The organism is Burkholderia sp. S171, assembly GCF_009766085.1.
Lineage (GTDB): Bacteria > Pseudomonadota > Gammaproteobacteria > Burkholderiales > Burkholderiaceae > Caballeronia.
Map to the genome: position 1 here is coordinate 115,344 of NZ_LMUF01000015.1, position 41,465 is coordinate 156,808.

The 41,465-nt window shown below is 59.6% G+C and carries 30 protein-coding genes, 2 tRNA genes and 3 pseudogenes; 21 read left to right on the forward strand and 14 right to left on the reverse strand.

The genetic code is table 11. The annotated features are described in order from the left end of the window. Positions 1–197: 197 nt before the first annotated feature. Together GSQ93_RS09625 and GSQ93_RS38045 are read left to right on the forward strand one after the other, a co-directional pair. Entirely contained in the window at positions 198–617 is a 420-nt protein-coding gene (locus tag GSQ93_RS09625) for a hypothetical protein (protein ID WP_158935424.1), read from the forward strand. Between the two features lie 224 nt (positions 618–841). Next, positions 842–1,306, forward strand: coding sequence for a tyrosine-type recombinase/integrase (locus GSQ93_RS38045; protein WP_301952053.1), 465 nt, complete (start codon positions 842–844; stop codon positions 1,304–1,306). A gap of 168 nt (positions 1,307–1,474) precedes the next feature. Here the strand turns inward: GSQ93_RS38045 and GSQ93_RS09635 are convergent. After that, a tRNA-Leu gene (locus GSQ93_RS09635) sits at positions 1,475–1,561 on the reverse strand. Positions 1,562–1,934: 373 nt separating this feature from the next. Between GSQ93_RS09635 and GSQ93_RS09640 the strand changes: the two genes are divergently transcribed. The 3 genes from GSQ93_RS09640 to GSQ93_RS09650 all read left to right on the forward strand — a co-directional run bounded on the left by GSQ93_RS09640 (position 1,935) and on the right by GSQ93_RS09650 (position 6,370). After that, a complete protein-coding gene (locus GSQ93_RS09640) occupies positions 1,935–2,357 on the forward strand; it encodes a DUF2946 domain-containing protein (protein ID WP_158935425.1) in 423 nt (140 codons plus the stop codon). A gap of 104 nt (positions 2,358–2,461) precedes the next feature. After that, positions 2,462–4,900, forward strand: coding sequence for a TonB-dependent receptor (locus tag GSQ93_RS09645; protein WP_158935426.1), 2,439 nt, complete (start codon positions 2,462–2,464; stop codon positions 4,898–4,900). A gap of 36 nt (positions 4,901–4,936) precedes the next feature. Beyond that, positions 4,937–6,370 carry a PepSY domain-containing protein gene (locus GSQ93_RS09650; RefSeq protein WP_158935427.1) on the forward strand — a complete coding sequence of 478 codons (1,434 nt, stop codon included), beginning with the start codon at positions 4,937–4,939 and terminating at the stop codon, positions 6,368–6,370. A gap of 59 nt (positions 6,371–6,429) precedes the next feature. On the opposite strand, the gene GSQ93_RS09655 is transcribed toward GSQ93_RS09650, so the two are convergent. Then, positions 6,430–7,599 (reverse strand): glycerate kinase, encoded by a 1,170-nt coding sequence (locus GSQ93_RS09655; RefSeq protein ID WP_158935428.1) that lies wholly within the window; start codon positions 7,597–7,599, stop codon positions 6,430–6,432. A 510-nt stretch (positions 7,600–8,109) separates the two neighbouring features. Between GSQ93_RS09655 and tig the strand changes: the two genes are divergently transcribed. The 7 genes from tig to GSQ93_RS09690 all read left to right on the forward strand — a co-directional run bounded on the left by tig (position 8,110) and on the right by GSQ93_RS09690 (position 16,521). Beyond that, positions 8,110–9,465 carry a trigger factor gene (gene tig, locus GSQ93_RS09660; RefSeq protein ID WP_158935429.1) on the forward strand — a complete coding sequence of 452 codons (1,356 nt, stop codon included), beginning with the start codon at positions 8,110–8,112 and terminating at the stop codon, positions 9,463–9,465. 180 nt (positions 9,466–9,645) lie between these two features. Next, positions 9,646–10,299: an ATP-dependent Clp endopeptidase proteolytic subunit ClpP gene (gene clpP / locus GSQ93_RS09665; RefSeq protein WP_158935430.1), complete on the forward strand. Its 654-nt coding sequence runs from the start codon at positions 9,646–9,648 to the stop codon at positions 10,297–10,299. Between the two features lie 264 nt (positions 10,300–10,563). Then, positions 10,564–11,835, forward strand: coding sequence for an ATP-dependent Clp protease ATP-binding subunit ClpX (clpX, locus tag GSQ93_RS09670; protein ID WP_158935431.1), 1,272 nt, complete (start codon positions 10,564–10,566; stop codon positions 11,833–11,835). Positions 11,836–12,039: 204 nt separating this feature from the next. Continuing rightward, positions 12,040–14,463, forward strand: coding sequence for an endopeptidase La (lon, locus tag GSQ93_RS09675; protein WP_158935432.1), 2,424 nt, complete (start codon positions 12,040–12,042; stop codon positions 14,461–14,463). Between the two features lie 305 nt (positions 14,464–14,768). Continuing rightward, positions 14,769–15,041, forward strand: coding sequence for an HU family DNA-binding protein (locus GSQ93_RS09680; protein WP_213763967.1), 273 nt, complete (start codon positions 14,769–14,771; stop codon positions 15,039–15,041). A 99-nt stretch (positions 15,042–15,140) separates the two neighbouring features. After that, positions 15,141–15,216 (forward strand) — tRNA-Val (locus GSQ93_RS09685). Between the two features lie 279 nt (positions 15,217–15,495). After that, complete coding sequence (locus GSQ93_RS09690; protein ID WP_158935433.1) at positions 15,496–16,521, forward strand: DnaJ C-terminal domain-containing protein; 1,026 nt, start codon at positions 15,496–15,498, stop codon at positions 16,519–16,521. Between the two features lie 199 nt (positions 16,522–16,720). On the opposite strand, the pseudogene GSQ93_RS09695 reads toward GSQ93_RS09690, so the two are convergent. Together GSQ93_RS09695 and GSQ93_RS09700 are read right to left on the reverse strand one after the other, a co-directional pair. Next, positions 16,721–17,074: pseudogene (locus GSQ93_RS09695) on the reverse strand (alpha/beta fold hydrolase); the annotation flags it as partial. Positions 17,075–17,178: 104 nt separating this feature from the next. Continuing rightward, a pseudogene (locus GSQ93_RS09700) lies at positions 17,179–18,378 on the reverse strand (M81 family metallopeptidase); the annotation flags it as partial. Between the two features lie 107 nt (positions 18,379–18,485). On the opposite strand from GSQ93_RS09700, the pseudogene GSQ93_RS09705 reads away from it, so the two are divergent. Next, positions 18,486–19,208 (forward strand): annotated as a pseudogene (locus GSQ93_RS09705) (LysR family transcriptional regulator). A gap of 221 nt (positions 19,209–19,429) precedes the next feature. On the opposite strand, the gene GSQ93_RS09710 reads toward GSQ93_RS09705, so the two are convergent. Then, the gene (locus tag GSQ93_RS09710) at positions 19,430–20,191 is read right to left on the reverse strand and encodes a GntR family transcriptional regulator (protein ID WP_158935434.1); all 762 of its coding nucleotides are present in this window, start codon (positions 20,189–20,191) and stop codon (positions 19,430–19,432) included. A gap of 68 nt (positions 20,192–20,259) precedes the next feature. Between GSQ93_RS09710 and GSQ93_RS09715 the strand changes: the two genes are divergently transcribed. From GSQ93_RS09715 to GSQ93_RS09730, 4 genes are all read left to right on the forward strand, one after another. After that, positions 20,260–20,991: an enoyl-CoA hydratase/isomerase family protein gene (locus GSQ93_RS09715; RefSeq protein ID WP_158935435.1), complete on the forward strand. Its 732-nt coding sequence runs from the start codon at positions 20,260–20,262 to the stop codon at positions 20,989–20,991. Between the two features lie 47 nt (positions 20,992–21,038). Then, positions 21,039–22,427: an MFS transporter gene (locus GSQ93_RS09720; protein ID WP_158935436.1), complete on the forward strand. Its 1,389-nt coding sequence runs from the start codon at positions 21,039–21,041 to the stop codon at positions 22,425–22,427. A 17-nt stretch (positions 22,428–22,444) separates the two neighbouring features. Further along, positions 22,445–23,956, forward strand: coding sequence for an aldehyde dehydrogenase (locus GSQ93_RS09725; RefSeq protein ID WP_158935437.1), 1,512 nt, complete (start codon positions 22,445–22,447; stop codon positions 23,954–23,956). A 421-nt stretch (positions 23,957–24,377) separates the two neighbouring features. After that, entirely contained in the window at positions 24,378–25,793 is a 1,416-nt protein-coding gene (locus tag GSQ93_RS09730) for an FAD-binding oxidoreductase (protein ID WP_158935438.1), read from the forward strand. Positions 25,794–25,891: 98 nt separating this feature from the next. Here the strand turns inward: GSQ93_RS09730 and GSQ93_RS09735 are convergent, their stop codons facing one another. From GSQ93_RS09735 to tauA, 7 genes are all read right to left on the reverse strand, one after another. After that, positions 25,892–26,857, reverse strand: coding sequence for a GTP-binding protein (locus GSQ93_RS09735; RefSeq protein WP_158935439.1), 966 nt, complete (start codon positions 26,855–26,857; stop codon positions 25,892–25,894). Continuing rightward, positions 26,854–28,509, reverse strand: coding sequence for an amidohydrolase (locus GSQ93_RS09740; protein WP_158935440.1), 1,656 nt, complete (start codon positions 28,507–28,509; stop codon positions 26,854–26,856). Before GSQ93_RS09740 ends, GSQ93_RS09735 begins: the two co-directional genes overlap by 4 nt. 37 nt (positions 28,510–28,546) lie before the next feature. Beyond that, the gene (locus GSQ93_RS09745) at positions 28,547–29,932 is read right to left on the reverse strand and encodes a sodium:solute symporter (RefSeq protein ID WP_158935441.1); all 1,386 of its coding nucleotides are present in this window, start codon (positions 29,930–29,932) and stop codon (positions 28,547–28,549) included. 13 nt (positions 29,933–29,945) lie between these two features. After that, positions 29,946–30,155 carry a DUF3311 domain-containing protein gene (locus tag GSQ93_RS09750; protein WP_089159640.1) on the reverse strand — a complete coding sequence of 70 codons (210 nt, stop codon included), beginning with the start codon at positions 30,153–30,155 and terminating at the stop codon, positions 29,946–29,948. Positions 30,156–30,337: 182 nt separating this feature from the next. After that, a complete protein-coding gene (locus GSQ93_RS09755; RefSeq protein ID WP_158935442.1) occupies positions 30,338–31,255 on the reverse strand; it encodes an ABC transporter permease subunit in 918 nt (305 codons plus the stop codon). Beyond that, entirely contained in the window at positions 31,248–32,063 is an 816-nt protein-coding gene (locus GSQ93_RS09760) for a taurine ABC transporter ATP-binding protein (protein WP_158935443.1), read from the reverse strand. The genes GSQ93_RS09755 and GSQ93_RS09760 overlap by 8 nt, the downstream gene beginning before the upstream one ends. 31 nt (positions 32,064–32,094) lie before the next feature. Further along, positions 32,095–33,171 carry a taurine ABC transporter substrate-binding protein gene (gene tauA, locus GSQ93_RS09765; RefSeq protein WP_174254600.1) on the reverse strand — a complete coding sequence of 359 codons (1,077 nt, stop codon included), beginning with the start codon at positions 33,169–33,171 and terminating at the stop codon, positions 32,095–32,097. A gap of 205 nt (positions 33,172–33,376) precedes the next feature. Between tauA and GSQ93_RS09770 the strand changes: the two genes are divergently transcribed. Together GSQ93_RS09770 and GSQ93_RS09775 are read left to right on the forward strand one after the other, a co-directional pair. Beyond that, positions 33,377–34,894, forward strand: coding sequence for a PLP-dependent aminotransferase family protein (locus GSQ93_RS09770; RefSeq protein WP_158935444.1), 1,518 nt, complete (start codon positions 33,377–33,379; stop codon positions 34,892–34,894). A gap of 154 nt (positions 34,895–35,048) precedes the next feature. After that, positions 35,049–35,453 (forward strand): nuclear transport factor 2 family protein, encoded by a 405-nt coding sequence (locus GSQ93_RS09775; RefSeq protein ID WP_158935445.1) that lies wholly within the window; start codon positions 35,049–35,051, stop codon positions 35,451–35,453. Positions 35,454–35,549: 96 nt separating this feature from the next. Here the strand turns inward: GSQ93_RS09775 and GSQ93_RS09780 are convergent, their stop codons facing one another. Continuing rightward, a complete protein-coding gene (locus GSQ93_RS09780) occupies positions 35,550–36,305 on the reverse strand; it encodes an IclR family transcriptional regulator (protein ID WP_158935446.1) in 756 nt (251 codons plus the stop codon). A gap of 182 nt (positions 36,306–36,487) precedes the next feature. After that, entirely contained in the window at positions 36,488–37,321 is an 834-nt protein-coding gene (locus tag GSQ93_RS09785) for an IclR family transcriptional regulator (RefSeq protein ID WP_158935447.1), read from the reverse strand. A 276-nt stretch (positions 37,322–37,597) separates the two neighbouring features. Between GSQ93_RS09785 and GSQ93_RS09790 the strand changes: the two genes are divergently transcribed. Then, entirely contained in the window at positions 37,598–39,256 is a 1,659-nt protein-coding gene (locus GSQ93_RS09790) for a GMC family oxidoreductase (protein ID WP_158935448.1), read from the forward strand. 181 nt (positions 39,257–39,437) lie between these two features. Beyond that, complete coding sequence (locus tag GSQ93_RS09795) at positions 39,438–40,742, forward strand: MFS transporter (RefSeq protein ID WP_158935449.1); 1,305 nt, start codon at positions 39,438–39,440, stop codon at positions 40,740–40,742. The last annotated feature ends 723 nt before the right edge of the window (positions 40,743–41,465 follow it).

Below are 41,465 nucleotides of genomic sequence, written 5' to 3' on the forward strand. Positions count from 1 at the left end.
GGGACCGTGTTCTACGGCGTTAAGTAGGATTTATCTTAGGCTGCTCGCCGCCGATCACTGAGCATGCCGATAGCAGTATCCGATCATGTAAGCCTGTTCTCCGCTGATCCCCGAACCTGCTGATAGCAATACCGATCACGCTGTAGCCGTGGAATTCTCCTCGTCCAGCAAAACATTACATAGGAATACTTATAACTATGGCATCAACTATCATTCGCAAGGCTATCGTCAATGCAATTTTCAACTGGTCAGACGACATCGGTTTGAAGCTTCCTCAAGAGGCGGCTGCTTACGCTACCAAGCGCTTTGGATCAACGTCAGAGATCACTAAGGCGCTTGTTAATCCTGTCGGGGTGGGTACTCTCACGGACGGGCACAGTGCATTGGTAAACGAAACGCTGGTACGTGACGAGTTTGTACAGGCTGTGTTTTCCGGGTCGATCCTTGGCAAGCTGCAAGGTCTCATTGAAGTGCCTGCACTTACCCGAATAAAAAGGGAGCACGACCCGAAAAGCTGCGTATTGCGGCATTCCTGCGTAACTTCCCGTTGCTGGCTGATAAGAAACTTGCAGATGTTAAGACGCCTGATATCGCAGCTTGGCGAGACGCGCGATTAGCTGGCTTCTACGGCCCTGACGGGCAGAGCGTGGCTCGCGTGTCCGCTGCATCCGTTCTACGGGATATCGCTTGGCTCAGCCATGCCTTTACAGTAGCGAAAAACGAATGGCATTGGATCGCGCACAAGCCCTTGGACGGCTTCAAACTGCCTCCGGCACCTGTTCCGCGAGACCGGCGCGTGCTGCCTTGTGAGGTCCGCTTAATCGTCCGTAGGCTTGGCTACGTGACTGGCGTAGCTCCGCAGACAAAGCAGCAAGCTGTAGCGTTAGCGTTCCTTGTCGGCCTGCGGTCTGGAATGCGAGCAGGGGAGATTCTGAGCCTGGGCAGGGCTAACCTAGACTTGAACAAGCGTATAGCGACGGTGGCGCACAAGACCCAGCACTTAACGGGGAGGCCACGGATTGTCCCGCTCACGAGGAAGTCCGCACGGCTGCTCCGACCGGTAGCGCACAAGGAAAAGTGTTTCGAGGTGTCGTCTGCGTCGCTGGACGCGCTTTTTAGAAAGGCGCGGGACCAAATGCTTATCAAGGGGCTGCACTTCCATGATTCACGGGCAGAGGCACTGACGCGGCTTTCCCGGAAGGTAGACGTTATGACGCTGGCTAAGATCAGCGGTCACAAGGATTTGTCCATCCTGCAGAACACGTACTACCGGGAGTCGGCGGAGGACATTGCAGCGCGGATTTAACCGTGTGCAATGGCGTGTGCAGAGTGTGAGCACTTAGCAGTGCGAGGATCGACACACAGCGCATATCGATGCACTGAGGCAGTAGCTTGGAAGCCTTGTCCAGCATGGGATTGAGACTGAAAAGCCCGTGCCTGTTGACTTAGGCACGGGCTTATGCAGGGTGCTGTTTGGTGCGTGAGGTCGGACTCGAACCGACACGACATTGCTGCCGTCAGGACCTAAACCTGGTGCGTCTACCAATTTCGCCACTCACGCGCGTTTGTGCGGCTAGTTTAAAGCGGGTTCGGCAAGGCGGGGAAGGTGCAATCCATGCCTAACCGCGTCCATTTCGCGTCCACGCGGTACAACCCGCGGTACAACCATCACGGACTCCGCTTTACAACCTCGGGAAAGCGAATTTCCCGGCGACGCAGATGCGTGCGTCGCGCCAAGCCCGGCATTCTAACCGAATCGATGGCCAATGTCTCCATGCGCAATATCCACACGGAGGCGTGTTGGCAGAACCGCCGCCGCCGCGGATATAGCCTGAAACCCCGCCCAAACCCCCGAACCACATTGCATAGCACGAACGACGTGCTTACAATCGCCAATCGTTCTCGTTTGCCCCTCCGCGGCTGAACTTACCCTGATGAATCGCACTTCGCGCAATCGCCTCGTTGCATGGCTCGGCATCGCAGCCATGTGGCTGGCTATTGTCGCGCCGGTGATTAGCCAGACGCTGGCATCGCGTCAGCAGGGTGTCGATCCGCAAGCAGCGATCTGTTCCGCCGATGCCCTCGCGCAGATCGTTTCATCCGCGATTGTCTCCAAGCCGGATGCGGCCGTTCAAAGCAACGAACCAGCCGGTCATCACATGGCCGGCGCCGATTCGTTCGACGCCTGTTCGTATTGCGGTTTGCTCGCGCACAACGTGCCGCTGGCATCGGCGCCGCCTGCCGTTCTGGTGCGGGTCGAACGCGTCACGCACCTGGCCTCAACGCCGGTTGCGCAAGTCGTCCACGTCAAGTCGTTCAATGCCGCGTCTCCGCGCGCGCCGCCCATCGTTTCCTGAAGTTCGTCCGTATGGATCTGTCCTGGCTGTCTGCCGTGGCTACGCGCGCCGTTTAAGCGCGTGTGGCCGGATGGTCTGCGTCCACTTATTCAGGATTTTCTTCGATGCTCAAGCTCCTCAAGCGAGCACGGCAGCCGTCAGGTTGCCGTGCCGCCGTGCGCTCGCGCGCGTTCATGTTTCATCCGTTCCATGGTTCCGCATTCCAACGCTATGCCTGCTTGCCGCTTTCTCTGCTGGCGCCGGCTTTCGTGCTTGCCGCCCCTGCCGTGACTACATCGGAAAGCTCGCCCGACATTACGCCCGATCGCAGCGACGCCAATGCCAATGCCGATGCCATCCAGCTCGCTCCGGTAGTGGTAACCAGAACCGCAAGTTCATCGGCGCGTTCTCCACTCGATCCGAACCTTCCTGCCACGACCGCAACAGTCACCGCCGATCAGTCGCATTACTGGAACGTGGTCACGCCCGAAGACGTGCTGAAGTACGTGCCGAACATGGCGGTGCGCAAGCGTTTTATTGGCGATGTGAATTCGCCTATCGCCGTGCGCGGCACGAGCAATTCGCAAACGGCGCGCGGACTGGTGTACGCCGATGGCCTGCTGCTCAGCAATTTCCTGGGCAATACGTTCACGTTTGCTCCGCGCTGGTCGATGGTTTTCGCCGACGATATCGCGCGCACCGATGTAATCTACGGCCCGTATTCGGCGCTGTATCCCGGCAACTCGATCGGCACGACGGTCGCTATCACCACGCGCATGCCGGACAAATTCGAAGCCGATGCCCACGTCCAGGCGTTCAGCCAGCACTTCAATCTGTTCGGCGTGAATCGCAGTTTCAACGGCACGAATTCGTCGGCGACTATTGGCGATAAAAACGGCAACCTGTCATGGCTGATCGGTGTCGATCATCTGGAAAACACGGGCCAGCCGCTGCAATTCGCGACGCTGGCGGCATCAGCTATTCCGGCGAAGGCGACCGATCGCCCGGTGACTGGCGCGGTTTTCTACAACGACCAGAACAACAACCGCACGGCGGTGCTGGGCGTGACATCGGAAGGGATTGAACGGACGTTTCAGGACCAGTTCAAGCTGAAGCTCGCGTATGACCTCACGCCTACTTTGCAAGCAGGCTTCACGCTCGGTTACTGGCATCAGAAATACAACAGCGATACCCAATCATTTCTCCGCGATGCCGCCGGCAATCCGGTCTATAGCGGCCTCGTGAATATTGGCGGCTACGAATACAACGTGCCCGCCGCCACGTTTGCGCCGAGCCAGGGGGCAAGCGAGAACTTCCTGTATGGGCTGTCGCTGAAAACGCGCAACGCATCCGGCTGGAATGCCGAAGCCATCGCGTCGTATTTTGATATCACGCAGAGCATTGCTCGCACGGCGAATTCAGGCGTGCCGGGGAATGGCGCGGGCACGATTGCATTCGGCGACGGCACCGGCTGGAAAACGCTCGACCTGCGTACGACCTGGACGCCGGCCACATTTACTGCCGGCTTAAGCGCGCACTGGCTGTCTTTCGGCTATCACTACGATAACTATTTCCTCGACAACGAAACCTACAACACGTCCGCCTGGCGCGACGGCGGTGGGACAACATTCGCCAACGCATTCGGCGGACGTACCGAGACACAAGCCGTGTACGCGCAAGACGCGTGGCGGTTCTTGCCGCGCTGGAAATTCACCTACGGCGCGCGCTACGAGAACTGGAACGCGTACGACGGCACGCGGGCGGTTGGCGCGACCTCGCTGAATTACGCTGAAGTCAGCCAGAGCCACTGGTCGCCAAAAGCTTCGCTGGCTTTCGATGTCACGCAAGACCTGTTGCTGCGTGCATCGATAGGAAGGGCGTTCCGGTTTCCGACCGTCGGCGAGTTATTTCAAGGACAGATCACGGGTTTGTCGATCGTCAACAACAACCCGAACCTGAAGCCGGAAGACGATTTATCGAAGGAACTCACGGCCGAATGGCAACACGGTAACGGCGTGTATCGCTTCACGCTGTTTCAGGACGATGTGAAAAACACGTTGTTCAGCCAGACCAACACCACCGTGATTCCGAACATCACGAATTTTCAGAATATCGACAAGGTGCGTTCGCGCGGTATCGAGACGAGTTACGAAGGGCAGGACGTTTTGATTCGCGGCCTGGACCTCACGGCGGGGCTGGCCTATACGCAGTCAAAGATCATCGCGAACAGCGGCAATCCGGCGTCGGTGGGTAAGTACTTCTATCGCATCCCGCTGTGGCGCGCGAACGTGGCCGCCACCTGGCGCGCAACGAGCCAGAGCGCCGTCACGGTTGCGGCGCGCTATTCGGGCCGCGAATACAACACGCTCACCAATACCGATACCAATCCGAATACCTATGGCGGCACGAGCACGTACACGGTCGTCGACGCCAAATTCACCTTCCGTCCCACCAAGCGAACCGAGCTCGGCATCGGCGTGGATAACCTCTTTGATCACCGCTATTACGTGTTCCATCCGTATGCGGGACGGACGGTTTATATCGAAGGCCGGATCGGGATTTGACGGTCGTTGCAGTCAACTTATAGAAGGACACCTCATATGCAATCCGCTTCTCTCTCCGATGCCCGCTCGCACGCGCGGCATCGGTTGTTATGGCGCTGGCATTTCTATGCCGGCTTGTTTGTCATGCCGCTGCTGCTGGTGCTCGCGATCACCGGCACGCTGTACTGCTTCCAGTCGCAGATCGAACCGCTGTTGTATCGCGACCGCATGATCGTCGATGCCCGCGCCGCGCCACGTCTAAGCCAGCAAATCTTGCTTGCGAAAGCGACAGCCGCCGAACCGCGCGATGCCGTGCCGACCACTGCTGTTATCAAGACCGATCCACGCCGCAGCGCTGAGTTCGTGTTCCGGCTGCAATCGGGATCGAGTGAAAGCATTTATCTCAATCCCTACACGGGCGAGGTGCTGGGCAGGCTGAGCATCGAGAACAGGTTGATGAAGCAGATCCGCAATTTGCATCGCGGATTGATGTTGGGAAAGACGGGTGAGATCGTGATGGAACTGGCGGGCTGCTGGACGCTGGTGATGATCGGAACAGGCATTGCCTTATGGTGGCCGAAGGCGCGTCAGACGGGGCAGATGGGTCAGATGGGTCAGGCGGACGGCCGGTTCGTGCCGCGATTGTCTTCGTCGAAAGGCCGTGCGTGGTGGCGTGAATTGCACGCGGTCGGCGGTGCGTGGCTTGCGCTCGGCGCCTTGTTTTTCGTGCTTAGCGGTTTGCCATGGTCGAGCACGTGGGGCAAACAATTCAAGGCGTTGGCGACGTCCGCGCAGCTTGGTTATCCGCAAGGGGCGTGGGGGCGCGCGCATGTGCATTCCGCGAAGCCCGCGATGGACATGGCCGATCCATCGATGGCCGGCATGAAGATGGACGATCTGCCGTTGCCACAGACACCGTGGGCAGTGGGCGCTACGCACGTTCCGCACAGCACCGCTGATGCTCAAGACCCCACGATTCCGCTCGACAAGGTGGTGGCACTTGCAGCGCAAGCGGGCGTGACGGATAGCTACGACATCGCGTTGCCGACTACCGCCGAGGGCGTGTACACGGTGTCGTACTTTCCCGCGGATCCGCAGGCCGAACGCACATTGCACATTGATCGATACAGCGGCCAGATTCTCTCGGACATTGCGTATCGCGATTACGGCCGCGTGGCGATGTGGATTTCGTACGGCACGTCGCTGCACATGGGCCGCTATTTCGGCGTGGCGAACCAGATTCTCGCGTCGCTGATCTCGCTCGGACTGGCGGCTATGTCGATCAGCGGCTTCGTGATGTGGCGCAAACGCAAGCCGGGCAGGGCGATCGGCGCACCGTCCAGACCGGTGCTCAATCCGCCAATGCGCGCATGGGTCGGTGGTCTGATTGCGCTTGGCATCGTTTTCCCAATGATGGGTCTGACGATGCTGATCGTGTGGATATCGGACGGTTTGCTGTTCAATCCCGGCAAAGTTGCCCGTTCGCGATGAGCGAGTGAGTGATCAGACAGCTGGCGTCTCGCTGGCCGTCTGATCACTGCCTGGCGAACTTATCGTGAACCGAACTTCAAGCGTGCAAGTTGTTCGGCTTCGTTCGCCAGCAGCGTTGCAGCGTCGCGGATCGCGACCTCCAGCGTGATCGGGCCGGGTGCGGGAGAAAAACAGCCGCTGAAATGCTCGGACAACCGCGGCAGCGCAGCCGGATCAATTGCGCCGGATAGCAACGACGCTTCCACGCCATGCGCACGAGCGTGCTGACACGCGATAAATGGCGCCTTGCCATGCAGCGTCTGGACGTCCGAGCGTCCTTCGCCCGTGATCAGCCAGTTCGCGCCATCGAGCGCCGCATCCAGCCCCACTTCTCGTGCGACCACTTCCGCGCCGGCCTCGAAACCAGCGCCCAGCATATGTAGCGCAAAACCGAGACCGCCCGCTGCTCCAGCACCGGGTTTATCGCGTCCGCTACGTTGCAGCGCCGGCTCGAGCAGATCGGCGAAATGGCCAAGCGCTGCATCGATCGTGGCGATCTGATCTGGCGTCACGCCCTTTTGCGGCCCGAAAATCGCCGTTGCACCGTGCTCGCCGGTGAGCGGATTGTCCACGTCGGACATACCCGTGAATTCGGCGTCACGGACGCGCGGATCGAGCCCAGTCGCGTCGATGCGCGCGATTCGCGAAAGCTGCGAAGGAACCGGGTCGAGCGGTTTGCCGTCTGCATCGAAGAGTTTCAGGCCCAGGCCGACCAGAAGACCCGCACCGCCGTCGTTCGTGCTGCTGCCGCCCAGTGCAACGTAGAACTTGCGCACGCCGAGATCGAGCAGCGTGCGGATCGCTTCGCCCATGCCGAGCGTGCTGCGCTCGGTGACCGGCACGGCCATGCCGTCGGGGTCCGTGATTCCCACGACTTCCGCTGTTTCCACGATCGCGCTGCCGTCCGCCAGCAAACCCGTTGCCGCACCGCGCCGCTCGGACGCCGCGCCCCGCACGTCGATAACGCGCCGCTCGCCGCCCGCCGCGAGCATGGCGTCGAGCGTGCCTTCGCCGCCGTCGGCCATCGGCACGATGCGGATGATCGCGTCGCTGCGCGCGCGCCGAATACCGTTGGCAATGGCGTCCGCGACCTGTTCCGCGCTGAGCGAACCCTTGAAGGAATCCGGCGCAATGACTACAACGGGGGGAGGGGAAGAGGCAGAAAAAACGGCGGGCTGGGTGTTCGGCATGATGTCTCGAGTTATGAATTTGCTTGAAATCTAGCGACACGGCCCGAATTAATCAAACCTTATGCATGTACGGCATGCTTTCGATGCGCGCAGGCAATGCAACCCACGCGCTGCAATGGGCCGCGAACGGCCCGCACGCGCGTTCGCAAATGCGTCGGCCGGGATGGAGCCGGAATGGCGTCATGGTGACCGTGGACCGTAAAAACCCGCATCAAAATCGCGAAAACGAGCCAAATTTGCGGGTATTTGGCGAAGCAGACCCTCATCCGCCACGACCCTTGCAAATAGTTTGGTAAAATGTTTGGCTCGGTTGACTCAAACCGGCGCGTACGGCTTCCTGTCACGGCTTGGCGGATCTACGGTATTGAGCTTAAGCAATAGGCTCAGTCAGGCTGCTTGCATTGTTCAGGAACCGCGAGGTGCCGTGCGCCTATCGTGGCGCGAGATCGAACCAGAACTGACCAGACACACGAACCCGAATACTCGATTTACTCTAGGACGATAGAAGCCATGGCTAACGTTGTTGAAAACCTCGGCAAGCTCGAACGCCGTGTGACGATTTCCCTGCCGAAAGATACGGTGCAAAAGGAAGTGGATTCGCGTATCCGTCAGTTGGCGAAAAACGTGCGCATGCCGGGTTTCCGCCCGGGCAAGGTACCGCTCAAGATGGTGACGCAGCAGTACCAGGGCCAGGTTGAAGCCGAAGTGCTGAGCGACAAGGTAGGCAAGGAATTCTTCGACGTCACGCGCACCGAAAACCTGCGTGTGGCTGGCCAGCCGAGCTTTGCGCCCAAGGGCGGCGAAGTAGCGGCCGAAGCAAGCGATTACGCGTTCGACGCGACTTTCGAGGTGTACCCGGAAGTCAAGGTCGGCGACGTGGCAACGGCTGAAATCGAACGCACAGTCACGACCATTTCGGAAGCGGAAATCGACCGCACGCTGGAAATCCTGCGCAAGCAGCGCGTGCACTTCCACGCGCGTGGCGAAGGCGGCGAGCACGGTGACGGCGGTACGGATACGGCCGCTAAAGACGGCGACCGCGTGACGATGGACTTCGTCGGCAAGCTCGACGGCGTGCTGTTCGAAGGCGGCAGCGCTGAAGACTTCACGTTTGTGCTGGGCGAAGGCCGCATGTTGCCGGAATTCGAAACGGCGGCGCTCGGCCTGAAGGTCGGCGAGTCGAAGGAATTCGACCTCAAGTTCCCTGACGACTATCACGGCAAGGACGTGGCCGGCAAAACGGCTCAGTTCACCATCACGATGAAGAAGATCGAATGGGCGCACCTGCCGGAAATCGACACCGACTTCGCGAAATCGCTAGGCGTGGAAGACGGCGACACCACCAAGATGCGCGGTGAGATCAAAGACAATCTGGAGCGTGAAGCCAAGCGCCGCACGCAGCAGATCGTGAAGAACCAGGTCATGGACGCGCTGCTGAAGATTTCCGAACTCGACGTGCCGAAGGCGCTGATCGAGCAGGACCAGCAACGTCTGGTGGAAATGGCGCGTCAGGATCTGCAACAACGCGGTGTGCCGAACGCAGCGGATGCTCCTATCCCCGCAGAAATGTTCGCGGAACAAGCTGAACGCCGCGTCAAGCTGGGCCTGGTTCTGGCCGAACTGGTCAAGGCCAACGACCTGCAAGCCAAGCCGGAACAGATCCGTGCGGAAGTCGACGAATTCGCGAAAAGCTACGAGGACCCGAAGGAAGTCGTCCGCTGGTATTATTCGAATCAGCAGCGCCTCGCCGAAATGGAAGCGTATGTTGTGGAAAGCAACGTCGTTGACTTCGTGCTCGGCAAGGCCCGAGTGAGCGACAAGGAAGTAAGCTTCGAAGAATTGGCCAGCGCGACGGCGCAAGCGTAAGCAGCGTCGACAAGGCGTGCAGGGCCGTCGAGGTGACGGGCCGGCACGCCTTTTTTGCATTTCGTTTGCATGGGTATTGTTGATGCAAGTGTGGGTGCCGCTTACCCCGATTATCCCGTTGTGCCGTTTTTCGGATGTTCCTTTGTCGTTCAGTATCCCTATTCCGAACAAGGAAATTGCATGACCTTTCGCGCTCAATTACTGGACACGCTCGCGTCGAACGCGCCGCACGATTTCGAAACCAAAGCGCTCGGTCTGGTGCCCATGGTTGTGGAAACGAGCGGCCGCGGCGAACGTGCCTATGACATCTATTCGCGCCTGTTGAAAGAGCGTCTGGTGTTCCTGGTCGGCGAAGTGAACGACCAGTCGGCCAACCTGGTGGTCGCGCAGTTGCTGTTCCTGGAAAGCGAAAACCCCGACAAGGACATCAGCCTGTACATCAACAGCCCGGGTGGCTCGGTGTCGGCGGGCATGGCCATTTACGACACCATGCAGTTCGTGAAGCCGGATGTCGCCACGTTGTGCATGGGACTGGCCGCAAGCATGGGCGCTTTCCTGCTGGCAGCGGGCGCCAAGGGCAAGCGCGTTGCATTGCCCAACTCACGCGTCATGATTCACCAGCCGCTGGGCGGCGCGCGCGGGCAGGCGTCGGACATCGAAATTCAGGCACGGGAAATCCTGTACCTGAAAGAACGTCTGAACCAGTTGCTCTCGCACCATACGGGTCAACCGATGGACCGTCTTACGCGCGACACCGACCGAGACAATTTCATGTCCGGCGACGACGCGCAGGCGTACGGTATCGTCGATCAGGTTCTTCACAAGCGTCCCTGAACGGCTATACGCGGCCCGTAGGCGCCGGTCGTTGGGGAATAACGGGCCGGCTGTTCCGTTTTTGTCCATACGGACGGTTGCGGCTTCGGGCCGGGCTGCCAACGGCGGCGCGGCAAAATCGAGCCGCGCGCCAGGCTGGAGCCAACGCGGAAAACGGCGTCAAAGCACACGCCACACGCGCTTTCACCCTACGCACAGGCCATTTCTGCGTAGGTGAATTGAGCGGCGTATTATGTAATCGAGTGTCCGGAGGCTCGCACATCCATGGCGGACAAAAAAGGTTCTAACAGCGAAAAGCTGTTGTATTGCTCGTTCTGCGGCAAGAGCCAGCACGAGGTCAAGAAGTTGATTGCCGGTCCTTCTGTGTTCATCTGCGATGAATGCATCGACTTGTGCAATGAAATTATCCGCGACGAAGCCGCCGGCGCGGCGGAAGAGGCCGGCCTGACGAAGTCGGATCTGCCGAGCCCGCAAGAGATCAGCGAGATCCTGAACCAGTATGTGATCGGTCAGGACCGCGCGAAGCGGATTCTTGCAGTGGCGGTTTATAACCACTACAAGCGTCTCAAGCATCTCGAGAAGAAAGACGACATCGAGTTGTCGAAGAGCAACATCTTGCTGATCGGACCCACGGGTTCGGGCAAGACCTTGCTCGCGCAAACGCTCGCGCGCATGTTGAACGTCCCGTTCGTGATTGCAGATGCAACCACGCTGACGGAAGCCGGCTATGTTGGCGAAGACGTTGAAAACATTATTCAGAAGCTGCTGCAAAACTGTAACTACGAAGTTGACAAGGCCCAGCGCGGCATTGTCTACATCGACGAAATCGACAAGATCAGCCGCAAGTCGGATAACCCGTCCATCACGCGCGACGTGTCGGGCGAGGGCGTTCAGCAAGCACTGCTGAAGCTGGTCGAAGGCACGATGGCTTCAGTGCCCCCGCAAGGCGGCCGCAAGCACCCGAACCAGGACTTCATCCAGGTCGACACCACCAACATCCTGTTCATTTGCGGCGGCGCGTTTGACGGCCTCGAAAAGGTCATCATCGACCGGACGGAAAAGACAGGTATTGGTTTTGGTGCTAGCGTAAAGAGCAAGGTGGATCGCGACGCAGGCGAAGTGCTGCGCGAAGTGGAACCGGAAGATTTGATCAAGTTTGGTTTGATTCCCGAACTGATCGGCCGTCTGCCCGTGGTGGCGACGCTCGGCAAGCTGGATGAAGACGCGCTGATCAAGATCCTGACCGAGCCGAAGAATGCGCTGGTGAAGCAGTATCACAAGCTGTTCAACATGGAACGTGTGGACCTGGAGATTCGTCCGGGTGCATTGAAAGCTATCGCGTTGAAGGCAATCCGTCGCAAGACGGGTGCGCGTGGCCTGCGCTCCATTCTGGAACAAGCGTTGCTGGATGTGATGTATGAGTTGCCGGCAATGAAGGGTGTAAGCAAGGTTATCGTGGATGACAATACAATTGATGGCGACGGCAAGCCGCTTTTGATCTACGAAGACACGCCGAAGGTAGCAGGATCTAACTGAGTTGGGCTGTGTGTCGGCGAAAAGCCGTTCATGGCAACGTGAACGGCTTTTTGTTTATTTTTCGGATATCTTGTGGACGTTACTGACACGTTACTGAGGCGAATTTTTTCGATTCACTGATCTTTTCCCACACGCTTAAGGCTTGCAATCCATTTTGACGGCCTTATTTACGACTGAACTGATTCCACTACTGGGGAAATGAAAATGTCAGGAACCCAACTCCTCCCGCAGGAACGTATTACTCTCCCGCTGCTTCCGCTGCGTGACGTAGTCGTTTTCCCGCACATGGTAATTCCGCTTTTTGTCGGACGACCCAAATCGATCAAGGCACTCGAAGCCGCGATGGAAGGGGGCAAGCACATCATGCTTGTCGCCCAGAAGACCGCTGCGAAAGACGAGCCGACCGAAAAAGACATGTACGAAGTGGGATGTATCGCAAACATCCTGCAAATGTTGAAGCTGCCGGACGGTACCGTAAAGGTGCTGGTCGAAGGCTTGCAGCGTGCCAAGACGCTCACGATCGAAGAACAGGAAACGCAGTTTTCCTGCGACGTGATGCCGCTCGAACCCGACCACGCCGACAGCGCCGAAACTGAAGCGCTGCGCCGCGCGATTGTGTCGCAGTTCGATCAGTACGTGAAACTCAACAAGAAGATCCCGCCCGAGATCCTGACGTCGCTGTCGGGTATCGACGAAGCGGGTCGCCTGGCTGACACCATCGCCGCGCATTTGCCGCTGAAACTCGACCAGAAGCAGCACATTCTCGAGATGTTCCCGGTTGTGGAACGCCTTGAGCATCTGCTCGCCCAGCTTGAAGCCGAGATCGACATTCTTCAGGTCGAAAAGCGCATTCGTGGACGCGTGAAGCGTCAGATGGAAAAGAGCCAGCGCGAGTATTACCTGAACGAACAGGTCAAGGCGATCCAGAAGGAATTGGGCGAAGGCGAGGAAGGTGCGGATCTCGAAGAACTCGAGAAGCGCATCACCAACGCGCGCATGCCGAAGGAAGCCAAGAAGAAGGCTGATGCCGAGCTGAAGAAGCTCAAGCTGATGTCGCCGATGTCGGCAGAAGCCACTGTCGTGCGTAACTACATCGACACGCTGATCGGCCTGCCGTGGCGCAAGAAGAGCAAGGTCAACAATGACCTGACGAACGCTGAACGCGTGCTCGACGAAGATCACTTTGGCCTTGAGAAGGTCAAGGAACGGATCCTCGAGTATCTTGCGGTCCAGCAACGGGTCGAAAAGGTCAAGGCGCCTATCTTGTGCCTCGTCGGGCCTCCGGGTGTCGGCAAGACCTCGCTGGGCCAGTCGATCGCCCGCGCGACGAACCGCAAGTTCGTGCGCATGGCGCTTGGCGGCGTGCATGACGAGTCCGAGATTCGCGGTCACCGTCGCACGTATATTGGGTCGATGCCTGGCAAGATCTTGCAGAGCTTGTCGAAGATCGGTGTGCGCAATCCGCTTTTCCTGCTCGACGAAGTCGACAAGATGGGCATGGATTTCCGCGGCGATCCGGCGTCAGCGCTGCTTGAAGTGCTCGATCCGGAACAGAACCATACGTTCGCCGATCACTACATCGAAGTGGACTTTGACCTGTCGGACGTGATGTTCGTGGCGACGTCGAACTCGCTGAACATTCCGCCGCCGTTGCTCGACCGGATGGAAGTGATTCGCCTCTCGGGTTACACCGAGGACGAGAAGATCAACATCGCGCAGAAGTACTTGTTGCCGAAGCAAACCCGCAACAACGGCCTCAAGGCTGGCGAGATGGATCTCACCGAAGAAGCGATCCGCGACATCATTCGTTACTACACGCGTGAAGCTGGCGTTCGTTCGCTTGAGCGCGAAATGTCGAAGATCTGCCGCAAGGTCGTGAAGATGCTTCTGCTGAAGAAGGCAGAAGGCGCGGTCCGGATCGACGGCAGCAACATCGACTCGTTCCTCGGCGTGCGAAAGACCGACTTCGGTCTGGCCGCGAAGGAGAACCAGGTCGGTCAGGTGACGGGTCTCGCGTGGACGGAAGTGGGCGGCGACTTGCTGACTATTGAAGCCGCGGTGATGCCGGGTAAGGGCAACATCATCCGCACGGGTTCGCTCGGCGACGTGATGAAGGAGTCGGTCGAGGCAGCACGTTCAGTGGTGCGTTCGCGGTCGCGTCGTCTGGGGGTATCGGATGAGGCGTTCGAGAAGAAGGACATTCACATCCACGTGCCCGAAGGCGCGACGCCTAAGGACGGTCCGTCTGCGGGTATCGCGATGACGACAGCGCTGGTGTCCGTATTGACCGGTATTCCGGTTCGTGCAGACGTGGCAATGACCGGCGAAATCACGTTGCGCGGCGAAGTGTTGCCTATCGGCGGATTGAAGGAGAAGTTGCTGGCGGCGCATCGCGGCGGCATCAAGCTCGTGCTGATCCCGGAAGAGAACACGAAGGATCTGGCCGAGATTCCGGACAACGTGAAGAACTCGATCGAAATCGTTCCGGTTCGCTGGATCGACAAGGTCCTCGAGCTCGCGCTCGAACGTGTTCCCGCGGCACTGCCGGAAGAAGAAGCCAAGCCGGCAACGCCTGCTGTAGCGGAAAAGAAGGACACGCCGGCAGCCGGTGAGTTCGTGAAGCATTAAGCGTTACCTCGCGTTCGGCGAGGCGCGGCCTGAACGGTCGCGCCGGAGTCGAGCGAACTAAAAACCCGCGTGGTCAGTGTGAACTGACCGCGCGGGTTTTTTTATTGGCCTTCCACCGTCCGTTTTAGCACGTCAAAGCTCAAGCAGAGGCCTCTAATCAGGCTCAATCCCGGTTGACATCGGCCTTTCGGCTACTTCTAATGACCGCCGCACTTGGGGCTTCCGGGCCCGTGCTCAAGCAGCCTGTCGTGAACCTAACTCTTTGCAGCATCGCCCATCCACAAACCATTATTCGGGGGATCACAATGAACAAGACGGACCTGATCGACCATATTGCGCAACAAGCTGATATCTCCAAGGCGGCAGCCGGCCGCGCGCTCGAAGCGCTGATCGGCGGGGTCAAGACGACCTTGAAGAAGGGCGGCTCGGTGACGCTGGTTGGCTTCGGCACCTTTGCCGTGGGCAAACGGACGGCGCGCATTGGCCGTAATCCCCGTACCGGCGATGAGATCAAGATCAAAGCGGCGAAGGTTCCGAAATTTCGCCCTGGCAAAGCGCTAAAAGATGCGCTAAACTAGCGGACTCGCTGGATACGGACCGGTTTAAACGGTTTCAAGTCTGGCAGAGCGGATCACACTTCGCATCATGCTGATGATCGCTTGAGAATATCGCGAAACGGGTGATTAGCTCAGTTGGTAGAGCGGCGCCCTTACAAGGCGTAGGTCGGCGGTTCGAGCCCGTCATCACCCACCACCGTTTCGCAGGCAAGATCAAAGTAGTTCAGGAACGACCAGAAAAACCCGCACAGCTATTCGCTCTGCGGGTTTTTTATTGCTCGCGAATTGTCTTGATCATCCTCGCGGAGATCGTGGGCGCCAAGGCTGCTAAAAGACCTTACACGCGAGAGTATGTTGCGGCCATTCACCGGACGCGATAGACCGTTGGTTCACCTCGCGGACTGGGATGGCTCAGCAGTCCTCGTGCTTCGGTCTTGATAGACTTGCGCTTTCAGAATAAGAGCGGGGGAAACGCGTGAGCCTCGACGAATACTATAGGCGACTGGAATTGCCAGACACCGCGTCGCCGGAAGACGTCACGCGCGCCTACCGGCTGCTGAGGGCGAAGTACCACCCGGATCGCAACAAGGGACGCGAATCAATCGTCGAGCCGGTGTTCAAGCGCGTTCAGGAGGCGTTTGAGATTCTGATCGGCAAACGTGAGCCGCGTGCGCCGCGGGCGCCTGGCCCGACTGCCGCATCCGCATCCGCATCCGCATCCGCATCAGCGTCGGCCGGAAGCCGCGGTAAAGCCGCCCCGTCACGTGAGCACCGCGGGCCTCCGACGCGCGGCGCGAACTGTCTGGTCAGACTCTTTGTGCCGCTCGAAGCTGCGATCCATGGCGGCGAAGTCGACGTGAGCTACCCGGTAACCGGGCCGTGTCGCGAATGTCAGGAAAGGGTCTCGCAGTGCGCGCGCTGTCACGGCAGCGGCCAGTCGGTTTCCGGCATTCGCTGTATGGCCTGTGTGGGCACCGGGCGCCCGCTGGCGAGTGACTGGTGTCCAACGTGTCTCGGCACGACGGTCGTGACCTTCCGGAAGTCCGAGACAGTCAAGGTTCCCCCGGGTGCGTGGGACGGTCAGCGTCTCGTTGTCGAAGGCGCGGGCCATTCCGGGCTTAATGGCGGTGCGCCCGGCGACGCCACCTTCTCGGTCGTGATTGCGTGCGGCTCAGCCTTTCGTCGAAACGGACTGGATCTCGCTTGCGATGTTCAGGTTGATTTCGTGACGGCCACGCTCGGTGGCAATTTCGAAGCGCAAATCCTGGGCCGCTCGCTGCGGGTGTCGATTCCGCCGAACGCGCACCCGGGTAGAACGATCTGTCTGCTCAGGCATGGGCTCACGGACGGCAACGGTTCGCGCGGCGACCTGACACTGCAACTGGTGCTCACGATGCCGGCTGCAGTTTCACATCTGACCGACCACGAACGCCAAAGGCTACGCGAGATATTTGCGGACGCGGAGCATCGGGCAGCGCAGGAAATTCCGCCGCGCTCGTAAGGCAATTGTCTTATCGAGTCGCAAGGACCGGATTGACGCACGTTGGTAGAGTCGAAGGCCGTCCGAAAAATCAATCTTATTGTTTGCATTGCTACTGAAATAACGCGTGGTGAGTCCGTAGCAGCGGGTCAGAAGCGAGCGACATCAATGACCGCGTCGGCGAATGCTTTCGGCGCTTCCTGTGGCAAGTTATGGCCTATGTATCGGCGCAGAGGAATCGCGTCGAACCGTAACCACGCAAATACGGCACGATGACCCGGTAGCCCTTCGATACGAGCAACGGTGTCACTTCCGCGAAGCTGTAGATATCGTAGGGCTATCCGTGCAGCAGGATCACGACCGGCCCATTCTGCGGGCCGGCCTCCGCGTAGCCGATGTTGAGCGTACCGGCGTTGACTTGACGAATGGTGTCGAACGAAGCAGGACGGCTTGCCGGCTTGGTGTCGTTCGACTGGGCCGTGGCGGATGCGCTCAGGCCGAGTTCGAACAAACTTATACCGGCAACGGTCGTCCCAAGCAGGCGACGGCGTCGAGTATTAATCGGGTCCGACATAGCTGATTCTCCTTGAAGATAGGCTACCTAGGAGCGGTGCCTGATTCGGCACGCTTTGTATGAATTGAAAACGTTGGGGCGGGTCTGACGCAGCGGGGTAGCACTCAGCAGGACTGCGCACTAAAGGCTTTGAACGACAGACCCATCGGTCGCATACGGATGCCTGGATCAAGGTGCTTCCACGGCAGGTCCGCCGGATCCGCAGCCGTGGGGCCGGGCGCTTTCGCCACGAGAATAGCTGAGGCGATGGCCTCGAAGTCCGCGCGGAAGTGAACCGAGCTTTTGTTCACGAGGATCTTCATCCGTTCGGGTTCAATGCCCGCCACCCGGAACAGGTTTCGATCGAATACCTGCATCTTGACGGAACTCACGGCACTCCTGACGCCTTCAATCCGCAAACAGGCGATGGGTCCCAACTCGCCCTGCATGCCGTTGAGCATCGGTCCATCGAAACGGAAGCGTCCATTTGATAAATACTCGACTTCGAACTCGGCCACGAGCGGCGAATCGCCGGGCACATTCGAACCGCCGCCCAGCGACAGCGAAATGCGCGCACCCACACCGGCGCGATGCGCCGCTTGCGCTGCCTGCGCATCCCAGATCACGCCCACTGCCGCGTGGGTCGCGCCGTTGCGCAAGAGCGCGCGCACCATGCCCATGGTGTTCGAATCGCCGCCTACGCCCGGGTTGTCCTGCGTGTCCGCAATGATGACGGGTTTATCAGAAGTCCTGCTCAATCGGATCGCCTCGCGAACGGCTTCGTCCGGCGTCAGGAAAGGCACCTCCCAGCGTGATTCTTCGTTCACGATTTTCGAAAAGAGGGCGTTCACCGCGTACTCCGCAGCTTCTTCGCTAAACGAATAGGCCCAGATGGTCGGGCCGCACTCAGGAAAATCCGCAGCCGGAAATCCCGGAGCAAACGATGCGGAAACGACAGGCTTTTCTTCGAGGTCCGCCAGCAACTGATACATCCCGCGTGCAGGTTCGACCAGCGTGCACATGTCGTTCACGGGAATAAGAAACGGTACGCGACGAACCGCACAATGCAACGGGCGTCCTTGCGACACCAGTTCGTCGGGAATCAGCGCCGCGCGTTCGCCGGTATCCGCCATACCGACGTGAGGATAGGTCCGGTAGGCCACGAGCGCGCTGGCATGCTTGAACATGCGCGCGATGACGTTGGCATGAAGATCGAGCGAGATGACCACCGGCATGCGATCGCCGACAATCCGGCGCACGCGTTCGAGAATCTCGCCTTCGCCGTCATCGTGCTGCTCGGTCACCATCGCACCGTGCAGGTCGAGACCAGTGGTAACGGTCAAGTGCATGGTGGCAGGGCGAAAATAGGCGAGCAAGAGCAACTAAGTTCACATATCGTTGCTCTACAGACAACACAGACGGAGCAACCAGAATGCGCGAAATCAACCAGCAGCGTCTTCGGTACTTCCACGAGGTGCTTACTCACGGCACCATCCGGGCGCCGCTGAACACATCAATACCTCGCCGTCGGTCATCACGCGGCAGATCAAGCTGCTCGAGGACGAGCTAGGCGCCACCCTGTTCGAACGGCAGGCTCGCGGTGTCAGGCCGACGGAAGCCGCGGCTCACCTGCTGGAGTTCTGGCAAGGCTACCGGTCGCAGCAGGAGAAGCTCGAAGATCAACTGCACGCGCTGAAGGGACTTCAGCAGGGCCGTATCCAGCTCGCCGTGAGCGAAGGGTTTGTCGATACGCTGGTTGATGACGTACTGGCGCCGTTCTGCGCCCGCTTTCCCGGCCTGGAAATCAACATGACCATGCTCGCGGTGGACGCGCTGCTAGATGAGGTAGCGCAAAGCCGCGCGCATATCGGGCTTGCCTACAATCCGCCGCCGCATCCGCGCATTGAATATCGGGCGAGTTCGAGCCAGCCGGTCGTGCTGTTGATGCGAAGCGATCATCCGCTCGCTAAACGAAAGGGACCGGCGAGCATCGATGATTTGAGGGCCTACCCGCTGGTACTTATATCCGCTGTTTGAAGGCGTGCAGGCGAGGGCATTGGTCAAGACCGGCAGGCCGCTTGCCGCAGGGCCGCTCGAACTGCTCAACTGGATTCAGGAACGCATGCCGATGTTTGCCGCGCCTCGCAGAACATAGCGGTATTCGGCTCTGCGTTGGATGCCGAGGACAGGGCGGGGCAATACACGCGTTGGCGAGCGTTGATAGACAAATTGTCGATCCGCCCGGACTCGCTACGCTGTGGGACAGCACGAACGCTTGACGCCCTGTACCCGAGGGAGAGATGCATTACCGATACGGTCTAAATATCAAAACGGAGGAGCGCTCTCGTTTCTTCCGTGTTCATTTATACGCGACGCTCAACCACCTTCAGTTTCCTTAAGCACTGCCGTCGCTGCTTCGCAAGCGCCGCGCAATTGCTCGCGCATCAGGTCTTGAACGCGTTTATCGCCGGTGGAGATCGCTTCCTTGATCTTCACGGCCTGTTCAAACGATGCACGCATGCGCCCGCCGCGCGCCATCGCAATGCGTCGCAATCGACGCACGGGACCCATCAGGCTCGCGTGCGTTGCGTGAAGCGTGCGGTTGTCGGCGAGGGTCATCACGATCGAATAAAAACGATCGAGCGCATCGACATAAGCCGCTGGGTCATTGGCGCTTACGTTGGCGCGCATTTCACCTATGACGTCTTCTAACTGAGCACGCCCGAGCGTCGTGATCTTCTCTGCACAAAGCTGGACGGCGAGGCACTCTAGCGCGGTTCGCACCGTATAAATCTCCGCCACATCACGCAGCGTCACCGACCGGACGAACGCGCCAACGCGCGCCACGACCGTCACCAACCCCTCGCGTTCAAGCTGCGCGAACGCTTCGCGCATGGGCGTCCGGCTGACGTTCAATTGCTTCGCGACCTGAACCTCCGACAGTCGGCTTCCGGGCGCCAGCACGCCTTCCACGATCGCTTCCCGCAACGCCGGGACCACCACGCCCTCGCTGAGCGAGTCGCTGGATGCGTCGACCATGCGCATCTTCGAGTGATATTTGCGGCCGATCGTTTCGAGCGCCAGCGTTGGCGCGCTGATGAGATTTGCCGCTTGAGCGCGTTTCGTTGCAGAGGCCATTGACTTTCCGTTATTCAGTGAATACGCTGTATACAGCTAATACAGGTGATTATACAACAGGAGGCTGCTTGGATCACGCGCGCTTGCCGGACCCGGTCGTCATCGATCGATCGGGCGAAATTTTGAGCTTTACTCTCAACAATGCCGACGCCGGCAATGAAGTCACTGCGCCGATGTTCGACGCCATGATCGCCGCGCTGCGCAGCGAAGCGACCGTGCCTACGGCGCGCGTGCTGCGCATCCGCGCACGCGGCGATGTGTTCTGCACCGGGCGCGAGCGCGCCGGTACGGAGGCGGTGTCCATTCATCGTGAAGTATCGCGGCTGATCGAGCTTAAGCGGTTGCTGCGGTCATCGTCGATGATCACGATTGCCGAAGTGCAGGGCAACGCGTTCGGCTTCGGCTTTGGCCTCGCGATCCTGTGCGACTTCACCTTGGTATCCAGCAGTGCGAAGCTTGCCTTTCCCGAGATGCGCAAGGGTCTGCCGCCCGCCGCGATCATGGCCTACCTCGGCCGATACACCTTGCCCAAGCAAGTGTTCCCGATGGTTCTTTTCGGCGACGCAATCACGCCCGAGGCGGCATTGAACGCCGGTCTCGTGACCCGTGTTTGCGCGCCCGATACGTTGCAAGCCGAAGCCGATGCACTCGCGGATCGAATCCTCACCCTTGACGATACCGGCGCGCGCCAGTGCAAGTCCTTCTTCCAGACGGCCGAGGAAAGCTCGCTAGAGCAGAACTTTCGATGCGCGACGGAAACGCTGACGGTCTCGGCGTTGCGGTTGATGGCACTGAAGTAATCGGTCATGCATGACGACAAACCCACGAAGGTTTGCAGGAGACAGAAATGGATGTGAATGCAGGCGCACGTCTGGACCGGCTTCCGGTGTCGGGCTTCCACAAGCGCATCATGTGGCTGATCGGGATCGGCATGTTCTTCGATGGCTTCGATATCTACGTAGCCTCCACGGTCCTTGGCGCCACGTTGCAAAGCGGCTTTTCGACGCTCGGCCAGAATGCGCTGTTCGTGTCGCTGACGTTCCTCGGGATGATGCTTGGCTCGCTAGCCACCGGTTTCCTCGGCGATCGTTTCGGCCGTCGCTTTACGTATCAGACCAACCTCATGATCTTCGGCATTGCGTCGCTGGGCGCCGCGATGGCGCCGAACATGCTGGTTCTGATCGCGTTCCGGTTTGTAATGGGCCTCGGACTTGGCGCGGAGAACGTAGTGGGGTATTCCACGCTCACCGAATTCGCGCCCCCTACGTCGCGCGGCAAGATGCAGGGGCTGATGGCCGTATTCGTCGTCTCGGGATTGCCAGTGGCGGGACTGATTGGGCTCGTGCTGATACCCGCGATGGGCTGGCGAGCCATGTTCGTGCTCGGTGGAATCGGCGCACTTGGTGTTTGGTATGCGCGCAAGTCGTTGCCGGAATCGCCACGCTGGCTTGAGTCGGTAGGTCGTCATCAGGATGCCGAAGCGATTCTTTCTAAAATAGAGAGCGAGGTAAAGGCCGAACATGGCGGCACGTTGCCGGCGCCGTCGCCCAAGCCTTCGGTTGCGCCGTCGCGTGCGCTTGGTTCGCTTTTCACCGGGGCAATGTTGCCGCGCATGATCGTCGGATGCGTGACGCTGGTGGTGATCAATACCTTGTTATACGGCTTCGTGACCTGGTTGCCGACCTTCTTTGTGCATCAAGGATTCAGCATTGCGAAGTCGTTTGGTTACGCGCTTGTGATGTCGCTCGGTGCGCCTATAGGCTCGGGCATCGGTGCGCTGACGGCAGATCGATGGGGACGCAAGCCGACCATTATCGGTGCGTCGATGCTGGCCATTATCTTCGGCGCGATCTATCCGTTTGTGAGCAACCCGGTCATGTTGCCGGTCGTTGGCTTGCTGCTGGTGATCCCTATCTATGTACTGGTCGCCTTGCTGTTCGCGATCTACGTGCCTGAGCTATTTCCGACTGAAGTGCGCCTGCGCGCATCGGGTATCTGCAATACGCTCGGCCGCGGCGCGACGATCGTCACGCCCTTCATCGTGGTGGCGCTCTTCGGACATTACGGCGTGGTCGGCGTGCTTGCATTGATGATCGGCTTGCTGGCCATTCAAATTGTAGTGGTGGCCTGGCTTGGCGTCGAGCCGACCGGCCAGCGCCTGGAAGACATTCTGCCAACGGATGCGCCCGCGCGTCTGGAGATCGGCACTGATACGCGGGTTTCCCCGCTCAAATAAAACACGGAGAAAGCAAGATGGATGCAGTGAACAAGCAGTTCCTGAGTGCACAGTTGTTTATTGACGGGAAGTTCGTCGATGCCGCGTCGGGCGAGACCATGGACATCATCAATCCGGCCGATGGCGCCGCAATCGGCACGCTGTCGAAGGCATCGGCGGAGGACGTGGGCCGTGCGGTGCAATGCGCGCATGACGCGTTCGAAAGCGGTGTATGGCGCGACATGCCGTTCACGCAACGCGCTCGCGTGCTGAACCGTTTCGCCGATCTGTTTGAAGCGGACCTGGAGAATTTCTACAAGCTGGAGACGCTGAACAATGGCCGGCCGATCGTTGAAACGCGCGCGCAGATTTCACGTTTGCCGCAGTTTTATCGATACTTCGCAGCGCTTGCGCTCACGCGCCGTAGCGATGTGATCCCTATCGAAGGACCGTATCTCTGCTATACGCAGCGCGTGCCGCTTGGCGTGTGCGCACTGATGACGTCGTTCAATCATCCGTTGATGATCTTGTCGAAGAGCCTCGCGCCCGCGCTCGCAACGGGAAACAGCGTGGTGATCAAGGCATCGGAGCAGACACCGCTCACTACGGTGCGGCTGGTTGCGCTATTGCAGCAGGCGGGTGTTCCTGACGGCGTGGTGAACGTGATCAACGGCGAGGGCAAGGAAGCGGGCGCTGCGCTGGCGCGTCATCCGCTGATCGCCAAGGTCGTATTTACCGGCGGCACGGAAGTGGGGCGCTCGATAGGCGAGGCGGCGGCGCAGACTTTCGCACTGACAACGCTCGAACTGGGCGGCAAGGGCGCGGTAATCCTGTTCGACGACATGGACATCGATCGTGCGGTGAACGGCGCGGCGTTCGCGGCGTTTATCGGCGCGGGGCAGACCTGCGTGTGCGGTGCGCGTCTGCTTGTGCATGAATCCATCTACGAGAAGTTTCTCGAGAAATTCCGCGCCAAGGTCGAAGCAATTCGCGTGGGCAATCCCGCTGATCTCAACACGCAACTCGGCCCGGTGATCTCCGAGCGTTCGCGCGCGCGCATCCTTGGCATGCTGGAACGGGGCATCGCGGACGGTGCGAAGCTGCTCGCGGGCGGCGGCATTCCTGCGCATCTGAACGAGGGCTTTTATCTGCAGCCGACAGCGTTCTACGATGTCGATCCGAAATCGGAACTGGGGCAGGGCGAGGTGTTCGGTCCCGTCACCGTGATCATGCCGTTCAAGGACGAAGCGGACGCGCTGCGTATTGCCAACGACACGCAGTTCGGTCTCGCGGCTTCTGTCTGGACAACGGACGTGGCGCGTGCGCATCGCGTGGCGAGCAAGCTGGTGTTCGGCATGGTCTGGATCAACGATCATCATCGGCTGGATCCGGCTTCGCCGTGGGGCGGCTTCAAGAATAGCGGCGTGGGACGGGAAACTGGCATCGAATCCTTCGATCAATTCAGCGAGCCGCGCGCGGTGACCGTCAATACCAGCGGCATCACGGTCGACTGGTATGCCGACGATGGTCAGCTGAAGCGGCTCAACTAAAGCGGCCGAAACGTATAACGCCGGCGGCGCAACGGTGACCACTGGTAGTGGCATCGTTGCAGGCTTTCGCGCATGCATCGTGCATGGATCGCACGGCCAATTCACTATCGCGCGCTTTCATGGAAAGCAGTCGCCTATCTGCAATGTTTGCCTTCTGACCCCTCTCCCTCGCTTGCACCAAACGAAAGCACCCGACTGGACCTACCGTCAGCCGGGTGGTCTTTCTACAATCGTCACAACTGAATCGCCTGTATAGGGAGCGTCTTCAGGCTGGTCGATGACAGCAAGACGTCCCTGCGGCGGATCCATCGAAGCAGAAGGGTGCGGCCGTTTCGAGGTTCGCCACGACTCAAGGCCGTCCAACGCGCGTTCCTCAATGAACGTCCAAAGCCGAACTTTTGATCCTGACGAGGAGTGTCGCATGGAGCACAGTGCAATCGAACGGGTTGCGCCGAGCGTGCCTGTTGAACGAAGCAGCGCCGCGCAATACGATCCAACATACGACCCGCTCGTGTCCCCCGGCCCGGGTCATGGCAAGCAATACGCGCCTACCTACTGGGTCGCAACTGCCGGTGCTCCGCCGTCCGACGACGGCCCGATCAACCAGGACATCGACGTGGACGTGGCGATCATCGGCGGTGGCTACACAGGCCTTGCCACCGCGCTATGCCTGGCGCGCGACCATGGCATCAAGGCAGTCGTTCTCGAGGCCAACAAGACGAGCTGGGGCTGCAGCAGCCGCAACGGCGGCCAAGGCCAGAACGCTTCCGGACGTCTGTCGCGTTCCCAATGGATCGAACGATGGGGCAAAGACGTCGCGCTGAAAATGCACGACGAGATTTTAGAAGGCTTCCAGAATTTCAAGTCGCTGGTGGCCGAAATCGATTGCGATCCGCAGCCCGGCGGTCACTTCCTGATTGCGCATCGACCGCGCATGATGGAAAAGCTCGCCGCCGAGGCGAAGGTTTGGAAGAACGTGTTCGGCTACCCCTCCGAGCTGCTCGATCAGGCAACGTTTCGTCGTGAGTATGTGAACGATGCTGAAGCGGCCGGCGCGCTCCATGAACCCGAGGGCATCGGTATCCATGCGTTGAAGCTTGCATTCGGCTACTTGCGGCTTGCTCGCGAGGCGGGAGCACGGGTGCATCCGGCAAGTCCTGTGACCGGGTGGGAAACCATCAACGGGGTCCATCATCTCCGTACACCCGGCGGCATCGTGCGGGCGCGCTCGGTGGGCATTGCGACGGGTGCCTATACGGCCCCTGATCTTCATCCGTCGCTGACCGGCCGTGTCATGCCGATCCTGTCCAATTCGATGGTGACGCGCCCGCTCACTCAGCAGGAAATTGCAGCATGCAACTTCCGCACGACACAGGTGCTGACCGACACGCGCACCCTGCGTTTCTATTACCGCTTTCTGCCGGATAACCGGCTGCAGATCGGCAGCCGCAGCGCAATCACAGGTGCTGACGCACCGAATTCCCGCCACTACGATTTGCTCGTGGAAGGCATGGTTCGCAAGTTCCCCGCGTTGCGCGGCGTTGCGATCGACTATTCGTGGTGGGGCTGGGTCGATGTCGCTCACGACATGATGCCGCGCATCTGTCAGCCTGATCCGAAGCAATCGGTCTATTACGCGCTGGGTTACGGTGGCAACGGCGTATCGTATTCGCAGCAGGCGGGCAGGCGGTTGGCCGAGCAAATCGCAGGGAAGGGAGGGAAACAGACGCTGCCGATTTTCACGTCACCGTTACCCGGTCACCCGTTCGCACCGTTTCGCCGGATTGGCCAACGGATGCTCTATCAGTTGTACTTCAGGCGCGACGAGAAACGCTGAACGGGGCGCGCGTGATCACTTGCGCGCGCCTGGCTTGGACACTTGGTAAGTAGTGCTGGCCGTTGGACCAATTTGTCGGAGTAAATGAGACGCTGTCTCTAGCAGTGGCAAGCGGTTGATGTTGCCGCAGCAAGCGCGTCGAGCGCGGCCTGTTTCGCTTCGTTGTCGAACAGGCCGATAAGAACGATCACAGACTCCGTGACGACGTCTCCGGGAAATTGCGTGATAAGAATGCGGCCGCCCGCCACATGAAGCTCTTGTGTCGCCGCTTCACCGTCAAGAAGGATCAGGCCTTTCGCTCGCAATAGTCGGCCTGAGACGCTTCGCAGCGCGTCCTTGAGTTTCTTGCGATCCAAGGGTGCGTCTGTTCGAAAGAGAAAGCTGCAGAAGTCCACCGGGAGCTTCGGGTTTGAACTTCTCATCTGACGCGGCTGGCCAAAGCGAAGCTCGCTAGTGACGTTGTTATCGAAGAAGAGTTCCAAAGGAACCGCGCCGTTTGTGGTTTCCAGCATGATCCCCGTATGCGCCACCGTCGCGAGTTCGGCCACGATAGCCGCTTTGTTTCGCTCGTCGATCAAGTCAGTTTTGGTCAGCAGAATTGCCGTCGCTCCGGCGATCTGTTGCCGTGCGATATCGCCTACGTAGGGGTCTAAAAGCGTCTGCGTGATGCACGCTAGATCCACTGCAACGATGATGCCGTACAGCCTGTAAGCGCGATCCAACAGTCCAATCTGCGCGATGCGCACGGGATCCGATACCCCGCTTGCCTCGATAATCAGAAAGTCGGGCGGATCGGGCCGGTTGCTGATCGAAAGCAATGCATCGACGAGGCGTCCGCCAATAGAACAACAGACGCAGCCGTTCTCCAGGTTGATGACGTCGTCAGTGCGCTCCCTGATCAAGGCAGCGTCGATATTGATCGAACCGAAATCATTGACGAGCACGGTAATGCGGCGCTGTCCCGCATTGGCGAGGACATGATTGAGCAGCGTCGTCTTGCCCGCGCCCAGATACCCACCGATAACAATCAGCGGAATCGGCTCCTGTATGCCGCTCGCTGTCATCCTGCCGGCCCCTGGAAGATACGACCACCGAGCACGGTTCCCCACACTTGCAGATTCTTCAACCGCTCGGGCGCGACATCACTCGGGTCATCGTCCAACACGGCGAAGTCGGCGAACTTGCCCACCTCGATACTGCCGACAAGATGGTCCATCTTCAGCGTGTAGGCAGCACCCAGCGTGATTGCCCGCAACGCGTCTGCGACCGGGACACGCTCGCTTGCGCCCAGCACTCGCCCCGAAGATGTCTCGCGTTGCGAAGCACACCACGCCGTGAACAACGGATTCAACGGCGTGATGGGCGCATCGGAATGAAAGGCGAACGGGATACCCAGGCGCCGCGCTGATTCGGCAGCGTCCATGCGGTTCGCGCGATCGGCGCCCATGGTCTGCTCGTAGTGTGCATCGCCCCAATAGTAGAGATGGTTGGAGAAGAAATTGATGCACAGGCCCAGTTTTGCCGCTCGTGCGAGCTGGCTTGCGTCGGCCATCTGACAGTGCTGCAGCGTATGCCGATGATCGAGGCGAGGGTACTGGTCGAGAATCTTTTCGAGTGCGTCGAGGACCAGTTCGGTCGCCTCGTCGCCGTTGGTATGAATATGCAGTTGCAGTCCGGCCTCATGGAACGGCGAAAACACATCGACGAACTGGCTTGGCGGAATCAACCACAGTCCATTCGGTTTGCCATTCAGATATCCCGGCCATTTGAGGCGCGCGGTGAAGCCTTGAATCGATCCATCGACAATGAATTTGACCGGTCCGAAGCGCAGCTTCTCCGTGTTGTCGCCGATAGCCGACAGAACGCGCTGCGGGCCGCCTTCGGGGCATCGCTGCGGCGCGAAGGCGGGAACAATCCTGAGCGGGTAGGCCGGGTCGTTGGTTACGTCTCTCAGGTTCTGATTGCCCCGTTCAGAGAAGTCGTTCACCAGGTCGGTCGCGGTTGTGACGCCAGCCAGTTGTGCGACCCGGCCGAAGTTCCAGATGGCCTCTTTCTTCTCGCTCGCCGCAATGGAAAGTCCTCCGCCGATCAACCGGTACACCGGGAACATGGCGGCGAACTCCTGCAGTTCGCCGGTCGGCTCGCCGTCGGCATCCTTGCCGATTCCGTCGATGTCCGTTTCGCTATCAATACCGGCAAGCGCCAGCATCGACGAATTGACGTTCATCAGATGCACGCTGGCGTGGAGTATGACAATGGGCCGGCCGGCGCAGACGGTATCGAGTTCTTTGACCGATAAACGCTTCGTGCCAAAGAAGATTGGATCGAAACCCCAGGCGAGCAGAGGCGCCTGCTCGTCCGTCATCAGGTCGTGAGCCACCTTGAGCCGGTCGATCACCGCATCAAGGGTTTGTAATCCGGGACGACGGACGCCATCAGGCCCACGACGATCGTGATAGCCGACATAAACTGCGTCCCACATCGCGCCTTCCATCAGGTGGCAATGGCCTTCCACCAAACCGGGCATCAGCACTTTGTCTTTGAACGTATCGACGATTTCCGCATCGCCCCACTGCTTCACGTCGTCACTACTTCCGACAGACAGGATCCTGCCATCGCGAATGGCGACATGAGTGGCGTGTGGTTGCGCCGGGTTCATCGTGAGGATTTTCTTAGCCACCAGAACCTGGATGGGACTTTTTGATGCGTGATTCATAAACGCTCGCTAGAGAGTCTGGTAGTCGATACAGCGATCAAGACAAAGCATGCACGTGAGGCCGCTTCATCGCAAGATGTACTGCGGCCAGCACGGCCACGTTCACGGCTAAGCAAACAAGACCCAGATTCAAGCCGCCTAAATCAACCTGTAAAACATACAGGACGATCGCCAGGAGTTGTCCGGTGAGCATGCCTGATGCGATGGCAGCCGGCCGCACGCGAAGCCCGAACAGTATCGCAATGACGCCGGGGAAGAACTGGGTCACGCCGTAGTACGTGGTGTTGATGAGCGTGAGCATCAGGTTAGGCGTAAGCAGGGTCATCACGATCGACACGATCAGGTAGATGACGATCACCACCTTCGCACTCGCCTTCTGCTTGTTCTCCGGCATGTTCGGCAGCAGGTTGCGCGTAACGATCGGTCCGATGGAAAGGCAGATGCCTGCCAGCACGAGCAATCCGGACAACGATGCGCCAGCGGCCACAAGACCTAGCAACCAGCCCGGCAGCAAACGGATCGCGGCTGCGAAGAATGCTTCGTTGGGCGAAGCAAGATGCAGGTTCTGGCTGATCGCATAGTAGGAGGCGACCACGAGAAACGGATACATCAACATGTAGAGCGGCATGGCGACCTGGGTGCGCCGGATCGTGTTCGCGCTTTTTGCCGTGAAGAAATTCTGCACCGCGAAGGGCATTACATAGAAGCCGAGCGACTGGAACAGCATGGTGCTCATTGAGAACGTCAACTGATGGGCATCCATCCGGTTGCTGACGTGCAGGCTCGCCGCGTGGAAGACTTCAGTGACGCCGACTTCCGCCGAGACGGCGACCCCGGTAATAACAATGGCGGCGACCATGAGGATGTCTTTCAGCACGGCTATATAAGCCGATGCCCGCACGCCCGCGATCGCTATGTACGTGAACGCAAGCATGGCCGATATCATGATCAGATAGAACGGCTGGAAATTCCAGCCGAGCCCCTTGAGCGCGGCCACCAGTCCGGTGAACTGCAATTGGCCCCAGGGCAGCAGGAACAGAATGGCCGACGCGGCCACAACGAGTTCGAGCGTACGGCTCTGAAAATGGCCCTTGAACAGGTCGGGCAGGGTGATCGCGTTATAGCGCTTGCCCGCTTGCCAGATCTTTGGCCCAATAAAATAACCGACCGGATACGCCAGCAGGATGTAACCGAGGAACCAGACGCCGTAGGTCGGTCCCTTGGCATAAATGCCGCCGGGAAACCCCACCATCGTGCCAATACTGTAGATCTCGCCCGCGGCGAGAAAGAACACGAGGTACGCGCCGAACTGCCGCGACGCAACAAAGAAATCGTGCACGCTTTGGGGGCCGCGGCCTGATTTCGAACGGATCGCCAGGTAGAGCGAAAAGACGATGAAGCCTAGAAATACGGCGGTAGCCATCCGTCATCCTCCTTCAGTTGTTGTCGGGATGTGCGTCGTCGAAATGGCAGTCGAACAGACGCCAGCAGAGCATCAGGCAGCCCGACGTCAGGACGAACCATCCGAAGATCCAGGCGTAGATGAACGGGACGCCCAGCACGGTCATGTCCACCGATGCGACCCACGGCAGCAGGCCGATGACGCCTATATAGGGAATACCGATGCCGATGAAAAGCTTGAGCATGTCGTCTCCGTGTGTTGCGGACCCTCGGGTGTATTTGAGTTGCGTCCGAATCGCGTTTGAAGTCACGCGTGCGGCGAACGACTCCAGTATTGCAAGCCATAATTAAGGATGAGTAGGGCCAGTGCGCCTGAATCGCTAAGTCCACATGCCGTCGCCCGGGAGCGACGGCATGTTCAAGAAGACTAGACCTTGCCCTTCCAGGGCACGAGCACCCGCTCTACGTAACGCATCAGTAGGTCGAAACACAGCGCAAAGAATCCGATCACGATAATGCCCATGATGACCACATCGCTTGCTAGAAACTCTGCGGCGTTGAGTACCATGAAACCTAGCCCGCTCGTGGATGCCACCATCTCGGCGGCGACCAGCGTGGTCCAGCCCACGCCAATGCCAATGCGCATGCCCGTGAATATCTCCGGCATGGCAGATTTGAGAATCACGTAGAGGACAACCTGAGTGCGCGATGCCCCCATCGAATAGGCGGCATGAATCTGCTCGATCGATACTGAGCGCACGCCGGCCCGCGCGGCGATGGCAAGTGGCGCGAAGATCGCGAGGTAGATCAGAAACACCTTCGAGAATTCACCAATGCCAAACCAGATGATGATGAGCGGCAAGTAAGCAAGCGGCGGCAATGGACGATAGAACTCGATCGGCGGATCAAACAGGCCGCGCGCGATGCGCGACACGCCCATCATCACACCCACGGGTATGGCGGTCAGACACGCCAGCGCAAAGGCGCCAAACACGCGCAAGAGGCTGATTCCGGTATGTTGCGCCAGGGTAGAGTTGGCGAAGCCGTCCGTTGCCACCAGGAGAAATTTCGCATAAACGGCCTGCGGCGAAGGCAGGAAGAGCGGCTTGATCAAGTGCAAGTTCGTCACCGCGAACCACACCCCGAAGAGCGCGAGGATGGTGAACATGCTGGCGGCAACACTGCTGCCTTGCCCCGGCACGCCAAACGAGTCGCCGGGCTTGACGGGTTTCTTGGCGAGAATACGCGCACGGCGGCGCGGCCGTTGCGGCGGTTCGACGGAGGTGTCGGATCTCATGGGCACATTGCGGTGAGGTAGCGCATTAATGGATTTCGAACTAGACATGAGCCACCTCCGCTGCTGCGCCGTGAGATTTTTCGTCGCCGTAGATAATGCTGAGTATGCGCTCGCGCATTTCGATGAAGTCAGGGCTCGATTTGACCGCCCGTGCGTCGCGGGTGTCGAGAAAACGCCGGTTGAAGTCGAGTTCGTAGGTATGCGTGATACGCCCCGGCCGGGGTGACATGACGATCAGGCGGCTGGCGAGAAAGAGCGCTTCCTCCACGCTATGGGTGATGAAGAAGAACATTTTGTTGGTCTTCTTCCAGACGTCGAGCAACAACTCCTGGATGGTTTCGCGGGTGAGTGCATCGAGTGCAGCCATGGGTTCATCCATCAGCAGCATGGCGGGATCGCAGGTCAGGGCACGCGCAATACCTACACGCTGCTGCATTCCTCCGGACAACTGATAGATCATATGTTTGTGGAAATCCTGCAGCCCGACGAGTGCGAGGTTGCGCACGGCGATCTCGCGACGCCTGGCCTTCGCCACCCCCTGCAGCTTCAGCCCGAATTCCGCGTTATCAATCACATTCAGCCACGGCAGCAATGCGTGCTTCTGGAACACCACGCCGCGATCGGCTCCGGGCCCGGCGATAGGTTCACCTCCGAGCAGCAGCTCTCCAGCTGTCGGCGCGATAAACCCTGCCATCAGCGACAGCAAGGTGGTCTTGCCGCAACCCGACGCGCCCAGCGCGACCACCAGGTCACCCGAATCGATCTTGAGGTTGATGTTGTCCAGTGCGTGCACGCTCTCGCCCGCACGGCGTCCCGGGAACGTCACGCTGACGTTCGTGATCTTCATGCTTTCCATAGATCCCCCTGGTCGACGACCATGGCGTTGTTCACTTGAGCTTCATGGCGGCTTCTGCATACACGGGCGTGACAAAGCTCGAGTAATCGGAAGCCACGGCATCAATGCGCTTCTGGTCCTTGAGGAACGTCGACGTGTCCTTTAGCGCGAGCGTCGCGCGACCCGAATTACCGCCACCGAGCCACTGTGCGGACACCTGGTCGGCAAGTGAGGGGAATCCATACAGCGACAGCGACTCGGGCACATCGCCGGGCGTTCCGCCAATCATTTTCGCAATGGCCGTTGCCTGCGGTGAACCTGCATTCCATTGCGTGGTATTGCGGCGATATTGGTCGTCGGCATCAGCGATTGCCTTCACCAGTTTTGCCATGAAGTCCTTATGTTCCTCACCCCATTTGCGATCGACCGCGATACCGTCGAACGTCGGTTTGCCGAGCTTCGACAGGTCCCCCGACGTGATCAGCACCTTGCCGCTTTTCTTCAACTCGGCGAGCGCCGGATTCCATACATACGCCGCGTCAATGTCGCCCCGTTCCCACGCGGCGACGATCTGGTTCGGCTGCATGTTGAGAATCTTCACGTCCGACGGGTTGATGCCCCAGTGCTGAAGCGCGAACATCGTGTGGTAGTGCGTGGTCGAAACGAACGGGACACCGATCGTCTTGCCCTTCAGGTCGGCCGGCTTCGTTACGCCCGAGCCATTGCGAACGACCATCGCTTCGGCCTGGTTGATATTGTCGAGGATCCAGAAAAGCTGCAAATCCACGCCTTGGCTCACGGCCGCAGCAAGCGGGCTCGATCCGATCACGCCGACTTTTACATCACCCGAAGCCATCGCGGTTGCTACTTTGGCGCCGGACTCGAACTGCCGCCAGTTGATCTTGTAGCCTGTTTCCTTTTCGATAGACCCGTTGGCGATCGCCACGACCCAGGGATCGACGATCTGCTGGTACGCGATGGTGACCTCCTTGTCCTCGGCGTGCGCGGGTTGCACCACGATGGTGACGAACGTCGCCAGCACGGTTGCGGCGGCAATGACGCGATGCATCGGGCGGGAGAACCAGCGCCGCGAAAGTTTAGATTGTTTTGATCGTTTATCGTGTTGCATGGCGGATCTCCTGGCGGGCAGCGTGCATGGCACGCTAGTCTTGTCGGACGCGACCGGGGCTTGCCCCGATCGCGGGAACACGGTCGAATCGAGTATCGTCAGCTAAAAATGGGGCGAGTTAGTACCAGACGCCGCCGATCGTTGAGTCCACATTCACCGCGCTAAATCGCCGCGCACAACCGCATTAATCAATCTGGGAGGAAATATGGCTAGCCGGATGTCGTCGGCAATGTGGACGCAGCGGTTCCAGCGTTCGGCTGAATCCAATGTCAGCCTGCAAGGGCAGATTCGGCAGATGCTGGTGGCCGCCATTCTCGACGGGCAGATGTCCGTCGATACCGCGTTGCCGTCGAGCCGCGAACTGGCCGATCAGTTGAGCGTGGCCCGCAATACGGTCGTGCTCGCTTACCAGCAACTGGTGGAGGAGGGATACCTGCTTTCCCGGGAGCGCAGCGGGCACTTCGTCAATCCGGCCATGCTCGAAGGCCGGCACGGGTTTGTCCCGACGCAAACCGTGGCGGCCAACGAAGCGCTCGGGCGGCCCGACTGGACCCAGCGCATCGCGCGCTTGCCGTCCCTGCAGCGCAATATCGTCAAGCAGGCGAGTTGGCAGAACTACGAATTTCCTTTTATCTACGGCCAGTTCGATCAAACACTCTTTCCGACGAGCGACTGGCGCGAGTGCTGCATGAAGGCGCTGTCTGTCATGGAGATCCGCAACTGGGCGCCGGACCTGATCGAACGCGACGACGACACGCTGATCCAGCAGATTCGCACGCGCGTGTTGCCGCGCCGCGGCGTCTTCGCGATGCCCGATGAAATTGTCGTCACGATGGGCGCGCAGCAGGCGCTTTATCTGATCGCCGACCTGTTGGCGAACGAGCGCACGACGATCGGTTTCGAGAACCCCGGCTATCCGGATGCACGCAATATTTTCTTGAATCGCAACGCGCCGCTGCTGCCGCTGCCGGTCGATGAAGGCGGGGTGCGTCCGGTCGCCGACGCCCATCTGCTGGCGCAATGCGACTACGTGTACGTGACGCCGAGTCATCAGTGCCCGACCACGGCGACCTTGCCGCTGGACCGCAGGCATGCGCTCCTGGAACTGGCGCAAAAGCATGACTTCGTCGTGATCGAGGACGACTACGAGAGCGAGAATAATTTCTCCGGTGGACCGCATCCGGCGCTCAAGAGCCTAGATACCGCCGACCGCGTGCTCTATGTGGGCAGCTTGTCGAAGAGTTTTGCGCCGGGCTTGCGGCTGGGTTATGTGGTCGGCCCGCGTGACTTGATTCGCGAGTTGCGGGCGTTGCGCCGGCTGATGGTGCGGCATCCGGCGGCGTACATCCAGCGCGCGTTCGCGACCTTTCTCGCGCTGGGTCACCACGACGCGTTGCTGCGGCGGCTCGCCTTCGCCTACAAGGAGCGTGCGGAGGCGCTCAAGGCCGCGCTCGACGCCCACCTGCCGGAAGTCCGGCACGTGCGGATTACAGGCGGCTCCTCGTGCTGGGTTGAAGGTCCGCCGTGGCTTGACGCGACGCGTCTCGCGGCTGAAGCCGAGGCGCACGGCATCCTGATCGAACTCGGCAGCGTGTTTTTCATGGAGGGGCTGGAGCAGCGCCAATGCTTCCGCATGGGTTTTTCGGCGATCAAGCTCGAAAAGATCGAACCCGGTGTGCGTGCGCTGGCAGAGCTCGTGCGTGCGCAACGTCCGCAGGCGTGAGCGCTTGGGGCGGGCGCTGGCCCAAGCGAATCGGTTCGACTGGCGCTACCGCGTGGCGTCAGAGTTATTTAACGTGTCGATGAAACTTGCCGCACGCCCGTGCCGATTTCGTCACTGGCGTGCGGCAGCGACAGTTATCTGACAGGAGACATGTATGACCGACACGCACACCGCGACATCCGAGGTGACGGCCGACACGCTTGCGGCCTTTTCCGACGCTTTCAACCGTCACGACGCTGCTGCGTTAATGGGTTTCATGACTGAAGATTGTGTCTTCGATGCCGCCGGCGGAAACGATATCTACGGCACTCGCTTCAAAGGCCGCGCGGCCGTGCGAGCGGCCTTTGAAGCTGTGTTCAAGACTTTCCCCGATGCCCACTGGGGGCACGGCCGACACTATGTAGCGGGTGAGCGTGGTGTATCGGAATGGGTCTTTACGGGTACCCATGCGGAGGGTTGGCGGATTGAGGCCGAAGGCTGCGATCTCTTCGAGTTCCGCGACGGCCTGATTGCGGTGAAACGCGCGTTTCGCAAGGAACGCCCGAAGCAGACCGCTTGAGCGCTCAGATGGGCGGCAATGGCGTGCCGTACGCGGCGCAGGCACGCCTCCGGCTCATGCGGTGGCCCTCGGATGCCCGTTGTATCGACGGGCCGCCTAGAAGGTGTTTGCGAGTTCCCGCGCCGCTTCCTGCAAACGCGGCACGAATTCGAGCGAGCGAGAGAGCGGTGCACGGGAAACCGGCGCATGCACGGCGATGGCGGCAATGCTCATGCCGTCCTTGTTCATTACGGGCACCGCGACGCAGGCTATGCCCGCGAGAAATTCCTCGTTGTCGATACCAATGCGCTTGTGCGCGGTGCGGTCGAGTTCGGCTTCGAGCATTTCAGGATCGGTGATGGTGTTCGGCGTGAAGCGTTCGATCTTGAGCGCGCGCACGAGCGCCGAACGCTGCTCGCGCGATAGCATCATGGCCAGCAGCAACTTGCCGCTGGCGGTGCAATACGCCGGCACTTTGGATCCGGGCTTGAGATCGAGCCGCAGGGGCCAGGGTGCTTCCATGCGGTCCAGATAAAGCACTTCGGTTTCATGCAGCATCGTGAGGTTGCAGGTTTCGCCGAGGTCCGCCACCAGCCGCCCGAGAATGGCGTGGCGCAGACGCCGTGCGCCTGAGTGCATGACGACGCCGAGACCGAGTTGCGCGAGGCGCGGGCCGATCACATAGGCGTTCTTGTGGCCGGGGTCGCGGATCACGAGGCCACCCGCTTCCAGCGATGCCAGCATGCGGTGCAGCGATGGCTTCGGCAGATCGACATCCTGAGCGATGTCGGCGAGCGATACCGGACCTTCCGCATTGACGAGATGCTCAAGCAGCGCGAAGGCACGCAGTGTCGGTGTATCAGCAGTGGTCATCGCAGCCGTTCCGAAAAATAGATGATGACCATTGTACAGAAACGCCCTACAGGGTGGGCCGCCTTGATGTCGGGGCAAAATTCCAGGCCAACATCATTCCGGTTTTCGATATTGTCTTTTTCCGGCGTCGGACGAGCAACAGCCAGGAAAGCCTTTCATCAAGCGCGCTCCATGTTCCGCCGCTACCGCTGCGGCGTTGCGTCCGCGTGAAGCAAAGGGGCGAGGCGCGCCGCAGTCTCCTTGAGCTTCGGCACGTTCTTGAGCAGATCGTCGAGGCTTGCTCGCGCGGTTGGCGCATGCACGGCCAGCGAAGCCAGCACCTCGTTACCGCCGGATCTGCGCACGGGCACGGCGACTGCCACCATCCCTCGTACGAATTCTTCATTGTCGATACCAAGACCCCGTGAAGCCAGCCGGTCAAGTTCCGCACCGAGCAGAGTCGCGTCGGTGAACGTGCGATAGGTGTGCGCCTTGAGTTGCATCCGGGCGAGGATGCGCGTGCGTTCGGCAGAGGCCATCTGCGACAGGAACAGTTTGCCGCTCGCCGTGCAATGCAGCGGCACGCGCATGCCGGGCTGCATGTGCAGGCGCAGGGGTTCATTTGTCTCTACACGCTCGACGTACAGCACGGCGTCGCCGTCGAGCACCGTCAGGTTGCAGCTCTCTCCGAGCACATCGACAAGTCCGCGCAGCAACGCGCGGCAGGAGCGCGTAAACGTGCTGTTCGCGAGCATGGTCAGCGCGAGTTGAGCCGCGCGCGGACCGAGCGTTATGCCACGGTCGGCGCCGCGCGAATCCGGTATGTGTGTGACATAGCCCAGTGCTTCCAGCGACTCGATCATGCGTGTCAAGGTCGCCTTCGGGATATGCAGGCGTGCAGACAATTGCGACAGCGAAAACGGTTGTCCTGCTGCGGCGAGGTGCTCGACAACGATCAGTGCGCGCAGAACGCGAGTGTCCTCGGAAGGCTGTTCCTGTTGCGTAGCAGCATGGGAGGCGGCGTTAGAAGCCGTCATTAACAGGCTACGTGGAGCAGCATTGGTCGCGGGGCTCGCGGTGTCTTTCATTGGCACCTCTGATTAAGGCCAAGGGGTATTCAAACGCGAGCAATCGGGTTGGGGAGAACCCGAATAAACACCTGAACGTAGCCTTGAAAGTGGAACAAAAAGGTCCTTTTTGAACCGGTTTCATCGATCGTAGCCGGATTTCCTTGAAGACGGAACGAACATTCAATAAATTTCAACGAAACGTACCGAAAAATCTAAAAGTTGAAAACAAAGGAGGCTTCAGTAATGGCACGGAGTTTTGACTACGTCATCGTCGGCGCGGGATCGGCCGGCTGTGTCCTCGCCAACCGCCTCTCGGAAAACGGCCGCTACTCGGTGTGCCTGCTTGAAGCCGGTCCGCCTGACCGGTATCTGTGGATTCATATTCCCATCGGCTATGGCAAGACCATGTTCCATCCGGTGTACAACTGGGGCTTCAAGACTGACCCGGATCCGAACATGAATGATCGTCAGTTGTACTGGCCGCGTGGACGCACGCTCGGCGGCAGCAGTTCGATCAACGGCCTGATCTACGTGCGTGGTCAGAAGAATGACTACGATCACTGGAGTGCGCTGGGAAACCGGGGTTGGAGCTGGCAGGAATGCCTGCCGTACTTCCGGCGGCTCGAACACAATGAGTTGGGAGCGTCGCCGACGCGCGGCGTGGACGGACCGCTCTGGGCCTCCACAATCAAGCAGCGTCATGAACTCGTGGACGCGTTCATTGCTGCATCGAACAAGATTGGCGTGCGCACCGTTGATGATTTCAATAGCGGCGATCAGGAAGGGGTTGGTTACTACCAACTGACGACAAGAAAGGGCTGGCGTTGCTCAACTGCGGTGGCCTACCTGAAGCCCGCGCGCCGGCGCGCGAACCTGCACGTGGAAACCGATGCGCTTGCGTCGAAGATTATTTTCGAAGGCACGCGTGCCGCCGGTATCCGCTACTTGCAGCATGGGCAGATGCAAGAGGTGCGCGCGAATCGCGAGGTGGTGCTTGCGGCCGGTGCGCTTCAATCACCGCAATTGCTGCAGGTCTCGGGCGTGGGTCCGGCCAAGCTGCTCGGCGACTTCGGCATTCCGGTGGTCGCGAACCGGCCAGGTGTTGGCGAGAATCTTCAGGATCATTTGCAAGTGCGCCTGATCTATGAGGTCTCGCGGCCGATCTCGACCAACAACCTGCTGCATTCCTGGCAAGGCCGCGCAAAGATGGGCCTGCAATGGGCGTTGTTTCGCGAAGGGCCGCTTGCCGTTGGCATCAACCAGGGCGGGTTGTTTTGCCGCGCGCTGCCCGACGAGGCGAAGACGCCGGACATCCAGTTCCATTTCTCGACGCTCTCCGCCGATTCCGCTGGCGGCGACGTCCACTCGTTTCCCGGTTGCACGTATTCGATCTGCCAACTGCGGCCGGAGTCACGCGGTCTCTTGCGCATTCGCACGAACGACATGCGCGACGCACCGTCGATGCAGCCAAACTATCTCTCGACAGATCTTGACCGGCGCACGACGGTTGCGGGCGTTCGTTTCGCACGGCGGATTGCCGCCATGGAGCCCATGGCATCGCTGATGAAGCGCGAAGTTCGTCCCGGCGCCGATGCACAGACCGACGAGGAACTGCTGCAGTTTTGCCGCGAATACGGTCAGACGATTTTTCATCCGTCGGGGACGGCCAAGATGGGCGTCGCAAGCGATCCGCTTGCCGTGGTCGACGAGCGGTTGCGCGTCTACGGCACACGCGGGTTGCGCGTGGTCGACTGCTCGATCATGCCGACACTCGTCTCGGGCAACACCAACGTGCCGATTGTGATGGTCGCCGAGAAGGCCTCCGACATGATTCTCGCCGATGCCCGCGCCGACGATCGATCCAGGACAGCGCCCTTAGAAGAAGCCTTGGCGCCGCATTGAACGCAGTAGTTAGACGTTGCATCAGAAGCAAAAAAAAGAGCCCGGTCCGCATCGCTGACACAAGGTTGATAACACAGCATGCATACCGGGCAATTCGTGCCCCGGAGGAGACAGGTTTTTGGGGCATTGCGTCGGGCGACACGCTGAGGTCGCCGCTCGACCATCCATCGGAGAAGACAGAATGGCAGTCGATAACAAGGTCATCCGCCGCGTTGCATTCGCGAGCGTCATCGGGGCCACCGTCGAGTGGTACGACTTTTTCCTGTACGGCGTGGTGGCCGGCATCGTGTTCAACAAGCTGTATTTCCCAGCGCACGATCCGCTCGTCTCCACCATGCTTGCCTACGGCACGTTCGCCGTCGGCTTCGTTACTCGGCCGCTCGGTGGCATTATTTTCGGCCACTTCGGGGACAAGGTCGGACGAAAATCCGCACTCATCTGCACGCTCATCATCATGGGTGTATCGACCGCGGGCGTGGCCTTCGTGCCGACGTACGCGCAGATAGGCATCTGGGCACCGATCCTGCTGCTGGCATTGCGCGTGCTGCAGGGCATCGGGCTTGGCGGAGAGTGGGGCGGGGCTGTGCTGATGGCTTATGAATATGCGCCGCCTAACCGGCGCGGTCTTTACGCGAGCTTGCCGCAGATTGGCTTGTCGATCGGCTTGTGCCTTGCGTCGGGCGTGGTTGCAGCCATCTCGAAGTTGCTGCCGGAGAGCGCGTTTCTCTCGTGGGGCTGGCGCCTCGCGTTCGCCATGTCGCTCGCGCTGGTGGTGATCGGCCTGTATATCCGCGTCAAAGTCATGGAGACGCCCGAGTTCCTGGCGCTCAAGCGCACTCGGCGCGACGTGAAGATTCCGTTCATCGACATGATCACGCGGTATCGTCGTTCTGTGCTGCTCGGCATGGGCGCACGCTGGATTGACGGCGTCTTCTTCAACATCTTCGCCGTGTTCATGATCGGTTATCTGACGCAGCATCTTGCGATGAGCCGGACCGAAGCGCTCACGGGCGTCATGATGGCTGCTATCGTGATGTGCTTTTTTATTCCGCTGTTCGGCAAGATGTCGGACCTGCTGGGCCGGACGCGCGTGTACCGGTGGGGCTCGCTGATTTGCGGCCTCTCGGTGTTGCCGGCGTTCTGGCTGATGGAGAATCAGGCGGGTAACACCATGATCGTGTGGCTCGCGATCGTGATCCCGTTCGGTATTTTCTATGCCATGGTCTATGGCCCGGAAGCGGCGCTGTTTGCCGAATTGTTCGATGCCGAGGTCCGCTATACCGGTATCTCGTTCGTGTATCAGTTCTCGGGAATCTTCGCGAGCGGTCTTACACCGATCATTGCTACAGCGCTCATGCGACTGAACGGCGGCAAGCCGTGGGCCGTGTGCGTGTATGTGGTGCTGTCGGCGCTGCTGTCGGCGTGGTGCGCGCACAAGATGGAACCGCGGAGGGATACTTTTGATGCGGTCACTCGAGCGCACTGAGAGGTTGATGCCGGAATTGGTTTCGTTCGCACTGGGGTAGGGCTTGTTGATGGGCAGCGGGCGGCCGGTTTCGGTGTTAGTGGTCGGCGGTTTGGGGGGAGGGGCTGGGTTCTGGGGGTAGCGGTTGGGGGTGGTGCTGGGGTGGTGCTTTCGGCGTTAGTGGTCTGCGAGAGTCGGATTTTCTCTCTATCACTGTTAGCCACTGTGCGTGGCGGCACGTCATTTCTTTGCCCAAAGCGGCAAAGAAACGAAGCAAAGAAAACGCTTTAACCGCTCTACCCTAAGTGTCCACAGCGTGCAGTTTTCATTCATAGGTGCCCCAAAAGCACGGTGCTCGCCAGAGCGAAGGATGTGTGAAACCCTCCTTCTCCGAACACAGGTTCTGACACGCTTCGCCACCAGTGATTGAATCTGTCCAAGGAGCACCCCGCGCTATCCGCGGACAACCTCCCTCCGAATTTGTACGCAGGACGAATCATGCAGCCAACCCGCGTAGAGACGAACTCGCGAAGATGCATGAGGCCTTAACCCACGAAATAACTGCACAGATCAAGCAGCTAACCCACGAAGAACCGCAGAAGCCAAGACGCGTTAGGCCATACCGGTTCCTGAACACCTAGGGAAGGTCTGAACAACTCATTTTCAGCCTGACTGTTCGCCACATTCGAAATTGGTAGGTCTCGAAAGTCGTTTTAGCGTTGGGAACCGAATGAATACGGACCA

What these genes read in the sequence shown, in the direction of transcription:
- GSQ93_RS09625 (WP_158935424.1), top strand. Translation starts at nt 198, where the DNA reads ATGGCATCAACTATCATTCGCAAGGCTATCGTCAATGCAATTTTCAAC.
- GSQ93_RS09640 (WP_158935425.1), top strand. Translation starts at nt 1,935, where the DNA reads ATGAATCGCACTTCGCGCAATCGCCTCGTTGCATGGCTCGGCATCGCA.
- GSQ93_RS09645 (WP_158935426.1), top strand. Translation starts at nt 2,462, where the DNA reads ATGCTCAAGCTCCTCAAGCGAGCACGGCAGCCGTCAGGTTGCCGTGCC.
- GSQ93_RS09650 (WP_158935427.1), top strand. Translation starts at nt 4,937, where the DNA reads ATGCAATCCGCTTCTCTCTCCGATGCCCGCTCGCACGCGCGGCATCGG.
- GSQ93_RS09655 (WP_158935428.1), bottom strand. Translation starts at nt 7,599, where the DNA reads ATGCCGAACACCCAGCCCGCCGTTTTTTCTGCCTCTTCCCCTCCCCCC.
- tig (WP_158935429.1), top strand. Translation starts at nt 8,110, where the DNA reads ATGGCTAACGTTGTTGAAAACCTCGGCAAGCTCGAACGCCGTGTGACG.
- clpP (WP_158935430.1), top strand. Translation starts at nt 9,646, where the DNA reads ATGACCTTTCGCGCTCAATTACTGGACACGCTCGCGTCGAACGCGCCG.
- clpX (WP_158935431.1), top strand. Translation starts at nt 10,564, where the DNA reads ATGGCGGACAAAAAAGGTTCTAACAGCGAAAAGCTGTTGTATTGCTCG.
- lon (WP_158935432.1), top strand. Translation starts at nt 12,040, where the DNA reads ATGTCAGGAACCCAACTCCTCCCGCAGGAACGTATTACTCTCCCGCTG.
- GSQ93_RS09680 (WP_213763967.1), top strand. Translation starts at nt 14,769, where the DNA reads ATGAACAAGACGGACCTGATCGACCATATTGCGCAACAAGCTGATATC.
- GSQ93_RS09710 (WP_158935434.1), bottom strand. Translation starts at nt 20,191, where the DNA reads ATGGCCTCTGCAACGAAACGCGCTCAAGCGGCAAATCTCATCAGCGCG.
- GSQ93_RS09720 (WP_158935436.1), top strand. Translation starts at nt 21,039, where the DNA reads ATGGATGTGAATGCAGGCGCACGTCTGGACCGGCTTCCGGTGTCGGGC.
- GSQ93_RS09725 (WP_158935437.1), top strand. Translation starts at nt 22,445, where the DNA reads ATGGATGCAGTGAACAAGCAGTTCCTGAGTGCACAGTTGTTTATTGAC.
- GSQ93_RS09730 (WP_158935438.1), top strand. Translation starts at nt 24,378, where the DNA reads ATGGAGCACAGTGCAATCGAACGGGTTGCGCCGAGCGTGCCTGTTGAA.
- GSQ93_RS09735 (WP_158935439.1), bottom strand. Translation starts at nt 26,857, where the DNA reads ATGACAGCGAGCGGCATACAGGAGCCGATTCCGCTGATTGTTATCGGT.
- GSQ93_RS09740 (WP_158935440.1), bottom strand. Translation starts at nt 28,509, where the DNA reads ATGAATCACGCATCAAAAAGTCCCATCCAGGTTCTGGTGGCTAAGAAA.
- GSQ93_RS09745 (WP_158935441.1), bottom strand. Translation starts at nt 29,932, where the DNA reads ATGGCTACCGCCGTATTTCTAGGCTTCATCGTCTTTTCGCTCTACCTG.
- GSQ93_RS09750 (WP_089159640.1), bottom strand. Translation starts at nt 30,155, where the DNA reads ATGCTCAAGCTTTTCATCGGCATCGGTATTCCCTATATAGGCGTCATC.
- GSQ93_RS09755 (WP_158935442.1), bottom strand. Translation starts at nt 31,255, where the DNA reads ATGTCTAGTTCGAAATCCATTAATGCGCTACCTCACCGCAATGTGCCC.
- GSQ93_RS09760 (WP_158935443.1), bottom strand. Translation starts at nt 32,063, where the DNA reads ATGGAAAGCATGAAGATCACGAACGTCAGCGTGACGTTCCCGGGACGC.
- tauA (WP_174254600.1), bottom strand. Translation starts at nt 33,171, where the DNA reads ATGCAACACGATAAACGATCAAAACAATCTAAACTTTCGCGGCGCTGG.
- GSQ93_RS09770 (WP_158935444.1), top strand. Translation starts at nt 33,377, where the DNA reads ATGGCTAGCCGGATGTCGTCGGCAATGTGGACGCAGCGGTTCCAGCGT.
- GSQ93_RS09775 (WP_158935445.1), top strand. Translation starts at nt 35,049, where the DNA reads ATGACCGACACGCACACCGCGACATCCGAGGTGACGGCCGACACGCTT.
- GSQ93_RS09780 (WP_158935446.1), bottom strand. Translation starts at nt 36,305, where the DNA reads ATGACCACTGCTGATACACCGACACTGCGTGCCTTCGCGCTGCTTGAG.
- GSQ93_RS09785 (WP_158935447.1), bottom strand. Translation starts at nt 37,321, where the DNA reads ATGACGGCTTCTAACGCCGCCTCCCATGCTGCTACGCAACAGGAACAG.
- GSQ93_RS09790 (WP_158935448.1), top strand. Translation starts at nt 37,598, where the DNA reads ATGGCACGGAGTTTTGACTACGTCATCGTCGGCGCGGGATCGGCCGGC.
- GSQ93_RS09795 (WP_158935449.1), top strand. Translation starts at nt 39,438, where the DNA reads ATGGCAGTCGATAACAAGGTCATCCGCCGCGTTGCATTCGCGAGCGTC.